44 protein-coding genes (2 of these 44 cut by a window edge) are annotated in these 57,671 nt (G+C 72.0%); 28 read left to right on the top strand and 16 right to left on the bottom strand.

Annotated features, from left to right (window positions below; all coding sequences use genetic code 11):
• Both KGD87_RS27520 and KGD87_RS27515 read right to left on the bottom strand, forming a co-directional pair.
• On the bottom strand, positions 1 to 58 hold the start of the coding sequence (locus tag KGD87_RS27520) for a hypothetical protein (protein ID WP_284663830.1). Its footprint begins 377 nt before the window's first position; the window shows 58 of its 435 coding nt (coding positions 1-58); the start codon lies at positions 56 to 58; its stop codon lies off the left edge, out of view.
• A 25-nt stretch (positions 59 to 83) separates the two neighbouring features.
• The gene (locus KGD87_RS27515) at positions 84 to 869 is read right to left on the bottom strand and encodes an alpha/beta fold hydrolase (RefSeq protein WP_284663828.1); all 786 of its coding nucleotides are present in this window, start codon (positions 867 to 869) and stop codon (positions 84 to 86) included.
• Positions 870 to 998: 129 nt separating this feature from the next.
• On the opposite strand from KGD87_RS27515, the gene KGD87_RS27510 reads away from it, so the two are divergent.
• On the top strand, positions 999 to 1,739 hold the full coding sequence (locus tag KGD87_RS27510; protein ID WP_284663826.1) for a DNA methyltransferase: 741 nt from the start codon (positions 999 to 1,001) through the stop codon (positions 1,737 to 1,739).
• Here the strand turns inward: KGD87_RS27510 and KGD87_RS27505 are convergent, their stop codons facing one another.
• Together KGD87_RS27505 and KGD87_RS27500 are read right to left on the bottom strand one after the other, a co-directional pair.
• Positions 1,740 to 2,372, bottom strand: coding sequence for a hypothetical protein (locus tag KGD87_RS27505; protein ID WP_284663823.1), 633 nt, complete (start codon positions 2,370 to 2,372; stop codon positions 1,740 to 1,742).
• 87 nt (positions 2,373 to 2,459) lie between these two features.
• A complete protein-coding gene (locus KGD87_RS27500) occupies positions 2,460 to 3,350 on the bottom strand; it encodes an EamA family transporter (RefSeq protein ID WP_284663822.1) in 891 nt (296 codons plus the stop codon).
• A 380-nt stretch (positions 3,351 to 3,730) separates the two neighbouring features.
• On the opposite strand from KGD87_RS27500, the gene KGD87_RS27495 reads away from it, so the two are divergent.
• The 15 genes from KGD87_RS27495 (at position 3,731) to KGD87_RS27425 (ending at position 20,486) form a co-directional block, all read left to right on the top strand.
• Entirely contained in the window at positions 3,731 to 3,946 is a 216-nt protein-coding gene (locus KGD87_RS27495) for a hypothetical protein (RefSeq protein ID WP_284663820.1), read from the top strand.
• Entirely contained in the window at positions 3,943 to 5,301 is a 1,359-nt protein-coding gene (locus tag KGD87_RS27490) for a sensor histidine kinase (protein ID WP_284663819.1), read from the top strand. Before KGD87_RS27495 ends, KGD87_RS27490 begins: the two co-directional genes overlap by 4 nt.
• Positions 5,298 to 6,035, top strand: coding sequence for a hypothetical protein (locus tag KGD87_RS27485; RefSeq protein ID WP_284663817.1), 738 nt, complete (start codon positions 5,298 to 5,300; stop codon positions 6,033 to 6,035). Before KGD87_RS27490 ends, KGD87_RS27485 begins: the two co-directional genes overlap by 4 nt.
• Entirely contained in the window at positions 6,032 to 6,925 is an 894-nt protein-coding gene (locus tag KGD87_RS27480) for an SAM-dependent methyltransferase (RefSeq protein ID WP_284663816.1), read from the top strand. The genes KGD87_RS27485 and KGD87_RS27480 overlap by 4 nt, the downstream gene beginning before the upstream one ends.
• Positions 6,926 to 7,088: 163 nt before the next feature.
• Positions 7,089 to 7,421: a hypothetical protein gene (locus KGD87_RS27475; protein ID WP_284663814.1), complete on the top strand. Its 333-nt coding sequence runs from the start codon at positions 7,089 to 7,091 to the stop codon at positions 7,419 to 7,421.
• A gap of 287 nt (positions 7,422 to 7,708) precedes the next feature.
• Positions 7,709 to 8,962 carry a metallophosphoesterase family protein gene (locus tag KGD87_RS27470; protein WP_284663813.1) on the top strand — a complete coding sequence of 418 codons (1,254 nt, stop codon included), beginning with the start codon at positions 7,709 to 7,711 and terminating at the stop codon, positions 8,960 to 8,962.
• A complete protein-coding gene (locus KGD87_RS27465; RefSeq protein ID WP_284663811.1) occupies positions 8,959 to 12,183 on the top strand; it encodes an AAA family ATPase in 3,225 nt (1,074 codons plus the stop codon). Before KGD87_RS27470 ends, KGD87_RS27465 begins: the two co-directional genes overlap by 4 nt.
• 82 nt (positions 12,184 to 12,265) lie before the next feature.
• Positions 12,266 to 13,135, top strand: coding sequence for an alpha/beta fold hydrolase (locus KGD87_RS27460; RefSeq protein WP_284663809.1), 870 nt, complete (start codon positions 12,266 to 12,268; stop codon positions 13,133 to 13,135).
• 61 nt (positions 13,136 to 13,196) lie between these two features.
• Positions 13,197 to 13,766 carry a hypothetical protein gene (locus KGD87_RS27455; protein WP_284663807.1) on the top strand — a complete coding sequence of 190 codons (570 nt, stop codon included), beginning with the start codon at positions 13,197 to 13,199 and terminating at the stop codon, positions 13,764 to 13,766.
• Positions 13,767 to 13,949: 183 nt separating this feature from the next.
• Positions 13,950 to 14,846 (top strand): ABC transporter ATP-binding protein, encoded by an 897-nt coding sequence (locus tag KGD87_RS27450; protein WP_284663805.1) that lies wholly within the window; start codon positions 13,950 to 13,952, stop codon positions 14,844 to 14,846.
• A 41-nt stretch (positions 14,847 to 14,887) separates the two neighbouring features.
• On the top strand, positions 14,888 to 15,652 hold the full coding sequence (locus KGD87_RS27445) for an ABC transporter permease (protein ID WP_284663804.1): 765 nt from the start codon (positions 14,888 to 14,890) through the stop codon (positions 15,650 to 15,652).
• Positions 15,639 to 16,889, top strand: coding sequence for an aminotransferase class I/II-fold pyridoxal phosphate-dependent enzyme (locus tag KGD87_RS27440; protein ID WP_284663803.1), 1,251 nt, complete (start codon positions 15,639 to 15,641; stop codon positions 16,887 to 16,889). The genes KGD87_RS27445 and KGD87_RS27440 overlap by 14 nt, the downstream gene beginning before the upstream one ends.
• Positions 16,886 to 17,797 carry a nucleotidyltransferase domain-containing protein gene (locus KGD87_RS27435; protein ID WP_284663802.1) on the top strand — a complete coding sequence of 304 codons (912 nt, stop codon included), beginning with the start codon at positions 16,886 to 16,888 and terminating at the stop codon, positions 17,795 to 17,797. The genes KGD87_RS27440 and KGD87_RS27435 overlap by 4 nt, the downstream gene beginning before the upstream one ends.
• A gap of 14 nt (positions 17,798 to 17,811) precedes the next feature.
• Entirely contained in the window at positions 17,812 to 19,500 is a 1,689-nt protein-coding gene (locus tag KGD87_RS27430; RefSeq protein ID WP_284663800.1) for an alpha-amylase family glycosyl hydrolase, read from the top strand.
• Positions 19,497 to 20,486: a nucleoside-diphosphate kinase gene (locus KGD87_RS27425; protein WP_284663798.1), complete on the top strand. Its 990-nt coding sequence runs from the start codon at positions 19,497 to 19,499 to the stop codon at positions 20,484 to 20,486. Before KGD87_RS27430 ends, KGD87_RS27425 begins: the two co-directional genes overlap by 4 nt.
• Positions 20,487 to 20,491: 5 nt before the next feature.
• On the opposite strand, the gene KGD87_RS27420 is transcribed toward KGD87_RS27425, so the two are convergent.
• Positions 20,492 to 21,280 (bottom strand): hypothetical protein, encoded by a 789-nt coding sequence (locus KGD87_RS27420; protein ID WP_284663797.1) that lies wholly within the window; start codon positions 21,278 to 21,280, stop codon positions 20,492 to 20,494.
• Between the two features lie 221 nt (positions 21,281 to 21,501).
• Here KGD87_RS27420 and KGD87_RS27415 point away from each other — a divergent pair, with 221 nt between their 5' ends.
• From KGD87_RS27415 to KGD87_RS27405, 3 genes are read left to right on the top strand one after another with little or no spacing between them, the layout of a single operon-like run.
• Positions 21,502 to 24,108: a PEP-utilizing enzyme gene (locus KGD87_RS27415; protein WP_284663795.1), complete on the top strand. Its 2,607-nt coding sequence runs from the start codon at positions 21,502 to 21,504 to the stop codon at positions 24,106 to 24,108.
• On the top strand, positions 24,101 to 24,730 hold the full coding sequence (locus KGD87_RS27410) for a gamma-glutamyl-gamma-aminobutyrate hydrolase family protein (RefSeq protein ID WP_284663793.1): 630 nt from the start codon (positions 24,101 to 24,103) through the stop codon (positions 24,728 to 24,730). The genes KGD87_RS27415 and KGD87_RS27410 overlap by 8 nt, the downstream gene beginning before the upstream one ends.
• A complete protein-coding gene (locus tag KGD87_RS27405; protein WP_284663791.1) occupies positions 24,727 to 25,491 on the top strand; it encodes a phosphocholine cytidylyltransferase family protein in 765 nt (254 codons plus the stop codon). Before KGD87_RS27410 ends, KGD87_RS27405 begins: the two co-directional genes overlap by 4 nt.
• A 3-nt stretch (positions 25,492 to 25,494) precedes the next feature.
• Here KGD87_RS27405 and KGD87_RS27400 read toward each other — a convergent pair whose 3' ends face one another.
• From KGD87_RS27400 to KGD87_RS27355, 10 genes are all read right to left on the bottom strand, one after another.
• Positions 25,495 to 26,010 (bottom strand): hypothetical protein, encoded by a 516-nt coding sequence (locus KGD87_RS27400; protein WP_284663789.1) that lies wholly within the window; start codon positions 26,008 to 26,010, stop codon positions 25,495 to 25,497.
• Positions 26,011 to 26,112: 102 nt separating this feature from the next.
• Positions 26,113 to 27,444, bottom strand: coding sequence for a peptidoglycan-binding protein (locus KGD87_RS27395; protein ID WP_284663787.1), 1,332 nt, complete (start codon positions 27,442 to 27,444; stop codon positions 26,113 to 26,115).
• A gap of 151 nt (positions 27,445 to 27,595) precedes the next feature.
• Positions 27,596 to 28,066, bottom strand: coding sequence for an NUDIX hydrolase (locus tag KGD87_RS27390; protein WP_284663786.1), 471 nt, complete (start codon positions 28,064 to 28,066; stop codon positions 27,596 to 27,598).
• A complete protein-coding gene (locus KGD87_RS27385) occupies positions 28,063 to 29,178 on the bottom strand; it encodes a DUF2380 domain-containing protein (RefSeq protein WP_350100006.1) in 1,116 nt (371 codons plus the stop codon). The genes KGD87_RS27390 and KGD87_RS27385 overlap by 4 nt, the downstream gene beginning before the upstream one ends.
• A gap of 415 nt (positions 29,179 to 29,593) precedes the next feature.
• Entirely contained in the window at positions 29,594 to 30,943 is a 1,350-nt protein-coding gene (locus tag KGD87_RS27380) for a hypothetical protein (protein ID WP_284663782.1), read from the bottom strand.
• A gap of 121 nt (positions 30,944 to 31,064) precedes the next feature.
• Positions 31,065 to 32,312 (bottom strand): serine/threonine protein kinase, encoded by a 1,248-nt coding sequence (locus KGD87_RS27375; protein ID WP_284663781.1) that lies wholly within the window; start codon positions 32,310 to 32,312, stop codon positions 31,065 to 31,067.
• 171 nt (positions 32,313 to 32,483) lie between these two features.
• Positions 32,484 to 34,307 carry a serine/threonine protein kinase gene (locus tag KGD87_RS27370; protein ID WP_284663780.1) on the bottom strand — a complete coding sequence of 608 codons (1,824 nt, stop codon included), beginning with the start codon at positions 34,305 to 34,307 and terminating at the stop codon, positions 32,484 to 32,486.
• Between the two features lie 5 nt (positions 34,308 to 34,312).
• Positions 34,313 to 35,230: a DUF2381 family protein gene (locus KGD87_RS27365; protein ID WP_284663779.1), complete on the bottom strand. Its 918-nt coding sequence runs from the start codon at positions 35,228 to 35,230 to the stop codon at positions 34,313 to 34,315.
• 204 nt (positions 35,231 to 35,434) lie between these two features.
• The gene (locus KGD87_RS27360; protein WP_284663778.1) at positions 35,435 to 35,905 is read right to left on the bottom strand and encodes an NUDIX hydrolase; all 471 of its coding nucleotides are present in this window, start codon (positions 35,903 to 35,905) and stop codon (positions 35,435 to 35,437) included.
• Positions 35,902 to 37,092 (bottom strand): DUF2380 domain-containing protein, encoded by a 1,191-nt coding sequence (locus tag KGD87_RS27355; RefSeq protein ID WP_284663777.1) that lies wholly within the window; start codon positions 37,090 to 37,092, stop codon positions 35,902 to 35,904. The genes KGD87_RS27360 and KGD87_RS27355 overlap by 4 nt, the downstream gene beginning before the upstream one ends.
• A 514-nt stretch (positions 37,093 to 37,606) precedes the next feature.
• On the opposite strand from KGD87_RS27355, the gene KGD87_RS27350 reads away from it, so the two are divergent.
• From KGD87_RS27350 to KGD87_RS27315, 8 genes are all read left to right on the top strand, one after another.
• On the top strand, positions 37,607 to 38,317 hold the full coding sequence (locus KGD87_RS27350; RefSeq protein WP_502888047.1) for a lysophospholipid acyltransferase family protein: 711 nt from the start codon (positions 37,607 to 37,609) through the stop codon (positions 38,315 to 38,317).
• 69 nt (positions 38,318 to 38,386) lie between these two features.
• Positions 38,387 to 41,566, top strand: a complete 3,180-nt coding sequence (locus KGD87_RS27345) for a carboxypeptidase regulatory-like domain-containing protein (RefSeq protein ID WP_284663776.1) — start codon at positions 38,387 to 38,389, stop codon at positions 41,564 to 41,566.
• 49 nt (positions 41,567 to 41,615) lie between these two features.
• The gene (locus KGD87_RS27340) at positions 41,616 to 42,470 is read left to right on the top strand and encodes a phospholipid scramblase-related protein (RefSeq protein ID WP_163779737.1); all 855 of its coding nucleotides are present in this window, start codon (positions 41,616 to 41,618) and stop codon (positions 42,468 to 42,470) included.
• Between the two features lie 19 nt (positions 42,471 to 42,489).
• A complete protein-coding gene (locus KGD87_RS27335) occupies positions 42,490 to 45,222 on the top strand; it encodes a hypothetical protein (RefSeq protein ID WP_284663774.1) in 2,733 nt (910 codons plus the stop codon).
• A 15-nt stretch (positions 45,223 to 45,237) separates the two neighbouring features.
• A complete protein-coding gene (locus KGD87_RS27330) occupies positions 45,238 to 46,125 on the top strand; it encodes a cupin domain-containing protein (protein ID WP_284663772.1) in 888 nt (295 codons plus the stop codon).
• Between the two features lie 86 nt (positions 46,126 to 46,211).
• A complete protein-coding gene (locus KGD87_RS27325) occupies positions 46,212 to 52,748 on the top strand; it encodes a HEAT repeat domain-containing protein (protein WP_284668697.1) in 6,537 nt (2,178 codons plus the stop codon).
• Positions 52,745 to 54,598, top strand: a complete 1,854-nt coding sequence (locus KGD87_RS27320; protein ID WP_284663770.1) for an SWIM zinc finger family protein — start codon at positions 52,745 to 52,747, stop codon at positions 54,596 to 54,598. The genes KGD87_RS27325 and KGD87_RS27320 overlap by 4 nt, the downstream gene beginning before the upstream one ends.
• 400 nt (positions 54,599 to 54,998) lie before the next feature.
• Positions 54,999 to 56,456: a reverse transcriptase family protein gene (locus KGD87_RS27315; protein WP_284663769.1), complete on the top strand. Its 1,458-nt coding sequence runs from the start codon at positions 54,999 to 55,001 to the stop codon at positions 56,454 to 56,456.
• A 3-nt stretch (positions 56,457 to 56,459) separates the two neighbouring features.
• Here the strand turns inward: KGD87_RS27315 and KGD87_RS27310 are convergent, their stop codons facing one another.
• Positions 56,460 to 57,326 (bottom strand): alpha/beta hydrolase, encoded by an 867-nt coding sequence (locus KGD87_RS27310; RefSeq protein WP_284663767.1) that lies wholly within the window; start codon positions 57,324 to 57,326, stop codon positions 56,460 to 56,462.
• A gap of 151 nt (positions 57,327 to 57,477) precedes the next feature.
• Between KGD87_RS27310 and KGD87_RS27305 the strand changes: the two genes are divergently transcribed.
• Positions 57,478 to 57,671 carry the 5' end (the start) of an NAD(P)-binding protein gene (locus tag KGD87_RS27305; protein ID WP_284663765.1) on the top strand. 628 nt of this gene lie beyond the right edge of the window, so 194 of the gene's 822 nt are visible here — the first part of the coding sequence; the start codon lies at positions 57,478 to 57,480; its stop codon lies off the right edge, out of view.

Genomic DNA, 57,671 nt, shown 5'->3' with positions numbered 1-57,671 from the left:
AGTACGCGGTGACGACGTCGTTCTGCGCGTCGTACTCGAAGGACATGTTCCAGGCCATCGTGCTGCCTCCTCGAAGCGGGCGCTCAGGCCGGTAGGGCGCCGGCGAGGAAGGCGGACACCAGCGCCGCCGTCTCCGCCGGGCGCTCCACCTGTGGGTAGTGACCGGGGCCGGGCAGGTACGACAGGCGCGCGCCGCGAATCTTCGACACCACCGCCTCCTGCAGGAAGGCGGCCGGCAGGAAGGCGTCGTCCGTGGCCAACACCAGCGTGGGCGCCGTAATCGAGGCCAGCTTGTCGGCGAAGCCACCCGCCGTCCACGCGTCGAAGACGTGCTCGATGGCCGCCGGGCTGACGCCCATCGAGTCCTTCACCAACGCCTCCAGTGCCTCCGGCGACAACTGCTTGCACGCGAGCCCGAGGATGGTCTGCTTCTTCTCGAGGCTCTCCGCCGACGTGCGGAACAGCCCCGCCGCATCCGGAGGCAGCGGCAGGCCCGCGGCGGGCACCGTGTTGAGGAGCACCAGCCCCTCCACGCGCGCCGGCACCTGCGCGGCCACCCACTTCACCAACTGGCCGCCCATGCTGTGCCCCACCAGCGTGAAGCGCCGCGCGTCCACGGCGTCCGCCACGGCCAGCACGTCGTTCGCCAGCGACTCCAGGCTGAAGCCCCCGTCCGGCCGGCCCGACTGGCCGGAGCCCCGCATATCCGGAATCACCAGCCGCAGCCCCGTCAGCTCCAGGCGCTCCACCAGCGCGTCCCAGACGGCGCCGGACACCATCCAGCCGTGGACCAGGATGACCGTGCGCGGACCTTCACCCACGACACGGTAGTGGAGCGAAGTCCCGTCTTTCGCTGAAGTCGTGGGCATTCCGTCTCTCCTTCACAACGAGATAAACCAGGATTGTAGAAATCTAGGGAAGCGCAAGCAAGCCACGGTTTCGGCGTGTTTTCCAGCCTGACGCGGAGTGCGCGCGGCTCTGGCAGACTCCCTGGCCACATGGCGGACGAACAGGCAGGCGCCACGGGCGCAGCGAAGCGCACGGTGTACTGCGAAGACGCACTCGTGTGGTTGGAGGCGCGGCCGGTGCTGGAGGGCAGCTCGGCCATCGCGTCCCTGCCGGACGGGTCCGAGTTCCCGTCCCTGTCGTTGGCGGAGTGGAAGGCCTGGTTCATCCGGGCCGCGGCGCTCATCCTGGCGCGCGTGCCGCCCGAAGGCGTGGCCATCTTCTACCAGACGGACGTGAAGGAAGAGGGCACCTGGGTGGACAAGGGCTACCTGGTGTCTCGCGCCGCCGAGGAGGCGGGCGTCGACCTGCTCTGGCACAAGGTGGTGTGCCGGCGGCCGCCTGGGACGGTGACGTTCGGGCGGCCCGCGTACTCCCACATGCTGTGCTTCTCGCGCGGCGTCCGCGCGGACATGGCGAAGTCCACGCCGGACGTCCTGCCCGAAGCGGGCGAGGTGACATGGACGCGCGGCATGGGCGTGGAGGCGTGCCTCATCGCGTGCCGCTTCATCCTGGAGCACACGCGCACGCGCACGGTGGTGGACCCCTTCTGTGGCCACGGCACCGTGCTGGCTGTGGCCAACGCCCTGGGGCTGGACTCGGTGGGCGTGGAGCTCAGCCGCAAGCGGGCGCGCAAGGCCCGCAACCTGCGCGCGGAGCTGATGGACGGCACGCTCGTCCTGTCGGGCGCCCATGGCACGGGCGCGCCCGGGGGCGAAGACGACGCGCTGTAGTCACCCGGACGTCGGAGCGAAGGCGGCCTGCGCGCCCGACTCCCGCGCCACGGTGGCCTCCAGCTCACCGATGAAGACCGCGAAGAGCCGCTCTTCCAGCGCCAGCGCGGCGTCCAGCGTGGCGCCCACGGCGGTGAGGCGCGCGACACACGCGTCCTCGATGGTGCGCCGGTGACTCTGCTCCTCGGTGACGACGCGCCCCAGCTCCTCGCGCACGGCCGGCTGGCGGGTCGCGGCCTTGTAGAGCGGGTACAGCACCATGGCGCGACGCTCGATGGCCGTCGTCGTGAGCAGGTAGTGCAGGTAGACGTCCGGCGCGCCCGTGAAGGACGACGCCCAGGTGGCCAGCTCGTGGTCCAGCGCCTGGAAGTAGCGGCCCGCGGCCTCCGGGCAGAGGAACGCGGTGATTTCCGCGCCGGCGACCTCGGCGGACAGGCGCTTGAAGGCGAAGGCGTGGCGCGTCTCGTCGGCCAGGTGCCCCAGCACCTCCAGCGTCGGGTGCCGGTCCGCCACGGTGCGCGAAATCTTCCGCGCCCCGATGAACTCCATCAGGGACAGGGTGTGGAGCCAGCGCGCCTCCATGTCGGGCGTCTGGGCAAGCTGGCGGAGCACGGCCTGGATTCGGTCACGCATGAGGCCGTCGTCTAGCCCGGCGCCGGGCCCCATTGCGAGCCCGAAGACAGGCCCACCCCCGGAGAACGGGGCCGCCGGGCCTTCCGGTCAGCTCGTGGCCGCGGCGGCCTCAGCGGGCCTGCGCGACGTCGCGGAGCTGCCCACGGACGCCAGGATGATGCAGCCGATGGCCGCCCACTGCACCAGCGACAGCCGCTCCTTCAGCAGCAGCAGCCCGGACACCGCCGCCAGCGCCGGCTCCAGGCTCATCAGGATGCCGAACGTGCGCGTGGGGAGCACCTTGAGGGCATACATCTCCAGCGAGTACGGCAGCGCGCTCGACAGCACGGCCACGCAGAGGATGACCGGCAGCAGCGACACGTCCAGCAGCTTCATGCCCGCGTGCGCCACGCCGAAGGGCATGACCAGCAGCGCCGCGGTGAGCATGCCCAGCGACGCCGCCGTGCCGCCGTGGACGGCGCCTCCGGCCCGCTGACCGAAGAGGATGTACAGCGCCCAGCAGGTGGCGGCCACCAGCGCCCAGCAGACCCCCACCCAGTCCAGCGCCCGCGACGTCTCCGACAGCGGCAGAATCAGCAGGATGCCGGCCACGGCCAGCAGCGCCCACACGAAGTCGAGCGCCCGGCGCGTGGAGAAGATGGCCAGGGCGAGCGGCCCGGTGAACTCGATGGCGACGGCGATGCCCAGCGGGATGCGCTCCAGCGCCAGGTAGAAGGTCAGGTTCATCCCGCCCAGCGCCGCGCCGTAGATGGCCACGGCCCGCAAGTCCTCGCGGGTGAGCCGCTTCCGCCAGGGCCGGAACACCGCCGCCAGGATGAGCGCCGCGAAGAACACGCGAAGCGCCGTGGCCCCCGCCGCGCCCACCATGGGAAAGACCTGCTTGGCCAGCGACGCGCCCGCCTGGATGGAGGCCATCGCGACGAGCAACGTCAGGACCGCCACGGTGACTGGCCCCGGCTTCGTCAAGACTCGAGACATTCCGCGCACCTCTTCCACCGCGCCCGCTGTCCATCCCGTACCACCGGGCGGCCCCGAAGGGTGAAGAGAAGACGCTGGACAACACTCGCCTGGCCGGGAGTTTGACGGCGCGTGGCAGCCTTCGCTTTGCTCGGAGTTGAAACGACTGTGCGGGGCCCCGGGGGGGAGCCAGCATGACGCCAAGAGTCCGAGAAATCCGAATCCATCCACTTCGCACGCGACGAGAGTGCCCACCGCGCTGGGATGCCCGCACGGGCGCGCCCACGACACCCCGGCCTAAAAGCCGTGCCGTCAGGCCAGCGCACGACGGCTCGCGCGGAGCCCCCCCCCGCGACAGCGCGCTGACGGCGTACCTGGCGCGCTGTCATGAGCTGGGCGCGGTGGAGGGCCCGCTGGGTGCGCGCGCGCTCAACCCCGCACTGCGGCCCATCCTGGAGGCCCTCCACCACGTGCTCGCGGGCGGCGAGGTGTCAGTGCAGCTGCTCCAGCGCGGCAACGCGGACCTCGTCAACGAGCTGAACCTCCGGGCCGAACGCGCCACCGAGGAGGCCACCCGCCTGGGTACGGCGGGTGACCTCCTGTCCGCCACCGTATGAGTCCGCGCTCCGCCGGGCGACAGGCCCTCCTGTCCTCGTTCCGGCGGTGGACGCGCGCCCAGGATGCCGCGGAGGTGCTGGCCGCCTCGGGCCTGGGCGCGTGGCTCGCGCTCTGTGCCTTCGTGCCGAGCCTGCTGGCCATGACGGCCTGGGCCCCTGGCGCGCGGAGCTTCTTCGGCATCCACTTCGGCACGGCGCTGCTGTGCGCCGTGCCCATGCTGGCCAGCGGCGTGCTGTTCTCGCTCACCCACCGGCGACGCCGCCGCATCGAGCCCTGGGGCTGGGTGTGGCTCATCTTCAGCGTGGCGGCGATGCACTTCTTCGTGGCCGCGCTGATGGCGCTGTCGGCGCCGCCAGGGGCCGCCGTCCTGGCCTCGCTGTTCCTCTTCGCCACCGCCTTCCATGGCCGCCTGCACCGGGTGACGCCACGCCAGCCCTTCCTCGCCTTGGGGACCTTGCTGGCCCTGGCGCTGGCCTTGCCCCTGCACGGGAGCGACGAGCACCTGGCCCTCTTCGGCGTCATCGGTCCCGCCGCGCTCACCGCCCAGCTCTACCTGGGGACCTTCGCCGTGCAGCATGACCGGGCGCGCGCGGAGGCGGACCGCCTGCGCGCCGCCGTGCACGCGCAACTCTTGGAGCAGCAGGAGCGCGACGTGGGCCGCCTGTCGCAGGCGCTGTCGGAAATCCTGGGCTACCACCACGACATCGACAACGCGCTCATGGCGGCGGGCAGCGCGGCGGACATGCTGGCCGTGGTGGGCGCGCACCGCCCGGGCCCCGGCCGCACCGAGTTCGACGACCTGCTCCGGCAGCTCAACGACAACCTGACGCAGATACGAGACATGATGCTGGACGCCCGCAACAAGGGGCGGCGCCATGCCGGCATGGAGCCGGAGCCCGTGGAGCTGACGCCGGTGCTGGACTCGGTGCAGGCCAGCGTGGGCCTGCGCTTCCCGGACGTGGACATCCAGGTGGAGGTGGAGCAGCCTTCTCCCCCCCTGCTCGCCCTGATGCGCGGCGGCGCGCCCACGCTGCGCCGCGTGGTGGAGAACCTGGTGCTCAACGCCTGTGAGGGAAACGGCGAGGAAGGCGCGGCGCGGGTCCACATCCACGCGCGCGTGGAGCCGCTCAGCGGGCGCCTGGAGGTCATCATCACGGATGACGGCCCCGGCTTCCCGCCCGGCCAGCTCAGCCGCCCCGCCGAGGCGCTGTACACCAGCAAGCCCCACGCGACGGGCCTGGGCCTCTACACCAGCGAGTGCCTGCTGCGCGCCAGCGGCGGCATGCTGCACCGGCAGAACGCGGCCGGGGGCGGCGCCGTGCTCCGCATGGTCCTTCCCAGGGAGTACCGATGAGCGGCGGAGCCCTGTACCAGGAGTCGCTGCGCGCGCTTCGCCGGCTGGGCCTGCCGGAGGTGTCGGAGCGGGACGTGCTCGCGGCGCTGGAGGCGGCGCAGCCGGGCCCCCTGTCCCTCTTCTACGAGGCGGGCGCGGAGGCCGGGCTGCCGCGCGAGGCCCTGCTGGCGCGCGGCGCCGGGCTCTTCCTCAGCTTCAGCGCGGGCAACCTCGCCGACGACCTCATCGACGGTGAGTGCACGTACCACGACCCGCCCATCCGCGTGGGGCCGTGCGTGCAGTTCATCCTCCAGAACCTGGCCTTCGCCACGCTGTGCGGCGCGCAGGCGCGGCTGCCGGGCCCGGTGCTGGAGGAAGCCGTCCGCACCCTGGCGGTGGCCGCCGGCCCGCAGGCGCTGGAGGTGCGCGCCAGCGAATGGACGGCGCCGTTGTTCCGTCAGGTGGCGGAGGGCATCGCCGGCCAGCAGTGGGCCGCGTACCTGCGCGTGTTGTGGGCGGGCACGGTGCTGGAGCCGCGCGCGGCGGCGGCGGGCCGGGCGCTGGGCGTGGCCGCGCACGTGGCGGAGGACATCCGCACGCGGGACGTGCGCTTCACCCGCATGCCCGAAGCAGACCGTCACGCGGTGGTGGCGTGGGCGCGCGCCGCCGCGCAGGCGCTGCGCCAACAGGACCTGCGCTGCCTGGACGCGGCGCTGCGCCGCATCGAACCGCTGCTTCCAGAGGGGGAGTCATGAGCGCCGAAGCCGTGCCATCCGAGTTGCCATCCGAGTGGAGACGCGACGAGGTGAGCGCGTACTACGAGGCGAAGACGGAGCGGCTGCTCCAGCGCTACGGGCCCGGCCCGCGCGTGCACTATCACTCCGGGCTGGTGGACGTGGTGCCGCCGCCCGGCGCGCCCTCGGCGGTGCTGCGCGACACGGTCCACTCCGCGCAGGAAGCGCTGCTGGTGGAGCTGGCGCGCGCCGTGGGCCGCTTCCCGGACGGCGGCGAGGTGCTGGACGTCGGCTGTGGCCTGGGCGGCGGCGCGCTGTACTGGGCCACCGAGCACCAGGCGCGCGTGACGGCGGTGACGAACGTGCCCTCGCATGTCGCGCTGGTGCGCGGCTTCGCCAAGGCCGCGGGCGTGAGCGCGCAGGTGCGCCCCATCCTCTGTGACGCCCTCTGCGTTCCGCGCCGCACGGCCTTCGACGCGGTGGTGGCGGTGGAGAGCGCCTGCTACCTGCCGCGCGCCGAATGGTTCCGCCGCACGCGGACGCTGCTGAAGCCCGGGGGCGTGCTGGCCATCGCCGACTGCTTCCTCCGCCGTCCGGAGCTGGCCCCCGGCTTCGACCGGTACTGGCGCACGCGCATCGGCTCGCTCGACGAATACCTGTCCGCCGCGCACGCCGCGGGGTTGGAGTTGGAGGTGCGCGACGACGTGTCCTCGCGCGTGGTGGGCTTCTGGTCGCTGACGCTGGAATTGATGGTCCATGAGCGCGCTTCGGCACACCCCGCCCAGCACCCCCTGCGTGCGCTCGCTCAGGCAGGCCGCGGCGAATCCAGCCGCGCGCACCTGCGCCTGCAGCAGGCGTTGATGGATGGCGGCCTGGAGTACGGGCTGCTCGTGCTCCGCCGCGTGGACTGAGGGCTGGCGCCGTCTCCGGCACGGCTTGCAGGACCGAGCGCGGCGGGCCCCTGGCCGGCCGGCCGAGGCCCGGGCGGACATGCGCAACGGCCGAGAGGGCGGGGTGAAACACGCGCAGGTCGCCTCCAGCCTTGGGCCAGTCGCTACTCAGGGAGGAAACGCGATGCAGGCTTTCAATCGGTGGATGGTGCTCGGCGCGGCGGCGGTGGCGATGTCCGTCACGGGCTGCAGGGAACAGAACCGTGACCAGCAGGGGACGACGACCACCCCGGGCATGGAGGGCACGGGCGGCAGCGGCCAGGACACCGCGCCGCGCCCCATGGACGACATGGGCGGCACCGGCGGCACCGGCCAGGAGGTTCAAGGCATGGACGCGGGGACGGGCGGCTCCGGGATGATGGAAGACGGCTACGACGCCGGCACCGGTGGCTCCGGGATGATGGAAGACGACCGCCCCATGGAGACGGAGACGCACAGCCCCGAAGGCCAGCAGTAGCCCGCCTGCTCGCGACACACCGCGAGCAAGCAACCCGCGGGGTCCGGGAGGCTCCGGGCCCCGCTCCGCATCCAGGCCCTCGCGCGGAAGCGACCTGACGGGTCCGCCACGCCGACCCAGGAGGATTCGCTCCGGACCTTCGGCTCTGTCCTCCCCGTCACACCCGTTCTGGCGGCGAGTCGACGCCACCCGAGCGCAAAGGACGAGGTCGCTGTCGGCCAGCGACCGTGCGTCCAGGCTGGAATGTCGGGTCACCCGCCCGCATCGGGTACGTTGTGCGGCGCGCCATGCCCTTCAAGTTCGTTCATGCCGCCGACCTGCACCTGGACACGCCTTTCCGGGGCGTCGCGACCCAGGGGCCGCTCCTGGGGCGCTTCCAGGATTCGACGTTCCGCGCGCTCACGCGCATCACGGAGGTGTGCCTGCGAGAGCGGGTGGCCTTCCTGCTGCTCGCCGGAGACCTCTTCGACGTGAAGGACCGCTCGGTGCGCGCGCGGCTGGCGCTGCGGCGCGAGCTGGGCCGGCTGGACGCGGCGGGCATCTCCACCTTCATCGTCCACGGCAACCATGACCCGCTGAGCGGAGACACCGGCGCGCTGGGGCTGCCGCCGTCGGTGAAGGTGTTCGGCCCGGACTGGGAAGACGTGGAGGTGAAGCGCGAGGGCCGGCGCCTGTGCCGCGTGCAAGGCATCTCCTATCCAGACGTGGAGGTGCGTGACGACCTCTCCGCGCGCTTCCGCCGCACCGGGGACGGCTTCAGCGTGGGCCTGCTGCACGCCAACCTGGGCGGCGTGGAGGGCCACGCCAACTACGCGCCCTGCACCACCGCGGGGCTGGGCTCGCGCGGGCTGGACTACTGGGCGCTGGGCCACGTCCACACGCGCGCCGAGCACCTGCTCCCCGGCGGCGGCGTGGCGGTGTACCCCGGCAACCCGCAGGGCCGGCACGCGAACGAGACCGGACCGCGCGGCTGCATGCTGGTGGAGGTGGAGGACGGCGGCATGCGGCGGCGCTTCATCCCGGTGGACGGCGTGCGCTGGCACAAGCTGGAGGTGCCGCTGACCGGCGTCAGCACGTTGGACGGCCTGCTGGCCACGGCGATGGAGGGCGTGGAGGCGCGCTGCGCGCCCGAGCTGGACGGCCACGCGGTGCGCCTCACCCTCACCGGAAGAGGTCCGCTGCACCGCGAGCTGGCCCGCCCCGGCGCGCTGGCACAGTTGGAGGTGGACCTGCGCGAACAGCTCGCGAGGAGCCACCCGCCGGTGCTGCTGGAGTCGCTGCGGGACAGCAGCCGGCCGGAGGTGGACCTGGAGGCGGTGTGCGCGGCGGGCGGCTTCGCGCGCACGCTGCTGGACGAGGTGGGCTTCCTCGCGGAGGACCCGGAGGCGCTGGCACGGCTGTGGGAAGAGGAGACCCTGGGCGCGCTGAGCCAGCGGCTGAAGCGGCTGGGCGTGGACGCGCTGGAGGCCCCCCGCGCGGAGTGGGTGGTGCAGGCGGGGCTGCACGGCGTGGAGTCGCTGCACGAGGAGGAGACGTCATGAAGCCGGGGCTGCGCATCGAAGCGCTGCGCGTGCTCGGCTTCGGCCGCTTCTCCGGTCTCACGCTCGACCTGGGGCCAGGGCTGCACCTGCTGTACGGCCCCAACGAGGCGGGGAAGAGCACGCTGCTGGCCTTCCTGCGCAGCATGCTGTTCGGCTTCGAGAAGCGCGGACAGCCGGAGCGCTACGAGCCGGCCCACGGCGGCGCGTTCGGCGGCGAGCTGACGCTGACCACCCACGCGGGACCGCTGTGGGTGCGCCGCATCGCGAGCCGGCGCTCGTCGGAGGGAGAGCTGTCGGTGCGCGACGCGGAGGGGAAGGAGCTCTCGAAGGAGTCGCTGGAGAGCGCGCTGGCCCACGTGTCGCGCGAGCTGTTCTTCGACGTGTTCGCCTTCCGCCTGGATGAGCTGGCCGGCTTCGAGCGGCTCACCGAACAGCGAGGCGCCTCCGAGGCCCTGGTGGCCGCCAGCATGCGCGGCGCGCGCCGGTTGCCGGAGGTCATGGACCAGCTCCGCAAGAGCACCGAGGGCATCTACAAGCCCAACGGCGTGAAGCCTTCGCTGAACGAGACGCTGAAGGCCCTGGAGGACGTCCAGGCTCGGCTGCGGCAGGAGGGAGACCGGCCCGCGCGCTACTTCGCGGAGAAGGAGCGGCTGGGCGCGCGGGTGGAGGAGCAGCGGACGCTCGAAGCGGAGCTGCTGGAGACGGGGACCGGCCTGGAGCGGCTGACGCGGCTGGAGGCGGCGCTCGGGGACGTGGCGGCGCTGGCGCAGACGCGCGCCGAGCTGGCGACGCTGCCCGCGCTGGAGTCCTTCCCGGAGGCGGGCGAGTCGCGGCTCGAGGACGGCCTGCACCGGCGCCGGAGCTATCGCGCGGAGGGCGCCCGGCTGGCGGAGCGGCTGGCCACGGTGGAGGCCGGGCTGGAGCGGCTGTCCGCGCCGTCAGGGGTCCGTGGACGCGAGGAGGCGCTGAGCCAGGCCCTGGCGGCGTACACCGAGGGCGCCGCGCTGCTGCGCGCCCTGCCCTCGCGCCGGGCCGCCCTGGCGGAGAAGCAGCGGCAGGTGGAGCTGGCCTTGCGCGAGCTGGGCCTGCCCGTGGATGGGCCCGGCCTCCTGGCGTTGGACTTGAGCGTGAGCGTCCGCGTGACGCTGGAGGAGCTGGCGCTCCGGCTGGGAGCGGCCGAGGTCGCGCATCGCGAGGCGGAGGGCGCCTGGGCGCGCGCTGTCTCGGAGCGTGAGCGGCTGGATGGGGCGTTGGCGCGGGTGGACGCGGAGGTGTCGACGCTGCCGGAGGAGCGAGCGTCTCGAATTCGCCAGCAGCAGGCGGGGCTGGGACGGCTGCGCACCGTGCGCGCGGAGATGGAGCGCCTGTCGGAGCAGCGGGCCGAGCTGCACCGGCAATTCGAGAGCGTCCGCACCCAGGGCGAGCCACAGGTGACGGCGGCGGTGCTGCCCACGTGGTGGGTGCCGGCGGTCGCGGCGATGGTGGTGGCGCTCGCGGTGACGGCGTGGCTGCTGGCGGGCAACGGGGTGGGCGCGCTGTGCCTCGTGGGCGGACTGCTGCTGACGGGCGTGCTGGAGCTGGCCCGGCGGCGCGTGGAGGCCGCGCGCGACGCGGACGTGGAGGCGCAACGCGCGCGCCAGCGCTGGCGGCAACAGGAAGAGGAGCGGCTGCGCGCGGCGTTGATGGGTCTGTCCGCGCGGGAAGAGCTGCTGCACCGTGAGCTGCTGTCCGCGGCGTCCGAGGCCGGACTCAACCTGGTGGCGACGGCGGCGGACATGGCGGCGCGGGAAGCCGTGCTGGCGGATGCGCTGGAGCGGGCGGGACGGCGCGAACAGCTCCAGCGGGAGCGGGAGACCCTGCACGCCGAGCACGCCGCCGCGCGACGTGAGGAGCACCGCGCGAGCGACGCGGTGGCCGAGGCGGAGTCGCGGCAGGAACAGCTGGGCACGGAGCTGACGGCCCTGCTGTCGGAGCGGTGCTTCCCGCCCACGCTGGCCGCGTCCGCGGCGCTGACGCTGTGGCGGGACACGGCGGCGCTCCGCCAGCGGCTCCTGGACGTGGGCGCGGAGGACGCCGCGCTCACGGTGGACGCGCAGGCCTGCGCCCTGGTGACGTCGCGGCTATGGGCGGAGGCCGTGATGGCGGAGCTCCTCCCGGGCGCGACGGAGGCCCGCGAGCTGGACGCCGGTGTCATGGAGCCCCTGGCGTCGCGGGTGGCGGCGGCGCTGGAAGCCGAGCGCGCGCGGAGCCTGGAGCGTAGGACGCTGGAGGAGCGGCGGCACGAGCTGCGAGCGGAGAAGGCGCGGCTGGACGGGCTGTGTCACGACGAGGAGGCGGCGTTGGCGACGCTGCTGGCCGAAGGGGGCAGCGCCGACGAGGAGACCTTCCGCCGCCGCGCCGCACAGGCACGCCGCTACGTGGAGCTGACGGGCCGGACGCGGGAGCTGTCACACCGCATCGAGGCGCGCACGGGCTTGTTGGAGGCACCCGCGCGGCAGGCGCTCATCGACGTGGGCGGAGAGCAGGGTCTGCGCGTGGAGCTGGAGTCCCTGCGCGACAGACAGGCGGGGGCCCAGGAGCGGCTGAAGGCGGTGCTCACGGAGCGCGGCGCGCTCAGCCACCAGTTGGAGCAGTGGGAGAACGACGACGCGCTGGCGAAGCTCCGCATCGTCGAGGAGTCGCTGCGCGCGCGGGCCGCCGAGCTGGCGAAGCAGTACGCGGCGGACCGGCTGACCCTGGCGTTGCTGGCCCGGGCCCGGCGCCGCTTCGAGGAGGAGCAGCAGCCGCGCGTGGTGCAGCTCGCCTCGGAGCACTTCGCCGCGCTCACCCAGGGCCGCTACCAGCGCGTCTTCATCCCCACGGGGGAGGAGCGCGAGCTGCGCGTGGGAGAGGGTCAGCGAGACTGGAGCGCGGCGCAGCTCTCCCGAGGGACGCGCGAGCAGCTCTACCTCGCGTTCCGGCTGGCGGTGGTGCGCGACTTCGGGGAGACGCGCGGGGCGCTGCCGCTCATCGTCGACGACGTGCTGGTGAACTTCGACCCGGAGCGGGCACAAGGCGCCATCCACCTGCTGGCGAAGCTCTCCGAGCACCAGCAGGTCATCGCCTTCACCTGCCACCCCTGGCTGCGCGACGCCTTCGCCGCCGAGGGCGCGCGGGTGCAGACCCTGGAGGCCTCCACCAGCGAGCCGCCCGCGCCGGTGTCCGTGCTGAAGGCGGGTTAGCCCGGCGAAGCGCCAGAATGACGTGCCCGGAGCGTATCGGAGATACCGTCAGGCGCCATCCCTGGCGACGACGCTCCGAGACATGACGACCACCGATATGCAGACCCCAGAACGACAGGGGACGACAGCGCTGCCCGACGGGCGCGTGTTGGGCTGGAGTGAATGGGGCCCGCTCACGGGCAGGCCCGTATTGCTCTGCCCGGGAGCGGCGACCAGTCGCTGGCTGGGCTTTGGCTCGGCGGTGTTGGCGGAGACAGGCGTCCGGCTCATCTCCGTCGACAGACCTGGTCTGGGGGCCTCCACGCCCATGCCACGGCGGAGCCTCCTGGACTGGGCAACGGACATCCGACACCTCCGTCTTGCCCGGGCGCTGAACGGGCTCCGCGCGGTGGGATTCTCCCAGGGCGCGCCCTTCGCGCTCGCTTGCGCGGCCTCACAGGAGGTGGAGGCGGTCGCGCTCGTTTCAGGCGGGGATGAACTGGCACACCCGGCCATGCGCGCACTCCTCCATCCGGATGTCGTGAAGCTGGTGGACCTCACCGCCACGGCGCCCGCGCAAGCCGAGGCCTTCTTCGCGAGGATGAGCGCCCAGATGATGTGGGACATGGTCATCGGCATGAGCCACGAAGCGGACCGCGCCGTGTACACCGAGCCCCGTTTCGCCGAAGCGTACCGGCGCGCGCTGGACGAAGCCTTCTCACAAGGCACCGCGGGCTACGCACGCGACACCGTGCTGGCCATGTCCCCGTGGCCCTTCAAGCCCGAGTCCATCTCCGTGCCGGTGGACCTCTGGTACGGAGCGCTCGACACCAGCCCTGTTCACTCACCGGACCATGGACAGACGCTCGCAGCGAGGCTTCCCACGGCCCGGCGCCGCGTGGAGCCAGACGCAGGGGGCGCGCTGCTGTGGACGCATGCCGAGCCCATCCTTACGTCGTTGTTCGCCCGGTAGGCGCACGCGCGACGGCGCACGGCTTCCCATCCGGATGCACTTTGAAACAGACTCTCCACCCATGCGAGTCGAGCGCTGGGTGGAGGCCTGCCGCGGCAAATGGGTGCCCCTGCTGGGCGTGCTCGGGCTCGGGCTTCTCGTGAGCGGCAACTTGCTGGTGGGCTACGGCTGCGAGCGCGTCTCCTCCGAAGACATGCTGGTCCGGCTCAACGCCCTCTTCCAGCCGCAGTCTCCCGCCCAACGCGCCATCTACAGGCAGCTCGTGTTCGCCGTGGACACGTTCTCTCCGCTCGTCGCCGGGCTCTCGCTGGCGATGCTCGTCGCGGCGCTCTGGGCGCGTGTGGTGAGGTCCTCTCGCACCGTGGCCATGCTGGTGCTCGGCCCCGCCTTGAATACGCTCCTCCTTCTGGCTCGACAGGGCATCTCCCACCTCGAGTACATCCGGGTGACCTGGAGTCCCCCACCCGCGCTTGAAGACATCATCGCGTGGGTCCTGCTTCGCGAGCGCGCCGTCGACACCCTGCTGACGCTCAGCATGAGCGCCACCTGCGTGCTGCTGGTGGTCAGCGCCTTCGCCAACGGCGTTCGACTCCTCCGCGGACTCACGACGCGGAAGAGCGTTCAGACCTAGCACTGGTCACAGCGCTCGCCCTCGAGCTTGGAGCGCCCCCGGAGCCGCGCGGCGCCATCGGCATGACGCTAACGCCCGATGTCAGACCGCTCCGGTACAAGCCATTCCAGCAATGACTGGAAAAGCTAAAAAATCAGACAAACACTCGCCTCTCGAAGTCCGGCCCGGGCGGACCCACTGACCATGGGACACACGCCGGAAACCATCTTTCTCTTCGCGCAGGGGCTGTCCTTCGCCTTCGCGGGTGGAGCGCCCGTGCTCCGCGACGCCACCCTTCGCTTGAGAGGGGGGACTTGCGTCGGGCTGCTCGGGGCCAACGGCGCGGGCAAGACGACGCTGCTGGGCGTGCTCACCCGCACCGTGCGAGGGACAACCGGAGGCGCGCTCCGGCTCGACGTGGGGGCGCTCCCCGCCCGCCGCGCCATCGGGTTCGCGACGCAGGCCATCGCGCTCTATCCCGTGCTCACGGTGGAGGAGAACGTCGGGCACCTCGCGCACCTGCTGCTGGGCCGCGAGCAGGCGAAGGCCGCCATCGACCGGACCCTGGAGGAGTTCGCGCTGGGTCCCATCGCCCGCACGCGCGTGCACCACCTGTCAGGAGGGCAGCGGCGCCTCGTGCACCTGGCGGCGAGCTTCGTCCACGCGCCCCCCATCCGGCTGCTCGATGAGCCGACCGTCGCGCTCGACTTCGAGGCCCGCCAGCTCGTCATGCGGCGGGTGCGCGCCTGGCGCGAGGAGGGCGCCGCGGTGCTGGTCACCGCGCACTACCCCGAGGACATCGAGGAGCTGTCCACGGAGCTGGTGCTGCTGCGGGACGGAACAACGCGCGACCTGGGAGCGCTGGGCGCCGTCTTGTCGAGCCAGACGCGCACGCTGTCGCTGCGCGGCGAGCGCCCCACGGACACCGCGTGGGAGCTCGCGCTGACCACCAACAGCCTGGAAGAGGTCCGCTCGAAGCTCGGCGAGCTCCCCTCCGACGTTTACCTCTCCGAGCTGCGCCTGTCCGGAAACCGGCTCCGCGACCTCCTGCTGAGAGACCCGTCGCTGAGCGCCTTCGCTCGGGAATCCGAGGCCCCATGAGTCACGACCCGTCGTCCCCTCCCTCCGCCACACACGGCGGAGTGGCTGGCTTTTTCAACGAGGCGCGGTGCTACGCGCTGACCGAGTGGCGTGTCCTCGCGCGCGAGCGCACGGCCATGGTGTTCATCTTCATCCTGCCCGCGGTCCTCTCCGCCATCCTCGGCCCGGGTGTCTCGGGGCTCAACGCGGCGCCGGGCGCCATGGGCCGGGCCACCATCGGCTTCGCGGTGATGTTCAGCTACATGGTGGTGACGTACTCGGGTCACGCCTTCTACCGGGACTTCTGGTACCACACCCAGGGCAGGCAGGCGCTGCTCCGCCCGTCGAAGCTCGCGTTCGCCATGGGCAAGGTTTTGCCCGCGTGCGCGATGTCCTTCGCGCAGCTGCTGCTCTTCACGGGCTTCGCGGCGGCGTTCCTGGGCCTGCCGCTGAACGGCAGCCTCCCTCAGGTGGCGCTCACCGGCGCGGTCCTGGTGGCCAGCGGCGCGGCCCTGGGCTTCCTCCTCTTCGCCGTCACCCGCAGCACCGCCACGCTCTCCAACCTCTCGTACCTCGTGCTCGTGACGTTCAGCGCGGTGGGTGGCGCCATCGTCGTCACCGAAGCCCTGCCGGGATGGTCGCGCGCGCTCGGCCATGTCACCCCGCACTACTGGGCGCTGCGCGCGCTCAACGAAGCCACCTTCGGCGAGGGCCGCTGGAGCGTCGTGCTCCAGAGCGCCGCCGTCATCCTCACCTTCACCGCCGTGTGCGCGACCGCCGCGAGTCTGGCGTTCGACTTCCGGGACCAAAAGCATGACACCACATGACCCAATCACCGCGGGCCGCTCTCGGGCGCCCGTCATCCAGAAGCTGCTCGGCGACCCGCGCGTGGCCCAGGCCCGCCTGGGCAGGCGCATCGGGCGCCTCCCGTACTTCACGCGGGTGGAGTCCGCCACCGGCCCGCTCACGCGCATGGAGGGCCGGGACATCCTCAACTTCGGCTCCAACAACTACCTGGGGCTCGCGAACGACGCGCGCGTCATCGCCGCCGCGCAGGAGGCCTCGGCCCGCTGGGGCGCGGGGGTGACGGGCTCGCGGTTGCTCAATGGCAACCTCGCGCTCCACGAGGAGCTGGAGGAGGCCCTGCGCCGCTTCTACGGCCGCACCGGGGCCATGGTGTTCTCCACCGGCTACGGCGCCAACCTGGGCCTGATGAGCTCGCTGCTCGGCCGCAATGACCGCGCCTGGGTGGACGAGGAGATGCACGCCTCCGTCCTGGACGGCGTGTGGCTGGCACGCGCGACCATGAAGCGCTTCGCGCACAACAACCCCGAGGACCTGCTGAACCAGGCGACGCAGGAAGACTCCACCGGCCTCTGCGTCGTGGAGGGCGTCTATTCCATGCGTGGGGACCGGGCGCCGCTTCGCCGGTTCCTGGAGGTGTGCCACGCCACGCGGCTGGCGCTCATCGTGGACGAAGCCCACGGCCTGGGCACGGTGGGCGAGCGGGGGCTGGGCACCGTGGAGGAGGAGGGCATCGTCCAGGACGCGGACTTCATCACGGTGACCTTCTCCAAGAGCCTGGGCTCTTGCGGCGGCGCCATCATCGGGGACGCGGACCAGATTGAAGCCCTGCGCGTCCTCACGCGTCCCTTCCTCTTCACCGCCTCCAACACGCCCGCCTCCGTGGCCGCGGCCCTCGAGGCCCTGCGCATCCTCCAGGCGGAGCCGGAGCTGGTGCGCGAGCTGAAGGCGCGGGTGTCGTCGCTGCGCGAGGCGCTCACGGCGCGCGGGCTGCGGCCCCTGCCGTCGGATGGACCCATCGTCAGCGTGGAGGTGGGCGCGGACTTCGACACGCTCCAGGCGTGGCGGCTGCTGTGGAACCGGGGCATCTACGCCAACCCGGTCATCCACCCGGCCGTCCCAGCCGGCCGCGGCCTGCTGCGCCTGAGCGTGATGCGGACGCATGAGGCGCAGATGGTGCACACCGTCGCGGACGCGTGCGCGGACGTTTTCTCGGACTTGCAACTGTCCCAGCAGGGACAGGGGAAGGTGACATCATGAAGCGCACGCATCAGCTCTCCAATGGCCAGCCGCTCACCGCGGAGACGCTCCGCGCCCACGGCGTGGACCTCGACCACATTCTGCCGGGGCTCGTCAGCGACCCCGCCTCGTGCGGCGTGCTGCTGACGGGCTCGCTCGCGGCCGGCAATGGCACGCCCAGCTCGGACGTGGACCTGATGGTGCTGGTGCCGCACCGCACGTCGCTCGTCACGGCGCGGGAGGGGATGCGCTTCAAGAACAGCCGCTTCAGCGAAGCGCTCCAGTACTGCGACGGCATCGAGGTCAACATCGAGCTCGCCGAGCGGGGCCGCGTCGCGGAAATCATGACGTGGATGACGGCCATCGCGCCGGCGCTCTACAAGCCGTCAGAGCTGAAGTTCGTCCCCATCATCGACGGCCCGGAACTGCGCTTCCTGCACCGCCTGCGCACCGGCGTGCCGCTGCTCAACCCGAGCCTCGTCGCGAGCTGGCGGGATGAGTTCCTCGTCGAGCTGCTGCCCACCTACCTCACCGTGCGGCACTTCATGGAGGTCCACGAGTACCTCGAGGACGCCATCAGCCACCGCGCCACCAGCGAGGAGTCCAGCCGGCACGTCGCGCGCATCGCCGTGGAGGAGGCGCTCGTCTCCATCCTCGCGACGCTGGGGGTGACCAGCGCGTCGCGCAAGTGGCTCCTCATCGAGTCGCACAAGGCGATGACCACCGCGGGCGAGGTGGACCGGGCGCTGCTGGCGGAGGGGCTCTCCATCCTCGCGGACTGCGCGGCGGGCCCGCTGGGTGACTGCCTCACGCGCATCGAGGCGCTGCATCAGCGCATGGCCGCGCGCATGTCGGCGGAGCCGGAGCTGGCGCGCGCGGTGGAGTTCCTCCAGGGCAGCATCACCTACGTCCTCGAGCACCAGGCATGACCGCCCCCCGCACCATGGCTGAACCGGTCCGCGCCTCGGCGATGGCGCGGCTGGGAGAATCGCTGGGCCGGCTCCATGGCGCGGAGCGCGCGGACGCGCGAGCCCGGGCGCTGGCGGAGGAGGCGGCGGCGGCGGACGTCCGCGCGCGCGTCCGGCCCGGGCACGCGGCGGCGAGCGCGCGGCCCGCGGTCATCGCCGTGTACCCGGACCACGTGGTCGACGGCGGCGTGGCGCCCCTCGCGGCGCTGCGGCGCTTCCTCGACGAGGAGGTGGGCCCCCTGGGGACGACGCTGCTGCACGTGCTGCCGCCCTACGTGTCGGACGGCGACGACGGCTTCGCCGTGGTGGACCACCAGGCCGTGCATCCACGCCTGGGGGGGTGGGAGGACCTGGAGCGGCTGGCGGAGGTGGGCGGCGGGCTGATGCTCGACCTGGTGCTGAACCACGTGTCCACCGCGCACCCGGGGTTCCGGGAGGTGCTGCGCGGCGCGGGACGGCCGGAGGACTTCCACCTCTTCCAGGAGCCACGGGCCATCGAGTGGGGCACGCGGGTGCGGACCGCTCCCCTGCTCCAGCGCTTCGACGCCGGGGGGCGCCCCGTGTGGGCGTGGTGCACCTACGGACGCGCGCAGGTGGACCTCAACCATGGCTCGCCGGAGGTCTTCGAGCGCACGGCGCGGACGCTCCTGCGGCTGGTGGCGGCGGGCGCGCGCGTCATCCGCCTGGACGCCATTCCCCACGCGTGGAAGCGCGTGCCCGGCGGGCCACACCAACCCGAGGCGAAGGTCCTGGTGCGCGCGCTGCGCGCCGTGGCCGACCTGGTGGACCCCTCGGTGCGCCTGCTCGCGGAGACGGACCACGGCGCCGGGGAGCGGTGCTACCTGGGCGAGGAGCTGGCGCAGCACGACAACCACCTCGCGGTGCCGCTGCTCGTCTTCGCGGCGGCCCTGGCGGGCGAGGGACAGCCCCTGGTGGACTGGGTGAACGCGTCCACGTCCGACGCGCGCCACCGCGACGGCTACGCCTTTCTCCAGACCCATGACGGCGTACACCTGCGGCCCATGGACCCGCCGCTCGACGCGCCCACCCTGCGGCGCGTGCTCACGCGGCTGGAGCGCGCGGGCGTCCGGGTGTCCCACGCGGAGGTGGGGGGCGAGTCACGGCCCTACGAGCTCAACAGCTCCCTGCACCGCATCTTCTCCACCGAGGCGGGGCTCGACGCCGAGCGCTACCTGGCCGCCCACGCGCTCCTCTTCGCGCTCCCCGCCACTCCTTGCCTCTACTTCCCCACGCTCTTCGGACTGCCGGACGCGGTGGAGTTCGAGCCCTCGAACCCGCGCGCCGCGAACCGGCACCGCTACGCATACGAAGCGCTCCGCGAGCGGGTCCGGCAACCGGTGCATGCGCGCATCCTGAAGTCCCTTCTGAGACTCATCCACCTGCGCGAACAGGCGCCCGCGCTGACGGAGGACGGTGGCTGCGAGGCGCGGCTGCCCGCCCCGGGGGTGCTCCACCTGGCGCGAGGCCATGGCCATCAGCCCCTGCACGTCCTGGTGAACTTCGGCGTGGAGCCCGTGTCCGTCTCCACGCCCCTGCGGACCTGGAAGGACCTGCTCGGTGGGCGCCAGGGCAGCGGGCCCGTGTCGCTCGCGCCGGCCGAGGCGCTGTGGCTCGTCGAACCCGGGAGCGGAGAACACCCATGAGAAACCTCGCCAGTGTGTCCGGCCTCGTCGACGACTTCGCCACGCGTCCTGGGAGCGAGGCGTTCGTCTTCACGTTCTTCGACCCGTATGCCCTCGGGCTCGGGCTGGCCGAGGAGGCGCTCGCGTACCTCCAGCGCGAGGGCTTCCACGTCGTGGACCGGCGCTTCATCCAGTACACGCAGAGCACCATCGAGGCGGTCTACAGCCCCAACCGTCCCATCGCGGTCGACAAGACGTGGGCCGTCCCGAGCGAAATCTATCTGCTCGAGCCCTCCTGCGCGCTGCTCCTCCACACCCCGGGGCGGTCGGCCTGCGCGGCGTTCAAGGCGCTCAAGGGCTCCGCGGACCCGCGCAAGCGCTCGCCGCACCACCTGCGCAGCCGGCTACAAGCCCCGACGCGCGCGCTGAGCCTCATGCACTCCTCGGACGACACACGCGCGACGCTGGAAGAGGCCGCCACGGCCTTCGACCCTCGCGAGCTGCGCCTGCTCCTGGCGTCACGGGGACAGCCCACCCGTCGCGCCACGTCGCCGGGGCAGCAGCTCCCGGAGGCGCTCGTCGGACGGGCGTGGCGGCCTTCGCCCATGGAGTTCCTGATGCACCTGCGCTTGCGGCTCGCCGAGGAGGTGGAGCTCATCGCCCCCTTCCCCGAGGCGCTCGTCGGACCGTGGCGCGAGGCCAGCAGTCAGCTCGCCGCGCTCCGCGCCGAGCACGACGCGTCCCGCGAGCTGTACCTGCGCGGGGTGGCTCACGAAGCCGCGCGGGTGGCGGAGGTGGTCCGCGCGGGGCTCGCGCATCCACGGCGGCCCGGGATGTTCGACTACCGCGTGGAGCCGGCGCTCATCGCCACGGTGCTGGAGCTGCTCCACCAGCCCGCGCTGTACCGCGAGACGGACCTCACGCGGCTCATCGGCCCGCTGGGGGCGCTGGTCCGCAACGCCTACGAGCGCGTGCTCCTGCGCAGCGCGCTCCAGGAGTTCGAATGAGCCCGTCACTCCGCCAGCGGCACCCGGTCAAGCACCCGGCTCTTGAGGATGAGGTCGTCGTGCGTGCGCAGGATGGAGAGCTCGTTCACCTCGAGCTCCACGATGACGCTCTCCCGGAAGCTCCGCAGCACGCCGAAGAGCTCGTCCGCCTCATGCACGTCCAGCTCGGCGTTGAAGCGCAGGTGGTCCATCAACTGCAAACAGCCGATGTAGAAGCCGGGGTGGAGCGAGTGCCCCAGCCGCTTCTGGACCTCGGTGAGGTGGTCCACCGGCTCCGGACCCTCCGTCAGCTCCGGGTAGACGGGGAAGTAGATGCGGCCGTTCTTCTTGCCCCAGAACCAGCCGCCCTTCACCTGGACGCGGAAGCGGGGGAAGCCCTCCAGCCGCTGCTTCACGAAGGGGACGATGTCCTGCGCGGGCATCCGCTCATGCAGCCCGTTGCAGATGGTGAAGTGGTGTCTGTATTTGCGCCGCTCGACGAGGTCCCACGCAATCTTCCGCGCCGCGGCCGTCATGGCGACAGCGTTCATGAAGCGGTTGAACGAGGGGCTCTGGGCGAAGGCGCCGAAGTCCACGAAGCCCACCAGCGAGATGCGCGGCGCGCGGTAGGTGCCCAGCCAGTCGTAGCCGGCCTTGAGGTCGAACGGCACGACCTCCGGATGGTCGGGCCGCACCAGCGGCAACTGCATCAGCCGGTATTCGTAGGAGAGGACATGGTCCTCGGATGGGCGGGGCTGCAGCTCGTTGCCCGCGCGGCGATACGCGAGCCGCTCCTCCGTGGCGAAGGTTCTCATGCATTCAATCCACCACACGTGGGCAGGGGCCACAATGCGATGCCTCGCTCGTGCCATGCGCCACGTCCGCCCGTGCGAGGCTGCCCGTGACTGCCCTGGACCGTGACACCGCGACGCTTCACCTCACCCCGCGGGTCGGAAGCGCGCCCGACTGCCGGAGCCGAAGCATCGGCCCCACCCACGCCTCCATGCGCGTCTGGGCCGAGCGTGTCCTGAGCACCTTGGCCCAGTCATATGACGGCGCGCCGCTGACGCTCGTCTTCAAGGGGACGGTGCTCCCCCGGCCGCGCGCGCTCCACGCGCTGCTCCAGCAGGCCCCCGCCGTCGTCGCGACCTGGCGGGGCGCGTGCCGGTTCATCCTCGGGAGGACCCAGGCCGTGCGAGGCGCGCTGGAGGGCTGGGACCTGGACGAGGTGGCGGGCCGCCTCACCCAGGCCGGAGACGTGGCGCACCTTGAGCTCCGGGAGGACGAGGCCACGAGCGAGCCGCTCACCCCCGTGGGCCGGCTCGTCCTGGGGGACAAGGCGCGCACGCTCGACGTCCTCTCGGAGCTGCACGGGCCGTGGCGCATCTGCCAGCCGCTCGTCGTGCGAGGCGAGGAGTGGGCACGGGACCAGGACGGCGTGCGCTCCCGTGTGCACGAGCGCTTCGGGAGTGAGCGCGTCGTGGTCCGCTCCTCCTGCTCCGCGGAGGATGCGTGGAGCGCGTCGAACGCCGGGCGCTTCCTGTCGGTGCTCGACGTGGACGCGGGCGACGCCGCGGCCCTCCGCGGCGCCATCTCGGACGTGTTCGACTCGTATGGCCCGGGGGCGGCGGCGGAGAAGGTCTTCCTCCAGTCCTACGTCTACCCCGTGAGCGAGAGCGGCGTGCTGATGGCGCGGCACCCGGAGACGCTGGCCTCCTACTGGGTGGTGGCGTCGGACGTACACAGCGGGCGAACGGACCAGATTACGTCCGGGGCCCTGGAGAAGCCCTCCTCCGCCTATGTGGAGCACGGCGTCCCCAAGGGGCTGCTTCCGGACTCGCTCCGCCGCGTCGTCACCGTGGGCCGCGAGCTGGTGAAGCTCATCGGGGTGGAGGCGCTCGACATCGAGTTCGCGCTGGCGGGCGGCGACTTCCACCTCTTCCAGGTGCGGCCCATCGCCAAGGGCGCGTCGCTTCCAGAGGGGAGCGAGGTCCGCCGCGCGAGGTTGCTCGCGGAGGCCTGCACGGCGCACCAGGCGCTGCTGCGGCCGAAGGGCACCGTCATCGGAGAGGGGCCCGTCTACAGCACCATGACGGACTGGAACCCCGCGGAGATGATTGGCCGGCGCCCGCTGCCGCTCGCGCGGACCCTCTACGGCGGGCTCATCACAGACAGGACCTGGGCGGAGCAGCGCGCCGGCTACGGGTACCGCGACCTGCGCGGCGTTCCCCTGCTCCGCGACTTCGCGGGGCATGCCTACGTGGACGTGCGGGCCTCCCTCAACTCCTTCATCCCCGCCGTCACCCCGTCGCACGTGGCGGAGGCCCTGGTCTCCCACCAGCTCGCCCGGCTGGCCGAGTCACCGGAGCTTCATGACAAGGTGGAGTTCGAGATCGCCGACACCTGCGCGAGCCTGGGCCTGCGGGAGCGGCTGCGGCGCCACTACGGGGCCTCGGTGGATGCGGAGGAGCTGGACGCCCTGGCCGCGGCGCTGCGGGACCTCACGCTCAACGGGCTCCGCGAGCTGCCCGTCTGGCTGGCGCAGGTGGAGCGGCTGCGTGCCCACCCGTTCGCGCCCGGCTTCGAGGCTGGGCCGGGTCCCGTCCTCGCGCGCCTGCGGGAGCTGGGCACCCTGCCCTTCGCGCACCTGGCGCGGACGGCGTTCGTGGTGACCGCGCTGCTCAAGAGCTTCGTGCGCGAAGGCGTGCTCGACTCGAGCGAACAGCGCGAGGTGCTCCAGCGCATCCGGACCGTGGCCGGGCACCTGCAAGCGGACGCGCTCCGCGTGCGGCGGGGCGAGCTGGGACTGGAGGCGCTCGTCGCGGAGTTCGGGCACCTTCGCCCGGGGACCTACGACATCCGGATGCCGCGCTATGGCGCGGACCCGGAGCGGTACTTCGGTCCGCTCATCTCGGGAGCGGAGGAGCCCCCCAGACACGCGGCGCCGCTCCCCAGGGAGCTCCTGGAGCGCCTCGACGCGGGCCTCGAGGGCGCGGGGCTGGCGCTGACGAGCGACGCGTTCCTCGGCCACCTGGGCGCGGCCATCGCGGGCCGCGAGTACGGCAAGCATGTGTTCACCAAGACGCTCAGCGGCGTGCTCGAGCACCTCGCCGCGTGGGGAGAGCCGCTGGGGCTCAGCCGGGATGACCTGGCGCACCTGTCGCTGGAGCAGGTGGAGGCGGCGCTCGGGCTCCCGCCCGTTGAGGCGCGGCGGTGGTGCCGTGACGCCGTGGACGAGGCGCGCGAACACGCCGCCGCCGTCAACCTCATCGAGCTGCCGGACATCCTGGTGCGCACGTCCCACCTGCTCTTCCACGTGAGCAGCGGCGAGCAGCCCCTGTTCGTCACCAAGGCCTGTGTGCGCGCGCCGGTCCTGGTCGCCAACGGCCTGCCGGACCCGGAGCACGTCCGCGGCGCCATCGTGCTGCTGGAGCGCGCCGACCCTGGCTATGACGGCCTGCTCGCGCTCGGCGTCGCCGGCATCGTCACGGCGTACGGTGGCGCGAACTCACACATGGCCGTGCGCTGCACCGAGCTGCAGCTCCCCGCCGCCATCGGCGTGGGCCGGGAGCAGTTCCGGCGGTTGTCGGGCGGGCGGGTGATGACGCTGGACTGCGGGGGGCGCAGGCTCGTCCATGAGTGAGCGACGCGTGGTCCTGGTCACCCAGCGAAGCGACCGCGTCCCAGGGCGTCCGGAGGTGCGGGACGCGCTCGAGTCCTCCTGGGCCGCGTGTCTGTGGGAGGCTGGCTGGGTGCCGTTTCCCGCGGTGAACGTGGCCGCCGCGGCGGCCGCCCAGTTCGAGGCCCTCCGTCCCGCGCTCGTCATCCTCACCGGGGGCAACGACGCGCCGGGGACGGGTGAGGCGCACGTCCCCGCGCGGGACGAGGCGGAGTCCGTGCTGTTGTCGCTCGCCGCTCGGACGGGGACGCCGCTGCTCGGCGTGTGCCGGGGCGCGCAGATGCTCGCGCTCGCCGCGGGGATGCGGCTCGTGCGCGTCGAGGGACACGTGCGTGTGCGCCACGCGCTGAGCGGCCCGCTCGCCAGCGCGTGGCGGGGCCCAGCGGAGGTGGCGAGCTTCCACCACTGGGGCGTGGAGGAGCAGTCCTTGCCCGCCGGCTGGGACGTCCTCGCGCGCTCGGAGGATGGCGCGGTGGAGGCCTTCGCGAGCAGGCAGCGGCGCGCGCTGGGAATCCTCTGGCACCCCGAGCGCGCGCCTCACCACCTGGCGGCGGTCCTCGACTTCATGGAGGCATACAACCTGTGAAAGCAATCGTTCTGGCCGCGGGGCTGGGAACCCGCATGGGGCCGCTGGCGGCGAGCCGGCCGAAGTGTCTGGTGGAACTGGCCGGGGCGGCGCTGCTCGACCACCAACTGGCCGTCTACAAGCACTTCGGCGTCGACGTCACGGTGATGGCGGGCGCGTACCCGGAGCAGATTCAAGCGGGGCGCGACGTGCGCGTGGTGGTGAACCCGGCCTACACCACGGGCAACATGGTCGCCACGCTGCGCTTCAGCCTGCCCGTGGTGTCCCGGAGCGAGCCCGTCCTCGTCGCCTACGGGGACATCGTCTTCTCGCGCGAGGTGCTGGGGACGATGCTCGCCGCGTCCCGGGACATCGACGTCGCCGTCGACACGCGGTGGCGCCGCCTGTGGGAGCTCCGAATGGAGGACCCCACGACGGACTGCGAGTCGCTGCGCCTGGAGGGTGAGCGCATCATCGACATCGGCGCGCGGGTGCGGTCGGTCGATGAAGTGCAAGGACAGTACATCGGCCTGCTGCGCTTCGCTCCCGGGGTGCTGCACGCGCTCTTCGAGCGCTTCGACCTGCGCGTGGCACAGGATGCCCGCTACTGGAATACGTCGATGACGGCCTTCCTCCAGGACCTCATCCGCGACGGCGTGGCGATTCACGCCGTGCCCATCGCGTCTGGCTGGCTCGAGGCGGACAACGCGGAGGACCTGCGCCGCTACACCGAGGCCCATGCCGCGGGCACGCTGGCGGACCTCTGGTCTCCGGCGGCGTGAGCCTCAGATGAGGCGCACCCGTGGGTCCCCCGCGTCCTGGAGCAGGGAGAAGCCGGCGCGATAACGCTCCTGGATGCTGGGGACGGAGGTCAGCGCGCGGACGGCCTCGTCCCAGTCCGGCCACGTAAGGGCCTCCGAGCGGACGGCGTCGCTGAAGGGCGCGCCGTCCGTGAGGTGGAAGTGCACCTGCCCGACGTCCTGGCGCGGGCCCGCGTTGACGAGCACCGAGGACGGGGCCTGCTGCCGGGCGCTGGCGATGAGCGCGAAGAGGCCCGCGCGGAGCCCTGCATGGCGCGGGTGCGCCAGGGCGAAGACATCCGGCACGCCATGCAGGGGGACGGCGATGTGGTGGAAGGTGCCGTAGACCGGACGCGGGTGGCGGTAGAGGGCGGCATGCGCCGAGCGCGCCACGGAGGTGAGCGGCAGGAGCCGGTCCGCGTGCGCGAAGCCGAAGCGCACCAGGGCACCTGAAGCGGGAGTCCTCGCCATCTGGAACGCGACCTGTTTCAGGGTTGCCATGGACGCCCTTCACGCGTGTGTCAGCCGGAGGAATCATGTCCTCTCCGGCTGACAGGCGACGCTACTACAGCCCTGGCTCCGCGGCCGGACCCCGGCCCTGCATCACGACACGGGAACGGGCATGGGACTCACCTCCACCATGCCGAGGTTGCCATCCACGTACTCGGCCATCTGCTCCGGCGTCACCTCGATGGGGCCGTTGGGGCAGAGCGGGTCATTGACGATGTAGTTGCCCGACTCCGTCATGCCCGTCACGGTGACCCAGTGGCCACCGAAGTTCTCGCCCATCAGGTAGTTGTCATCGGCCCGCGCCGTGGGTCCCCAGGCCTGGTGGTCGGGGTCGTTACCGAAGGGATTGCCTCCGAGGATGACGGGATGCCCGCGAGAGAGCGCGGCGTCCACGGCCGCCATGTCGACGTCCGCCGAGCCTACGACGGTGGCCACGGCGCCCGCGTCCGTCACGCCCTCGGCCACCTGAGTCACGGTCATCGTCACGGACGTGTTCGAGTTCGGATCGTCGAGGATGTTCTCCCGCACCGTGTCGATGGCCTCGCCCGCGCCGGCCGCGCCCGGAGGCGCCATCGCGCCCACGGCCGTCGCCGCGATGACCACCGAGGCCGGGCCGCAGTCATTGCCGCCGTAGTACTTGCTGCCGTCGTTGAAGTCCCTGTAGCCCTCCGCACCACACTGGGCGACGTGGAAGGCCGTCGCCTCCTCCAGCGTCGAGACGGTGCTCGGGGACACGGGGGGCACCAGGTCCTCGCCGTTCAGGTCCTGCACTCGCACCTCGCCCCCCGGCAGGCGCGTGAGGGTGCCGTGCTCGAATTGCTGCACCATCGCGCCATCCCTGCCCGGCTCCAGCGGGCTCATGGGCCGCCCGAGCTGCGGCGCGTAGGCCTGGGCCAGGGAGGACATCGTGGGGTCCGTGGCCGGGTGCTGGGGGCGCTGCATGGCGGCGAGCGTGGCCGGGCTCATGGTGCCATCCGCGGGGCTGAGGCCTTCGGCGGTCTGGAAGGCCATCAGGGCCGCCTGCGTCAGGCGCCCGAACGTGCCGTAATCGGCGCCGCCCATGTCCAGGTAACCCGCGCCCTCGAGGAACTGCTGCAGGCGCGTGACGGGGCCATCATCGGCGCGGTCGCTCTGATTGAAGGCGACGCTGGCTACGTCCGTGGCGTCGGTCAGCGAGGGCGGACCGCCCCGCGGCTGGGTCGGCGGGACGGCGCAGTGGGGCGCCACGTTCACCTGCATCGCCAGTCCCTGCAAGCGCCTCAGCGCATCGAGGCTCACCACGTGCTCGAAGATGTCTCGCACGGGGTTGCGCGGAGGTGCGGGCGGCGCCTCCTTCACCCCTTCTTCCCGCGTCGCGGGGGTACACTGCGGCGCCGTCGGAGTCGACGACGGTATGAAGAATGAATGGCTCTGGATGCGTGACATGGAATTCCCCCTCTGGGCCTCCACGGCCCCGATGAACCGAGTATCGCGCCCGGCCACGCTCCCGTTGAATTAAGCCGAGTTAAATCTGTGGGCGCGAAAGCGCGGTCATGGGAGGGCTGTCGGCGCGGCCCGTGCTTCGCGCCGCTGACGCTCAGGCTTCTTCGTCGGGGAGGAGCGCCCGGAGGAACTCGTCGTCAGGGCCGAGCGGACGCCAGCCAGGACGAGGAGGAGTCGCGCGAAGCGCTGCCATGACTTGCTCGGCACGCTCTTGGTGGGACTCTGGTACGTGTCCGTACCAGCAGCCGAGCGCTTGGGCGACCTCGAAGCGGCTATCATCATCCATCACGGTCGGCCAACCGTCAGGGAGGCTCTCGGACAGCTCGCGCACGAGCATGTCGCGAACAAAGCGTGTGACATGCCTTTGTCGCTCCGCTTCGTCGAGGAGCCCGCTCAACACCTGTACTCCCGCGATGTCGTCCCGCCCAAGCTCGTCGGCCAGGAGATACAGCGGGATAGCAGGCCGCGCATTGGCGAAGGCCGTCAGCGAGTTGTAGCCGCGCTCGCGGACTCGCTCATAGAGGCGGGCCTTCCAGTTCCCCTGCCAGGAACGATCCTCGCTCATCGACTTCTCCCAGGAACGAAGTTCATCGGGAGCTTATGGGTTCTCATGTTCCTTGCGACGATCTTCAGGATCTCATTCCGAGTCAACACTCGGCCTGTCTCGCTCTCAGCCTTGCTCAGTACGCGCATGATCATCCGGTTCCACTCGCCGGGCCATATGCGCCCCAGCTTCCAGTTTCCCCCACCATGAATCGCCTCATGGTGGGCCCGCTCCAGCCGAACGCAGAACTGGTCGATGTCCAAGTCCCCCTTGAAGCCGCGCGCCTCGAACCACTCGCGGTGCTCCTTCGGCAGGACGTGGTGCTTCGGCGCCTCGGACATGCCCGCGCCCGCTCTGCCTGTCACCCGCATACCGCGCACTTCGGGGCTGTCACCCAGCGCGTCGCGCACGCCCTTGGGCAAGTCCTGGTGCGCCTGGGCCATCAGCACCTGTCCGCCGTGGATGCGGATGGCCGCGCTGACGGCTGGGAGGGAGATGACGCCCGCCTGCACGAGCCCTCGCATCATCTCCACCCACTCCGCGGAGACGACAAGCCGCGAGCCCACCATGACACCACCCGAACTCATCACGAGCCCCACGCCGAGCGTCGCGGAGGCTGCTGGGGGTGGCCGAGGGAGTGACAGCTTCAGCGTGGAAACCATGGCAACCAGCTCCATCACCTGCGCCGCCACCATGACCTTGCCGCCGAACTCCATGGCCGAGCGCGCATCCCGATGAATCGCGTCGAACTCGCGGGTCAGCTCCCCCATCAGCGCGGGCATCGCGATCGCCGCCCCTTCGACGCGCTCCGAGTCCCCCGAGGCGAGGTCGGCCAGGGAGGGCTCCATCAAGCCTTGGACGCGATGCAGGTCCACGAACAGCTTCTCGGAGCTGCACATGGGGCAGTCGCGGAGCAGTGCGTCAGCGAGTTGAAGGAAGTCCACCCACGCGGACAGCAACAGCGTTCCGAACATCGCGGCCTGAAGCCGAGGCCCCGACATGCGGAGGAGGCCCCGCTCCATGTCGGAATCCCCCACCTGTGACGCCACTCCCACCAGCGCGGTGGCACTCCCCAGCGCGCCTCGGAGCCACACCCGTTGCTTGGGGCCATGGTCGAGGTAGCGCGTGAACACTCCGGGGAGTCCCCGGCCACCGAAGGCGGGTGGACGCGACGCGAGTTGAGCGTGTACGGCCTCGCTGCCCTCCAGGGAGCGCTTCACCTCGGCAATGGCGTCGAGGACTGACTGACGCGCCGCTGCGCCGCTCCGCACTCCACCCCCGGCAGCTCCGGACACGGTGTCAGGCCCGGCTTCCGTTGCGTCGTGGCGTGGTCCCTGGCGACGCAGCCGCCGTGGGTGCACCTCGGCCCCTGAAATAGAAGACGGAGGAGCGGCAGGGGAGCGTGAGGGCTCATCGCTCGGCACTTCGTCCCACGCGGGGGACGTAGCCGCCACGCGCGGCGTGTAGCGCAGCGTTCCGCCGCGCCCAAGAGCATGCGGCACCGAAGCGCAGCCCGTGGCCAGCACCGCCATCCACAACAGCAGAGCGTCAGCGCGCATGGTCCACCCCCAGCCCCACCGAGGCGAAGGCCCCCGGCCGCAGCGTCCCTTCCGCCGAGGGGAAGAGCAGCGTGCCGCCCGTCCCCATCGCGTAAAGCCTCCCGCCCAGGAATCGCCAGCGCACTTCCGCCGCACCGAGGTAGCGCGCTCCGGGCTGTCCCATGCCGACTCCGAGCCCCTTCAACGCCACCTCCAGGCTGCGCGCGAAGAGCTGCACCGCCACACGCCCGTCCACGTCGAAGCGCCCCCAGGAGAAAGCTTCCGCGCCCAGCGACAGTCGCAGGTGCCTGGAGAGGCCCCCGTAATGGACGGCATCCCAGCCCACTTCCGCTTCCCCGAAGGCGGAGTAGCCGTCCGGGAAGGCAGCACCCGCGATGGGCCCACCGTCAGGGCCCGCTGCCTGGAAGCGCGCCAGCTCGTAGTCCGCGCCGAAGAAGCCTTGCCGGAAACCGCCGTGCTGGCGCCGCGCCTCCAGCCGAAGTCGCAGGTCGAGCCGCTCCGTCCCTGCGTCCACCCCCGCGCCCACCACGGCCCCCCATGCGCCGCTCGCACCAGGACGGCCACCCCAGCCCCCAACCAGGTGGACCTCGTAGTCAGGTCGCACCACCACCACCGCCGTTGCGTCGACGTGAGCCAGCGTCACCGTTGGCGCGTGGCCACCCGCGCGCCCCCAGTCATGCACGGCGGACAGGCCCAATGTGTAGCGTCCGTGCTCCTCGGGCTTGCCGAAGAAGAGGTGCTCCATGTCCAGGGAGAGCTCCGCCCCCATCAACCGCGCGCCCAGCACGTCCGAGGCGAAGGCTTCCGCGTAGAGCGGGCCGACGGTGCCGGTGAAGAAGCCCCCGGCCGGGTGGTAGTCCGGATTCGTCCGGTTGGAGTAGCGACGGACCAGATGCCCGGAGAGGAGTCTGTGTCCCTCCAAGGCGCCGAACCAGACGCCCAGGGGCGCGTCGTCCGAGCCGAACTTGAGGCCACGCACGAGCTGCCCCCAGTCCGAAAGGGAGTCCCAGTCCTCCCGCCGCACGAAGCCCGCGCCCTCACCACCACCCCACAGGCGAAAGCGCACGGGTGCGCCCACGTTCACTCCGAACTCGGGGCCGCCGTCGATGATGAGGGTGGGCTCCACCTGGATGAAGCCGGCGTCACCACCCGCGCCCGCGCGAGGAAGCAACGCAAACGTCGTCGCCTCCACGCGCGTCAGGGTGTGCCACCCACGCGCGGGAGGTGCCGTCGAGGCGGAATCTGCCTCTTCCTCTGGGACGGGAGGCTCCGAGGCCCATCCCAGCAAGGGGGCCAAGAGCAACACCAGTACGGCAGCACGACTCCGCATCCAACGCATACACGACTCCCGTGAATGCCCCCTCCTGGGGGAAGAAATGACACGCGCCTTCCACCCCGCTCAGCGCGTCACGCCGGGCCGGTAGTGCTTCCGTTTCGGTGAAGGGATTGGAGTGTCGACGTCAGGCGGCCGGTGGCGTCTTCCCGGCCCGACGCGCCCCGGGCGCCGTCGTCAGCTCATCCGAGATGTAGCTTCCCGGCCGCGTCTCGACGGTGTCCGGGTGCTCGCGCCAGTCCGCCGGAACGAAGCCGCCTTCATCGTCCACCAGGCTCAACTCTTCCAGCGCCTCGCCCGCTTCGAGGAGCGCCCGCTGGACCTCCTTCACCGCGTCCTCCGCGCCGTAGGGCCCCAGTTGCGACAACCGGGCCCGAATGGCGGTCTCCAGCTCGGCCGCTGACGGGATGCGGTCCGCGGGCTTGCGGCGCAGCAGCGTGTAGAAGATGGCGCGCAGGTGCTTGGACACGCCGAAGGCCGCACGGCCGATGTCTGGGGCGCGATACACCATGGCACACCAGATGGCGTCCTCCACATGGAGTGGCTGCCCTGTCTCCATGAGGGTGATGGAGGCGCGCAGGACGCGCTCATGCTCCGCGGGGGAGAGGCGCGACTCCGCCTCCGAAATCTTCAGGTCCGCCGGGTCGTACAGGTGCCTGCCGGTCGCGAACTCCAGCATCGTCAGCCCCAGGGAGAAGAGGTCCCCGCGCGCGTCCACGGCCTCCCCCAGCATGGCCTCCGGGGCGGCGTAGATGACATCTCCCCTGGGACGCGGCAGCGACGTGGCGATGCGGCCCGCGAGCCGGGAGAAGGCCACGCCGAAGTCCGTCAGCGCCACGCCGCCATTCGGGCGCAAGCGGATGCGCGCGGGGTTGATGTCGCGATTGACGATGCCGAGCGGCACGCCAGCGTCGTCCGTCCGCGAGTGCGCGTAGGCCAGGGCTCCCGCGACCTCCGCGAACACATACAGGACGAAGGCCTCCGAGAAATAGCTGCCCCGCGTCTGGGCGATGGCCAGCAGCGTGTCCAGGCTGAAGCCCTCCACGGACTCCAGGACGGCGCACAGGCCGTACTTCATCTCGAAGAGGCCATGGACCCGGGCGATGTTGGGGTGATGGAGGAACCGCGCCAGCCGCGTCTCCTCCTCCAGCCGCGCCCGGGCGCGTGGATACATCTCCAGGAACTTCGCCTCCGGCAGGACCACACACTTGAGCAGCACCTTGGACTGGTAGCCGGAAGGGGTGCGCGGCCGAGCAAGCATGAGGCGCTCGCCATTGCGGCCCAGGCCGAGGTTCTGGAGGAACTCATACGCGGTGTCCCCATTGTAAAAGAGGACCGCGCCCTCGGGGGGCCGAGGGTCATCACCATTGGACATGAAGAAGGTCTCCGTGACGCCTTCGCGAGCGACGCCGCGCAAAGACAGACAGCAGGCTACCGCCAGTCGTCTCCAGAGTGAATGACGTCACGGGTCGCCACCGCCCAGCGCCCCGAATTCACTCCCAGTCCGTTGTCCTTCATGGATTGCAAACTCTCTTTACATTCGCGCTCATGGCCAGTGTTGCACGGGGAAGGTCGGTTCGGTGCGGTTGAAGATGACGGCTCCCGGCACCGACCCCTCTGCCCCTTCCTCCGGTCCATTTTCCCCAATGACCAGGCACACGGGATAGGTGTTCCCGTCTGGATATTCGGCCCGGGTATAGCGGGCATAGAGACGCCCGTCCCCCGTCCAGAGCTGGCCGTAGAGAATCGTGCCCGTGGGCATGGCATCCCACCCTTCTTCAACGACACCGCGCACGGGGCCGTCGCCGAACACCCCAAGCTCATCTGCGCGCCCTGGCTGCCGCAGGTCGAGGGTGACATAGACGGCGCCAGTGCCGCGCGTCGCAAAAAAACCCAGCTTCTTCATGGCCGCCCGCGCCTCGGTGGGGCACTCCGCCGAGGCGGGGCGCACCTGGGAGCTGCTCGGGCACCCGAGCTGCAAGGCCACGGCGGCGCTGGCGGCTGCGCACTTCTTGAGGAACTCCGCCCTGCTTCCTCCGGTGGAGAGGGCCTTCTTGGCCGGAGCTTCGGACGAGCTGGTGACGGTGGGGGCACGCTTCACGGCGGGACTTTCCTTCTGGACAGGGACTTGCCGGGGCGACGCTACCCCAGCGGATGAAGTGGTGGGCACAGGAGGCGCGGCACCGGCGTCCCGTGACACGCCGGCATCCACCACGAGTGGGGACGACGGCGCGGGTGATTCGGCCAGGGCCACGGTCCCCGCGTCCCGCGTCGGACGACTCGCGGGCGCGGCGCCGTCCGCCCTCTCGGGCGCCTCTGGGGGAGCAGCGCTCATCATGGAGAGCCCGGCGGCCAGGCCCACGGCCAACACGGCCCCGGCCAGGACGGCCCACCTCCGGGGACGCGGACGCGGCGGTACGGGCTCCTCGGCGCCTGTCGCCGGGTCGAGGCGCGGCTTCGCCGCCGGGGCATGCAGGGGCACCGTCCACTCCGGCCCCGCCTCCGTGGCGAAGGCCTCCAGTCTGCGCCGCAGCACCTCCGCCGTTGGGGGCCGATGCTCCGGCTTGCGCGCGATGAACGTCATGGCCACGTCGCTCAGCGGCCCCGGCACGCGCGGATTCAACGTCCGCGCGGGCGGCGGCATCCAGCGGCCCTCGACGGGCGCCCTGAAGACGCCACTCACGGGTTCGGGCGCCGTCAACACGTCGAAGAGGCAGACGCCCAGCGCGTAGATGTCGTCCGCCACCTTGAACTCGTAGCGAGCGTCACGCTTGTCGCCGTTCTCGCGCAGGAACCGGAAGGCCTCCGGCGTGCGGTAGCGCCGCGTGCCGGGTGGGAGCGGCGCGTCCGTCAGGTCCTCGGCGTGGGCGTAGTCGCCCGCGCTGAAGTCGAGGATGAGCGGTTCACCATCCGCAGCGCGCACCATGATGTTGCCCAGCTTCAAGTCCCGGTGGAAGACGCCGCGCCCGTGCATGTAGTCCAGGGCCGCCGCCAGCTTCCCGAAGACGCGGGTGACCTCCTGGGCGGTGGGGTGCATGCGCTCCACCCACTCGGCCAGGGTGTACCCCTCCACGAGGTCGAGGATGACGTAGAGCCAGCCCGTGACGAGGTCTGGCCACCGGCCGTGAGCCCTGGAGGCGATGATGTTCGGGTGCGACAGGTGGACCAGACACCCCAGCTCCCGCTTCAGCCGCGCGTCCGCCTGCTCCGCGTCGCCGCTGCTGGCGCGGTGCATGGCCAGCTTCATCGCGAAGTGCTGGCCATTCTTCTCGACCCGGTAGACGGCGCCGTAGGTGCCCGCTCCCAGCAGTCGAATGACGCGCCACCCGTCCAGCATCTGGCCGGGCTGGAGCTGCGCGGGGTGGTACATGGCAATCACTTTGAAGTCCCTCCCAACATCACACGAAGAGCGAGCGTCCGCCCCCGCCCCGCGCCATCCCCTACTTCCAGATGGAACGCTGCTCCAGCGCTCGCCGGTGGGTTCTTCACCTCGATGACGACGTGCCCCGTGTCGCCTGGAGCAATCACAGGCTGCTGCATCCTGACGGCCACCACCTCGACGCGCTCTCCACTGGAGAGACTGACCAACTCCGCCGTCGTTGCGGTCCACTGCTCCGCGCCTGTGTTCCGCACGCGAAGGGAGACCACGGACCAGGCCTTGGCGTGGAGCACCATCCCCTTCTCATAGACCAGGCCCAGCCCGGGCTTCGTCGCAAGAACGCGCACAAGCGTACGACCGTCCACGCCGCGTTCGTCCAGGAGCCCGGCCAGCACGAGTCCCGCGGGGCCGCTGGCCTGACAGCGAGCGTGGAGCGCACCCAGCTCAGCCTCCTTGGCGACCAGCCGTGCCCGCGCGTCCGCCAGCTCGGCCCGCAGCACCTCGATGGAGTCACGCCGCCGGAAGAGATCCACCCGGACATCCACCTCGGACGCGCTGGAGACGAGCGCGAAGACGCCCTGCGCGGGGACGGCGTCGTCCGCGTAGCGCACGCGAAGCAGCAACCGCTCCCCGGAGCCCAGGTCCATCATGGGCTCCAGCACGAGGACTCGCTCTCCGGCATCCACGAACTGGAGGCGCTCGCGCCCTTCGACCTCGACCGTGCCACGGTCGAGGCGCGCGTCAAAGCGCAGCAGGGTGGTGGTGCCAGCGGCGATTCGAATCTCCGGCACCGGCTCGGAGGGATTGCCGGAAAGAATGACGCGCCGTTCGACGCGCTCGCGTGGGGCCGTGAGGGATTGCGCCGGGGCGGCGAACCCCACCAGCAGGTAAAGAATGGCAACAAGTCGGGGCAATGCGCGCTCTCCGGGCTCGAACCTACCAGACAGCCTCACTCGCGCTTCATGGTTTCCGCTGGGTGGACCGGCCCTTGGCCGCGCGCCACGGCGCGCGGATGCACCGCGCCGAGGCACAGGTGTTGGAAGTACCTTCCGACAGCGGCGGCTCCCTGGAATGCGCCGCGGCTCCTTCATTGACCTGACAGGTGCCGCCGCTGTCGCTCAGGCTTCTTCGTCGGGAAGGAGCGCTCGGAGCAGCTCGTCGTCAGGGCCGAGCGGGCGCCAGCCGGGAGGCGGCGGAGTCGCGCGAAGCGCTGCCATGACCTGATCCGCTCGCTCATCATACGAATCGGGGATGTAGGCAGACCATGAACCAAGCGTCTTCCCGACCTGGAAGCGCGTTTCGTCGTCCATCACGGTCGGCCACCCATTCGGTAGGTTCTGGGATAACAGTCGCACGAGCACATCTCGGACAAACCTCGTGACGCGCTTGCGCTGTTCCGCCTCGGCGAGCAATCCCCTGAGGACCTGCACACCCGCGATGTCATCTTTGCCAAGCTCTTCGGCCAGATATGTCAACGGGATGGCTGGACGTGCGTCGGCAAATGCCGTGAGCGAATCGAAGCCACGCGCGCGAACTCGCTCGTACAGGCGAACCTTCCAGTTCCCCTGCCATGAACGCCCGTCGGTCATCGGGCACCCCCTTTGGTGAACTTCATCGGGATGTCGTAGAACTTCATGTTCTCAGCGACAATGTTCAGGACCTCGTTGCGGTTCAATTTCCGGCCAGTCTCTCTCTCGGCCTTGCCCAAAAGCCGCATGATCATCCGATTCCACTCGCCAGGCCAGGTTCGCCCCAGCTTCCAGTTCCCTCCACCGTGAATCGCCTCATGGTGGGCCCGCTCCAGCCGCACGCAGAACTGGTCGATGTCCATGTCGCCCTTGAAGCCGCGCGCCTCGAACCACGCACGGTGCTCCTTCGGCAGGACGTGGTGCTTCGGCGCCTCGGACATGCCCGCGCCCGCCCTGCCTGTCACCCGCATGCCACGCACTTCGGGGCTGTCGCCCAGCGCGTCGCGCACGCCCTTGGGCAGGTCCTGATGCGCCTGGGCCATCATCACCTGGCCGCCGTGAATGCGAATGGCCGCGCTCACAGCCGGAACGGAGAGGACGCCCGCCTGCACCAGCCTTCGCATCATCTCCACCCACTCTGCGGAGACGACAAGCCGCGAGCCCACCATGACGCCACCCGGACTCATCACCAGCCCCACGCCGAGCGTCGCGGGTCCGGCTGAGGGCAACCGGGGGAGTGACAACTTCATCGCGGAAATCATGGTGAACATCTCCACCACCTGCGCCGCCACCATGAGCTTGGCGCCGTTCTCCATGGCCGCGCGGGCGCCTCGATGAATCGCGTCGAACTCGTGGGTCAGCTTCCCCATCAGCTCGGGCGTCGCGGTCGCCGCCACTTCGACGCGCTCCGAGTCCCCCGAGGCGAGGTCTGCCAGCGTCGGAGCCATCAGGCCTTGAACGCGAAGCAGGTCCGCGTACAGCTTCTCGACGCTATAGGCGGGGCACTGTCGGAGCACGGCGTCAGCGAGTTGGAGGAAGTCCACCCACGTGGCCAGCAGCAAAGCTCCGAACATCGCGGCCTGGAGGCGAGGCCCCGACATGCGGAGGAGGCCCCGCTCCATGTCGGAGTCCTCCACCTGTGACGCCACTCCCACCAACGCGGTGGCGCTCCCGAGCGTTCCTCGGAGCCAGGCCCGTTGCCTGGAGCCGTGGTCGAGGTAGCGCGTGAACGCCCCATGGAGTCCCCGGCCACCGAGCGCGGGCGAATGCGACGCAAGCCGAGCGCGCGCGGCGTCAATGCCCTCCATGGAGCGCTTCACCTCGTCAATGGCATCGAGGACGGCCTGACGCGCCGGGGCAGCACGAGTCGCTCCACCAACGACAGCGCCAGCCACCGGGCCAAACCCAACCCGCGTTGCTTCGTTTCGTAGCGCCGCCCGCCGCCACAACCGCTGTTGCGTTTCGGGGCCTGCGAGAATGACGCGCCGCTCGACACGCTCGCGAGGGGCCGTGAGGGATTGCGCCGGGACAGCGAACCCCACCAGCAGGTAAAGAATGGCAACGAGTCGGGGCAATGCGCGCCCTCCCGGCTCGAACCTACCAGACAGCCTCACACACGCTTCATGGGCTTCCAATGTCTGTACCAACCATTGACATTGAGCGGATGCACCGCGCCAGGGCACGTTGGCGCGGCACGGAAGAGGGCTCCTGGAAGGACCTCTGACGCCCGTGGGCCCCCAAGTTCAAGCCCACGCCCCGCGAGCCTGTGGCACACTGCGCGCCATTCGACTCCTCTTCTCCATCGTCTTCTGGGCGTTCCTGATGCTCTCCAGCGCCGTGCTCTTCGTGGGCGCCGCGCTCGTGTGGGCCGTCACGTTGCCGTTCGACCGCGACGGCCGCGTCCTGCACCTGTATTCGTGCTTCTGGGCGCAGCTCTACTTCTACGTCAACCCGCTCTGGCACCTGGAGGTCGACGGCCGCGAACACCTGCCCTGGCGGGGCCCGGCCGTGCTCGTGGCCAACCATGAGTCGCTCGGCGACATCCTGGTCCTCTTCGGCCTCTACCGCCCCTTCAAGTGGGTCTCCAAGGCGTCGAACTTCAAGCTGCCGCTCATCGGCTGGAACATGCGGCTCAACCGCTACGTCCCCCTGGTGCGCGGCGACAAGGCGAGCATCATCAAAATGATGGCGGCCTGCGAATACTGGCTGTCTCGCGGCGTGCCCATCCTCATGTTCCCCGAAGGCACGCGCTCCTTCGACGGCGTCGTGAAGCCCTTCAAGGACGGCGCCTTCGTGCTGGCCCTGAAGCAGCGCTGCCCCATCATCCCCATCGTCCTCACCGGCACCGCGCGCACCCTGCCCAAACATGGCCTGGTGCTGAAGACCGCCTCCCGCTGCCACGTCCAGGTCATGCCCCCCGTCGACCCCAGCGCCTTCACCGACGTGGCGTCCCTGCGCGAGCACGTCCGGAATCTCATCGTCTCGGAAAAAGCACGCATCGAGGCCCTGACACCCGGCACCGCCACCCCATAGCGCCAGCCTGAATCCCCGGGCAAAGATGCGCCCCGGGGTCGAGGCGGGGCTCGCGCTCCGGGGGACGCAATGCGCAGACAGCCGCTGGTGATGGTCGCACTCGGGGGGCTCGCGCTGCTGCTGGCCGTGGCGCTCGTCCACCGGACGGAGGACACCGGCGAGCAACGAGCGACCTCCACCGCGCGGCGAACCCCGGCACGGCGCGACCTCGGCGTCCCGACGCCCCCACCGCGTGGCGACCACTCGCTCCGCGGACGCGTGCTTGATTCGCGGCGCCGCCCCGCCGCGGGCATCCAGGTCTCCGCCACGCGCGACATGCCCGGCGAGTCCCTGTCCGCGCGCCCATGTGACACGCGCGCACCGGCGCTGCCCCTGTCCTCCGGAGGCTGCATCGGCGAGCCCGAGGAGCTGGTGCGCGCGCTCGTCGAAGCCGGCCACGGCGCCGCGCCCGTGGTGGCCCAGGCCCGCACCGCGGCGGACGGAACGTTCCTGCTCGAAGACCTCCCCGAGGGCAGGGTGGCGCTCTGGGCCATCGGCGAGCGCCACGCCACGCTGGCCCTGGAGGTCCGCACCGACGCCCAGGACGTGCAGCTCGTGCTCGAAGCAGGCCACTTCCTCCCAGGCCGCGTCGTCGCCGAGTCCGGCACACCGCTGCCCGGTGCGCGCCTGACGCTCTTCCACCAGGACCACGCCCGCTTCTTCGAGGCCCTGGCCGACGCGGACGGCCGCTTCGCCTTCGGTCCCCTCCCGCCGGGCGACTACACCGTCGTCGCCACCCGCGAGGGCCTGCTCACGGCGTCGCGCCAAGAGGCGGACGCGGAGCAGCTCGACCCCATCGTCCTTCATCCACCGCGCCGGCTGTCCGGCCGCGTGCTCGCCCAGGACAAGCCGGTGCCCGGGGCGGACGTCCACGTGGAGGACACGCCGCATGTCACCGTGACGGACGACCAGGGCCGCTTCTCCTTCGAGCCACTCGCGCCCGGTGACTACGAGGTGCGCGCGGCGCATCGAGGCGAGCACGGCTTCGCCACGGTGGCGCTGACCGAGGAAGGCGGAGACGCGGAGGCCACCGTGCGGCTGGGCACGCTCGTCTACGTGGAGGGCTCGGTGCGTGACGAGTCCGGACGCCCCATCGCTCGCGCCAGGGTGGGCGCCGGCGCGGCCCGGGGACGGGCGCCTCCCGCGGACGACGTCACCACGGCGGAGGATGGCCGGTTCCGGCTGGGCCCCCTGCGCATGGAGCCCTACATCTTCAACGTCATGGCCCCCGGCCACCAGGGACAGCTCCGTGACGTGGTCGCCAGCCCCGGTGAGCGCGTGGACTTCACCCTCGCGCGCGCCCACCTCCTCCAAGGCACCGTCACCGACGCCCAGGGCAACCCCCTGTCCGACGTGGACATCGACGTGGACGACGAGCTTCACGTCGAGACCGGGACCTTCCGCGAAGACGTCGACCCCACCACCTCGGACGAACACGGCCGCTTCGAGCTCACGTTCCCCGACCCTGGGGACTACACGCTCGTCCTCACCCGCCCTGGACACGTGGAGGAGCGGGTGGGGGTGGACGTGCCGGGCCCCGCGCTCAGCGTGGCGCTGCGCGCGGCGGGCCAGGTGGAGGGGGTCGTCACGAACACCCAGGGCGTGCCCATCTCCGGCATGACGCTCAGCCTGGTGGACACCCGCGAGGCGGTGGCTTCCCAGGAAACCGAAACGGACGCGGAGGGGCGCTTCCTCGTCACCGAGGTGGGGCCGGGCACGTACACGCTGATTTCCGGGCCGGACCTCGGCGTCAGCGGGCCCAAGGCGCTGCGCACCGTCACCGTGCAGGGGACGGAGCGCGTGGAGGCCTCGCTGCGGCTGGAGACGGGCGCCCCGGTGTCCGGCATCGTCGTGGACGAACACGGACGCCCGGTGGCGGACGCGCAGGTGGACGGGAACAACTTCCCAAGGTCCCGTGACGGCGTCTTCGAAGGCACCTCCAGCGACGCGGAGGGACGCTTCACCTTGCACCACCTGGCGGAGGGCGCGTGCGCGCTGAGCGCGTCGAAGGACGGATATGTCTTCGAAGCCCCGGGCCCCACGGTGGCCGGGCGCTCCCCATTCGTGGTCTTCGCGAGGTCCGGGGCGGACGACGTGCGGCTGATGCTGCGAAGCCAGGGCCGCATCCGCGGCCGCGTGGTGCGCGGGGATGGCTCCCCCATTACCCGCTTCACCATTGACCAGCAGTCCTTCCGGGACCCCCAGGGCGCCTTCGAGCTCGCCGCCGAGTTCGCGGGCACGCAGCGGCTGACCTTCGAGGCCCCCGGGCTGACGCGCGCGATGCGCGAGGTGCAGGTGTCCGCGGGCGAGGACGTGGACCTGGGCGCGGTGCTGCTGGAGGCCGGACGCAACGTCCGCGGCCGGGTGGTGGACGCGGAGACGTCGCGCCCCATCGCGGACGCCGTCGTCGAGGCCCACCTGCCCGATGAAGGGGGCTGGACGAAGGAGGTCGCGCCCATCGCCGCGGAGGCCACCGGCACGGACGGGACGTTCGCCTTCGCCCCGCTGGAAGCACGCCCGATGGACCTGCTGGTCCAGACGTACCGGGGCCACCCCCTGCTGCGCCAACGCATTGGCACCGGCGACGAAACACTGGAGCTGCGAGTCGCCCCGGGCGCCCAGGTGGAAGGCACCCTGAAGGACCGCGACGGAAAGCCCGCGGAAGCCATTGTCCAGCTCGTGGCCAACGACGGGGACTACTCCGCCTCGGTAGACGAGGCGTTGGGGACGTTCCAGGCCCGGAACGTCCCGGCGGGCACCTACACGCTGTCGGCCTCCATGGGACAGAACGCGGAAGGCCGCGTCGTGACCTTCCTCCCGCGGCGCGTGACGATTCCCCCCATGGGGAAGGTGACGTTCGCCTTCACGGAAGCCACCGGCAGCGGCACGATGCGGCTCGGCATCCGGATGCCTCCGGCCAGGCCGGGCGAAGGGCGCTACCTGGCGCTGCTGGCGGACACGGTGCCACCGACCGTGTCCGCTCGGGAGCTGCGCACGCGGGCCCGCTTCGGCGACCTCCGCCCGTCCACGAAGAGCCAGGAGGGCGTGTGGGTGTACGAGCAGCTCCCAGGTGGGACGTACACGTTCATCGTCCTGCTGGAAGAAGCAGGCAAGCCCGCCCGCTTCACCGTCCACCGGGAGGAGCTCTTCCTCGCGGAGGGCGAGACGCTGGAGCGCGAAATCCAGGTGATGCCGCGGCCCCTGCCCTGAGCGGGGGTGGGATTATCGGGGAGCCCGGCCCAGGCTTAGAGTGAAGTGAATGAGCGACAAGCGCCCCCTCGCGGACACGACCGAGCTGGAGCTGGACTGGCGGGGCCGCGAGCCTCGCAAGCCCGAGGCGCCCGCCAGCGCGGCCCTGGAGCCGCTCTCCGAGGTCGAGGTGCCCTCCGGCGCGGGCAAGGGACTCCCTGGAGACCCCAAGCACATGGGCACCGAGCTGCGCATGGCGCTCCAAGGAATGATGGAGGCCCCCGCGCTGCGCATGCGGCAGTTTCGCGAGGGCCTGGAAATCATCTTCGGAGCCCAGACGCGCAACCGCTACGAGGTCTGCGACGACATGGGCCGCGTCGCGCTGTACGTGGAGGAGGAGGCCCGTGGCTTCGGCGGCATGCTCCAGCGGACCTTCTGGCCCTTCTACAAGGCCCGGCTGGACTGCATGACCCTGGGCGGCATCGTGGCGCTCGTCGTGGAGCGCCCCTGGAGCCTCCTCCTCACGAAGGCGGACATCCTCGCCTGGGATGGCCGGTTGATGGCGCGCATCCAGCAGCGCTTCACCCTCCTGGGGCGCAAGCTGGACATCGTCACCCCGGGCGGCGCCGTCATCGCCACCGTGAAGGGGCCCCTGTTCAGGCCCTGGACCTTCCGCGTCCTCCAGAATGACGTGGAGGTGGCCGTCGTCCGCAAACGCTGGAGCGGCTTCCTGCAGGAGAGCTTCAGCGCCGCGGACAACTTCACCCTCGACTTCCAGCCCCAGTGCACCGACTTCCGGCTGCGGCAGCTGGTGCTGGCCGTCGCCCTGCTCGTGGACCTGACGTACTTCGAGAACAACAGCTCCCGCTCCGCCCTGGGCCCCGGGCTGGACCTGTTCGACGCGTTGATGTTCTGGAAGAAGTAGCGTGGTAAATCCCCCCTCCATGTCCACGTCCACGAGCGATGCGCTGAGCGCGGCAGACCTGGAGCGGCTGGTCCGCGCCGAGTCCCCTGACCTGGCCGATGCCGTCCTCGCCCTGCTCGAGCAGCCCGAGCAGACACCGGAAAAGCCGCTGCCGAAGGACGCCTTCACCTTCGACGCGCTCCTCCGGACGCTCACCCAGGCCCGGGCGCACTACGAGTCGGACGGGCGGCGTCAGGCCTCCTCCGAGGCGTGGCAGCGCTACCTGGCGCAGCAGGACGTGCCCCGCCCTCCCCGCCTGGCCCTGGCCGACCTGCTGGTGGCGCTCTACCAGCGCGGCACCCAGGCCTCGCGCGCGGCGCTGATGGACATCGCCCGCCGCGCGGACCTGCGCTTCGGCCTGTGGGGCGGCCTCAAGCGCATCTACAAGCTGGCGGAGGCCAACCACGACGCGGAGCTGTTCGGCGTGCTCGCCTGGCGCTTCGACGTGGAGCGCCACCGCCCCAGCGCCAGCCGTGAGGTCTCCGGCGGCACCCTCACCTACCTGCGCCGCCGCGCGTGGCGCTACCTGCGCCACCTGGGCGCCGCCGTGCCGGAGCTCTACCCGCAGTTCGCGGTGGAGGTGCTGCGCCACTACACGCCGGACACCTCCTGGTACGGCGTCTGGGTGGCCCACCACCTCTGGGCGCACGGCAGCGGCAGGTACTCGCAGGACTCCTTCGCCATGCCGCCGCCCGCGGACATGGTGAAGCACCGCGCCTTCCCAGACGCGTGGAAGCGCTCGCCGGACGCGCTGATGCGCCTGTTGGACGTGTGCGAGTCGGACCCCGCCGCCAGCTTCGCCATCCAGGGCCTGCGCAAGGACTTCCCGGAGGCGCTGCGCAAGGTGACGCCCGCGTGGCTGGACCGGCTCGCCCGCCGGCCACTGGGCAGCGCGCACGACTTCCTGGTGGAGACGCTGCAGGGCTCGCCCGAGTTCCACCAGGGCCGGCTGCGCGAGCTGGGCCTGCATGAGGCGGTGCTGGCGCTGCTCCTGTCCCCCAGCGCCAAGGCCCGCGTCTACGCCATCGAGTACGCCCGCGCCCACGCGCAGGACCTGCCGGCGGAGCGCCTGGAGGAGCTGGTGGCCCAGGGCGCCCCGGACGTGAAGTCCTTCGCCGCGGCCACGCTGGAGAAGCGCAACCCGCGCGAGCTGGGCGTGGCGCTGCTGGGGCGGCTGTTGCAGCACAAGGCCACGTCGGGCTTCGCGGCGGGCGCGCTGGCGCAGTCGTTCGACCGGGCGGAGCTGCCCGCGGACTTCCTGCGCGACATGTACCTGGGCACCGGCGAGCAGCTCAACTGGGTGAAGGGCTTCATCGGCTCCAAGTACGGCGCCACCGAGCTGCCCTCGGACTTCTGGAAGGCGCTGCTGGACGACCCGCGGCTGCAGAAGAAGCCCCACCCCGTGGAGGGCCTGGCGATGCGGGCGCTGTCGGCCTACGCGGCCGCGGCCATCGGTCCGGAGTGGCTGCTGGAGAAGGCCGCCCACCCCCGCATCGGCAACATGGCGACCCAGGCGCTCATGCGCGCCGACAGCCTGCCCGGGCTGGACGTGGAGCAGGTGAAGGCGCGCGTCTTCAGCGCGAAGTACCGGGGCGTGGCGCTGGGCCTGCTGGGCAACCGCAAGCTGTTCACCGCGCGCCAGCTCACCGTGCCCTGGCTGCTGGCGCTGGCCCGCCGCGCCGACCCGGAGCTGCACGGCTTCGCGCACCGCTACCTGCTGGAGAACGTGGCCCCCGCGGACTTCAGTGACGCGGGCGACGCGGCCGCGGGCCTGGAGCGCCTCTTCGAGCTGGCCCTGGGCGCGAAGCAGCCGGTGCCCGTGCGCGCCTTCGCGCAGACGTACCTGCGCTGCCACCACCCCGTCATCGGGCCGGAGCAGCCGGAGTCCAAGTCCTACAACCTCAAGCCCCGCGCGCCGCGCAAGGCGTACACGCCGGAGCTGCTGTGGCCCGCGCTCACCGACTCGCGTGACGACGTGCGCCGCTTCGCCCTGGCCATTGCCCGCGCGGAGCTGCGCGCCTGGGGCTGGCACACGCGCGTGTACGAGCTGGCGGACGCCGAGGCGAAGGAGGTCCGCAACCTGGCCTATGACGCCCTGCTGCGCGCGGGCGAGGAAGGCGCGGACGCCCGGCACACGCTCCAGCCGGAGGAGCTGGACCCGGTGAAGGTGTTCTCCCTCACGGAGAGCACCAAACGCAGCACGCGCGAGGTCGCGGTGGAGCTCATCCGCCGGCACTACGCGCGGCTGGGCGGCGCCGAGCGGCTCGCGTGGCTGATGCAGAGCGCGGACCGCGAGGTGGGCCTGTTCGCGGTGCGCCTCCTCTGGGAGAAGCACCGGCCCACGCACCTGCCGGAGGGGTGGAAGCCCGCGGGCGCCAAGGAGGCCCTGGCCGCCAGTGGCACGGAGCGCTTCGCCAACGTGGACGCGCTGCGCACCTTCCTGCGGAAGATGCTCTTCGGCCTGCCGCCGGGCCGCGCCAAGGAAGCTCGCGAGGGCGAGGTGCAGAAGCGCCTGTCCGCCAGCGCGGCCAAGCGCCGCGTCATCGAGCTGGTGCGGGATTTGGGCCTGGACGACGCGGCCTTCGCCCGCGTGGTGGCGCCGGTGCTGGAGGAGTTCACCGGCTCGCTGGCCAAGGGGGAGTGGCAGAGCTGCCTCGCCTCGCTGGTGCGGCTGCGGGCCGCGCACCCGGATGCGCAGCTCGGCGGCGCCTGAGCAGATTGAACGCACATGCTGCTCGATGAACTGCTGAATGGCTTTCCGCGGGAGCGCTTCCTCCAGGAGCACTACCAGCGGCGTCCCTTCACCGGCGCCTCCGCCGCGGAGCGCCTCCAGCGCCTGGGGACGTGGGAGACCATCGACTTCCTCGTCGAGGAGACGGCCTGCGACGTGCTGCTCGCGCGCCAGGGCGTGCCCTACCCGGGCGCGCGGCCCACGACGGCGAAGGAGGCGCGGGAGCTGTTCGCGCAGGGCTACACGCTGGCGCTGCGGCAGCCAGACCAGCACCACCCGGAGCTGGCCCAACTGGCGCGCGCCTTCAGCGCGGAGCTGCACGGCCGCATCAACCTGCACATTTACTGCACGCCCGCGGGGCACCACGGCTTCGGCTGGCACTGCGACCCGGAGGAGGTGTTCATCCTCCAGACGGCGGGCCGCAAGGACTACCTGCTGCGGGAGAACACGCTCCACCCCGTGCCCCTGCCGGAGTCCGTGCCCAGCGGCTCTTTGGCGGCGCAGGAGCAGACGCCCGTGGAGACGCACGCGCTGGGCGCCGGGGACTTCATCTACATCCCGGGCGGGTACTGGCACATGGCGCAGGCCTCCGAGGAGGCGCTGTCCATCTCCATCGGCCTGATGCCGCCCACGCTGCTGGACCTGCTCGACGGGGTGCGGGCCGCGCTGGCCAGCAGCCCGGCGTGGCGGCGGCGCCTGCCCTCGCTGGGGCGCGCCTCCACGCTGGACGACCCGGGCAAGCTGGCGCTGCTGCGGGCGCTGCTGTCGGAGCTGGGCGGTGAGCTCCAGCGCCAGCTCGCCGACCCCGGCTACCCCCTGCGCTTCCTCGCGCAGACGGCCCGCTTCTATCTGCGCTCCACCGGAATCCGGGGCAACGGGCGCTGACGGCGCGCGGCCGCCGCGAACACCCGCACTGCGCGCTCTTCTATTGAGGGCGCTGGTGCTAAGAAGAGCAGCCACTGAGGAGCGTGATGCCCGTACTCGCCATCGGCAACATCGAGAAGGTCCGTGCACTCGCGGCCAACGCGCGCCTGCTGCTCGTGGGCGGCGCGCGCGCCTCCACCGCCAGTCGCCTCACCGCGTTCGAGCCGGGCACCAACAAGGTGCTGTGGAGCACGGAGCTGCCCTCCGCGGTGAACGCGCTCGCCCTGTCCGGTGGGCAGTGGGCCGCGGCCGGCGCGGATGGCACGCTGCGCATCGGCGCGGTGTCCGACGGACAGGTGCAGTTCCAGCTCAACGACGTGCACCCCGGCGGCGTCACGGCGCTGGCCTCCAGCGCGGATGGCACGCTGCTCTTCAGCGCGGGCGCGGACGGCGCCGTGCGCGCCTGGGACTGGGAGTCCACGCGCAAGCTGCACGAGTGGACGGCGTCCACCCAGCCGCTGCGCGCGGTGGCCGTGGACCCCTCCGGCACCTACGCGGCGGGCGCGGGCGACGACGGCGTGGTGCACGTCTTCACCGTGGCCACGGGCGCGCGGCGCGACATGGCCGGCCATGAAGGCGCCGTGCGCGCGCTCGCCTTCACGCCGCGCGATGGCCGGCTGGTGTCCGCCGGTGACGACAGCAAGCTGCGCATCTGGTACCTCGTGGGCACGGTGGAGTTCGAGGTCCGCGGCGAGAAGGACACCGGCCACGCCGGCCCGGTGCTCGCCCTGCTCTTCCCGCCCACGCCCACCGCCGGGCCGGGGGAGGAAGAGCCCGGCGACCGCGTGTGGTCCGCGGGCAGCGACGGCCAGGTCAAGGTCTGGCGCCTGGACGCGCGCCGCAAGCCGCGCTCGCTCGACGCGGGTGGAAAGCCGGTGCAGGCGCTCGCCTTCGCCCCGCCCGTCAATCCGCGGCTGGCGAAGACGTCCCTGGGCTCCATCTTCACGGGCGGGGATGACCGCCGCGCGCACCGCTTTGGCCTCGCGGTGGACGGCTCGCCCGCGGGCGACCACGACACGTCCCAGCACGGCATCGACCTGCTGACGGAGTCACTCAAGGCCGGCCGTCCCCGCCGCGAAGCCGCGGTGCGCGAGGCCGCCGCGCTGGAGGAGCCGGAGGCGCTGGACTTCCTCTTCCAGGTGCTGGCCACGGAGAAGGACGTGGAGGTCCGGCGGCTCGCCGTGCGCGAACTGGCGGACAAGGGCCGCACCGCCGCGCGCCCCAAGCTGCGCGAGCGGCTGGACGACTCGCACCCGATGGTGCGCAAGGCCGCGCTGGAAGCGCTCGTCGCGCTGGAGCCGGAGTCGCCCCTGTCCGCGCCGCGCGCGGCGCTGGGCTCGCAGCACCCAGAGGTGCGCGTGCTGGGCCTGGAGCTGCTGGCGAAGCTGGGCGGCACGTCCCCGCTGGTGCCGGGCCTCATCGCCGGTCAGCTCGCGGACAGCCATGCCGCGGTCGGGCTGGCCGCGCTGGACGCCCTCACCCAGGTGGTGCCGGGCGACGGCGCCGAGCCGCTGCGCACCGCCTTCGAGCGCGGCCCGGCCCTGCTCAAAATCGATGTGCTCGTCCGCGCCGCGGCGAAGGGGCTGCTCGGGCACGCGCAGCTCCAGGCGCTGGTGGGCCGCGCGCTGGATGACGCGGACCTCGGCGTTCGCCGCGCGGCCTTCACCGTACGCGTCATGGAGCGCCGGGCGCTGTCCCACGCGCTGGAGTCGCGTGAAGAGGGCTTCGCCCGGGGCACCAAGGAGGTGTCCCGCTGGCTGGCTCAGCACGCGCGCCGAGCGCAGGGCGTCGCGGGCACTCCGCCCATCACCGACGCGGAGCTCCAGGCCGCGCGCGACGCGATGCCCGCGCAGGGCACTTCGGGCGCGGCCCTCACCGAGAGCGATTTGGAGCCGCTGCTGGCCGCCATGGCCTGCCGCACGCCGGACACGGCCGTGCACGGCGCGCGCGGCCTCGCGCAGCTGGGTGACGCGCGGGCGCTGGGCGCGCTGCTCCAGCTCTCCCGCGAGCCGGACGCCACCATTCGCCGGATCGCCGCCTCCTCCCTCCAGGCCCTCCAGGACGCGCGCGCTCGCGAGCGGCTGGTGTGGATGCTGGACGACGAGGACGCGGACGTGCGCGCCGCCGCGCTGGACGCGGTGGTGGCGCTGGACGCGGAGGCGCCGCTGGCCTCGGCGGAGGCCGCCCTGCGCTCGGGCCACGAGGACGTGCGCGTGCGCGGCCTGGACCGGCTGGTGAAGCTGGGTGCTTCGACGCCGGGCGCGGAGCCGCTGCTGGGTGACGCGCTGGAGGACGAGTCCGGCAAGGTGCGCGGCGAGGCCTTCCGCACGCTGTGGGCCTGGAACGAGCAGGCGCCGGAGAAGGCGCTGGACCGCGCGCTGGCGGGCCGCTTCCCCGACCTGCGCCACCGCGCGGTGGAGGTGCTGGCGCAGCGCGCCGCCGAGGGCTGGGCGCTGGAGCGGCTGAAGAAGGCCGTGGAGGACCGCGACACCAGCGTGGCCACCGCCGCGTATGACGCGTGGGTGAAGCACGTGGGCAAGGAGCACGCGGAGGCCCACCTCGCGGCGCTCGCCACCTCGCACGCGCCGCTGCGGGAGCACGCCGCGAAGGGCGCCATCCACGCCCCCATCGAGCCCTTGCGCTCGCCGCTGCTCAAGCGCGTCCAGGACGAGGAGGTCCCCGTCGCCGTAGCCGCGCTGGAGGCGCTGGACAAGCTGGTGCCCGACGAGAACGGGCCCCTGCTGGCCGGGCTCTCCGCGGCGCCGCTGCCGGTGCGCGTGCGCGCCGTGGAGCTGCTGGCTCCGCGTGGCGCCGAAGACATCATCGAGCCGATGCGCGCTTTCATCACCGACAAGGACCTGGAGCGGCTCTACCCTCCGGCCTTCCTGGTGCCGCTGCGCATCCGCGCCGCGCGGGCCCTGGCGTCGCTGGGCTCGCGGCGCCTGCTGACCTTCTTCGCCACCGTGCTGCTGCCGCATGAACTGGGCGACCTCCAGGAGCAGGGCGGCCGCGGGCTCGCCACCGCCGCCCGCCGGGGCGACGAGGGCTTCCTGCTGGACGCGCTGGGCCACGCCAACGTGGCGGTGCGCTCCTGGGCCGCGGACGGCCTGTCCCGCCTGGGTGACGCGCGCGCCCTGCCGGTGCTCACCGGCAACCTGCGCCACGACCACCTCCCCATCCGGCTGGGCGCCATCCTCTCCTTCGCGGCCCTGGGCCCGGAGGGTGACGGCGGCCTGCTGCACGGCCTGGAGGACCGCGCCCGCGAGGTGCAGGAGATGGTGTTCGCCATCGTCCTCGCCCGTGACTTGCGCGCCAGCCGCAGGGGCGAGCCGCCCGACCTGCTCACCAGCGCCCTCTCCAGTGGCAGGCCGGAGGTCCGCTACGCCGCCGCCCGCGCGCTGGAGCTGCGCACGGAGCCGGACGCGGCGCGCGCCCAGTTGGTGGAGGCCCTGCTGCCGCCTCGGCCGGAGAAGGTGGCCGACATGAAGGACTGGCCGGCCGAAGAGGAGCGCGTGAAGTACGTCGTCGGGCTCGCGGAGGCCCTGTCCAGCCTCCAGCCCGAGCAGCGCTACGCGGCGGCCCAGGTGCTGCAGCTGCGCGACAAGCCGCTGGAGTACTTCCGACACGCCAGGAAGGTGGCGCGGCCGAGCACGCTGGATGCGCCCTGGAAGCCGGAGACGGCCCCCACCGGCTCGCCCGCGCAGGCCACGCCCGCGAAGAACTGGCTGCGGCGCATCTTCTCCGCCGTGAAGACGGAGGCCCCCGCCGCCTCGCCCGAGGCCTCCGCCCAGGCCGAGCGGCAGCACCTGCGCCGGCTGGCCTTCGGTGCCTACGTCGGCCTGCTGCGGCAGGTGTCCACGGGCGACGACGAGAGCCACCGCGTGCGCCGCGACGCCGTGGACCGCGTGGTGAAGCTCACGCTGGAGGGCTTCGCCGGCACGCCCGCCGCCGTGGCAGCCCTGCTGCGCGCCCTGGAAGACCCTCACCAACTGGTGCGCAAGGCCGCGCTGACCGGGCTGAAGGAGCTGTTCCCCGCCGGGAGCGATGAGCCGCTGGCGCTGGCCCTGGCCTCGCTGGCGCCGGACGTGGCGCGCGCGGCGCTGGATGAGCTGGCCACGCGGGGTGACGCCGCGAAGCCGCGCATCACCGCCGCGCTGAACTCGCCGCTGACGGACGTGCGCCGCTACGCCTTCGAGCTGCTGGAGAAGCTCAGCCCGCCCGGCAGCCTGGAGCCGCTGCTGGCCGCGCTGGGCAGCGAGCAAGCCGACCTGCGCGTGGGCGTCATCGAGCGGCTGGCGGGCGCCAACGACTCGCGCGTCACCGAGGCGCTGGGACGCGCCATGGCCAGCGAGCACGAGGATTTGCGCCTGCGCGCCTCGGAGCTGCTGGCGTGGCGCGGCGATGACCGCGCGGTGGAGGTGCTCGCCACCTTCCTGCGCGCGGAGAACGCCAACGCCGCGAAGCGCGCCACGAAGGCCCTGTCCCGGCTGGCCACGCCCGCCGCGGTGGCCGCGCTGGCCGCCCGGCTCACGTCGACCCAGGACGCCGGTGAGCGGCAGCGCCTGGTGACGGCCCTGGGCGACACCCGCCGCGCCGAGGCGCTGGACGTGCTGTCCCGCCAGTGCCTGGCGGACGAGGAGGGCTCGGTCCGCGGCGCGTGCGTCACCGCCGCCATGAACGTGGCCGGCACGGACGTGAAGAAGCGCGACGCGGCCCAGGCCGTGTCCTTCCTGCGCCACGCGGTGAAGAACCAGGACATGTCCGTGCGGCTGGCCGCGCTGCGCGAGCTGGAGCACGGCGCCGAGGCCGGCCAGTCGGAGCTGCTGGCCAGCCTCTTCTCGGACCGCTTCGCGTCCGTGGGCGCGGAGGCGGTGGAGCGCTACGCCAGGCGCGTCACCGAGCACGGCGCTCCGGTGGAGCCGCTGGAGGCGGTGCTGCGCGGCGGCTCGCGCGAGCTGATGCTGCCGGCCGCCGAGGGCGTGGCCTTCAAGGGCGGCGTCAGCGCGCTGCGGCCCCTGATGCTGTACGCCCGCGCGGGTGAAGACGGCCAGCGCGAGCGGGCCCTGCTGGCCCTGGGCACGCTGGGTGACGCGCGCGCCCTGGCCGAGCTGGAGACGGTGGCCGCGGGCGGCACGGCGGAAGCGCCCGTGGAGCCGAGCATGGTGTCGGCCGCCATCGAGGGCCTGGGCCGGCTCGCCGCGAAGCTGCCGGACGGCGAGGAGCGCCGCCGCGTCGAGGAGAAGGTGGAGGCCGCCGCGGTGGAGGGCGCCACGCTGGAGCTGCAGCAGGCCGGCGTGAGGGGCCTGCGCGCCATCGGCGGCGAGCGCGCCCGCGTGAAAATCGAGGCGCTGCTCGGCGACACGGGCACGGCGCTGCCGGTGCAGCTCACCGCGGCGCAGGAGCTGGGGAAGCTCAAGGACACCGCGGCGGAGACGGCCCTGGCCGCCGCGCTGGACGCGCCCCAGCAGGAGCTGCGCAAGGAGGCGCGCAAGGCGCTCGACGTGCTGTTCCCCACCGAGCGCACGCGGGTGGAGTTCCACGCGGTGGCCAGCCGCTACCCGGACATCTCCGCGCCCGCCGCGGCCTACCTCGCCAACGAAGGCGACCCGGCGCTGCTGGTGCCCCGGCTGGCCACGCTGGACAACGTGACGCTGCGGCTGCGCCTGCGGCGCGGGCTCGCACGCCGGGGCGCCCTGCCCCTGCCGGAGGTGGTGGCGCTGTTGGGCCACGACAAGCCGGAGGCCCGCCAGGAGGCCGCGCTGCTGGTGGGCACCTGGACGGGTGAGGCCCGCGAGCCCGGCGCGGTGGACCTGGCCGCGCTGTCCCGCGCGCTGGTGACGGCCGAGCGCCGCACGGCCACGGACTGGACCTCCGCCGCGCCGTCCAGGCGCGCCGCGCTGGAGGCCGCCTGGGAGCGCCTGCTGTGGGCGGGCTCCCGGCTGGGCACCGCGGGCCTGGCCGACTCCGCGCGCACCCTCCTCCAGGGGGGAGAGACGGCGGCCCCGGGCACCGTGCGCCAGGAGGCCGCGCGCGCCCTGGGCCGGCTGGGCACGCCGGGGGGCACGCTGACGCTCACCGGACAGGCCCCGGCGGCCGTGCTGACGAACGAGAAGGAGCGCGCCGCCGCGGCGGACACGCTGCGCAAGTCGCTGGTGGACCCGGACGCGCGGGTGCGGGCGGCGGCGGCGGACGCCCTGGCGAAGCTCGCCCCCGAGCGCGCCACCGCGTGGGCGCTGGAGGTGAAGCCCTTCGACGCGGTGGCCTTCGGCCCCATGGGCGCCCGGACGACGCGGGAGCTGCTGGCCACCTCCGAGGGCCGCCGGCTGTCGGTGCCGACGCTGCTGGGCGCCCACGCGCTGGAGCCCCTGAAGTCCCTGGCCACCGACGCGAAGCCGGAGACTCGGCAGGACGCGTGGGCCGCGCTGGGCCGCCTGGGCGGAGACGACGCGGCGAAGCTGCTGCACGAGGCCGCCTTCGACAAGTCGCAAACCGTGGAGCTGCGCAAGGCCGCGTGGCGCGCCCACAAACGAGCACGCCGGGCCGCTGAGCGCGCCCGGAACCGGAAGGAAGGAAACCCGTCGTGACGACCGCCACCCGACACCCCGTCGAGCTGCGCTACGCCACCGCGAGCGACGTCGAGTCCGGCACGGACGGCTCGCGCGTCCGCCTGGCCCTGGAGGGCTCGCGCGGCACCGTGGGCGTGAGCGGCCGCGTCACCGACGCCGCCCTCTTCCGCGACGCGCTGGCCGCCACCTTCGGCATCCTCGCCAGCGACTTGCGCTACCGGGGCAAGGACCGCACCGCGTACCTCGCCTACCTGATGAAGCAGGGCAAGCGGGCCAGCGCGCTCATCTGGGAGGCGCAGAAGGCGTTCCTGGACAACGCGCTGGACGGGGAGAAGCAGCAGGACGCGGTGCTGGACCCCGTGCTCACGGTGGACCCCGACAGCGTGTCGCTGGAGGTCTTCTCCCGCGACGAGAGCGCCTACGCCCGGCTGTCCTTCGACAACCGCCTCTTCGAGGGCCGCGAGGCCGCGCACGGCTCCACCTTCCTGGACGTGCCGCCGGAGCTGCCCGCCCGCGTGGACCGGCTGCGCACCTACGTGCCCGTCTCCCTGGAGGCCCACGTCGCGCTGGCCACGCCGGCCTCCCAGCCGGCCCGCGCCCCGCGCAACGTGGAGGTGCCCCACGCCTGGCTGCGCGGCTTCCTCCAGGTGCAGTCCGCCGCCACGCTGCCCGCGAGCACCTGCGAGCTGGCGCCCATCGACCTGTACAACCTCCTCTTCGCCCTGCGCGCTCGCAAGGCGAAGAAGGCCCCGCGCGCGCTGCGCTTCGAGCTGGTGCCCGGCGCCCCGCCCCGGCTGGTGCTGGAGCCGTGGGAGCTGGTGCTGGAGTGCCACGGCGGCACGTACAACGGCACCGCGCCCGCGGTGGTGCGCACCTTCGGCCGTCAGCGCCTGGCCGCGCTCGCGCGCCTGCTGCCCCACGCGAAGTCCGTGCGCGTGCAGTTGATGGGCCCCGGCCTGCCGGTGTTCTGGGTCATCGACATGGGCGCGGCCACGCTGACGCTGGGCCTCACGGGCTGGACGGAGAGCGGCTGGTCCTCCGCCGCGGCCTTCGACGTGCTGATGCCCCGCGCGGTGCCGGACGGACTGGCGGAGCGGCTCCGCGACCGGCTGCGGACCGAAGGCCCCCTGCCCTTCGACACGCTGGCCGCCAGCGCCGGCGCGCCCAAGGAGTCCGTGCGCGCGGCGCTCCAGTTGGAGTGCCTGCGCGGGCGCATCCTCTTCGACGTGGCGCGCGGCCAGTACCGTCCGCGCGAGCTGATGCCCACGCCGGTGGACGCCACCGTCATCCGCTACGGCAACGCGCTGGAGGCGCGGGCGCACCGCCTGCTGGGCGGCGACGGCGCGCCGGGCGCGGGCGAGGTGAAGCTGACCAAGGTGCACGACGTGGTGGGCGAAGGCCTCCGCATCCACGGCGAGGTGGTGGACCGCGAGGCCCTGCGCAGCTTCTTCCCCAGCTTCACGCTGGACTTGGAGGGCCGCGTGAAGGACGCCAGCTGCGGGTGCCCGCACCACCGGCGCTCCGGCCTGCGGGAGGGCCCCTGCGAGCACCTGCTGGCGCTGCGGCTGGCCTACGCGCGCCGCCGGGCGGAGGAAGAGGCGCTGCGGCAGACGCCCGAGGGCCGCAAGCTCATCCGCGCGGAGACGCGCGCCTACGTGCGCCGGGACGCGGAGAGCGGCCTGGAGACGGTGTACCGGGTCTCCCTGGATGGTCAGGTGGTGGCGGTGGAGTGGGGCCCGCGCACGGGCACGTCGCGTCACCAGCGGCTCTGGTTCGACTCGGATGCCGAAGCGCGCGGGGCGTATTTCGCGCGGCTGGAGAAATTGGCGGCTGAAGGCTACATCGACGCGGCCTCGGCCTTGGTGTAAACCCATCAACCACGGCCCGGCCGCTGCGAGCGGCCGGCAGGACAGGTGCGACGAAGAGACGACGACGTGCGCTTCACGCGCGAGCAGCCGAGAGAGGTCCGGAGTGCATCAGCCTGAGCGCCTCGAGCGCGGGAGCGGCGTTGCGCCGCTCCGGTTGAAATGCAGGACACTCTCCGCAAGGTAGCCTGTTCTTGGCTCTCTCCCTCCTAGGCACTACGGCCAGGGTGGGTAGCGGAGCCAACGACGCGACCGCCGTTTACCCACCCCGGCCGTAGTGCCTAGGAGGGGAGAGCCGGTGAGGCTACCGTGCCCCAGGTAAGATGGTGGTGCTTTCCCGGCCTCCCTCGACTGCTCGCGCCATGTCCCGTCTTCCATCGCCGCGCCCGCCCAAGGTGCAGACATGACCGCCAGGCTGGACCCGTTCGTCCCCGCAGCTTCGCCGCAGGCCGTGCCCACGCCCGACCCCACCGCTCCGGCGCCGGACGCCGCCGCGAAGCGTGAGGCCCGCCGGCTCGCGCACGAAGCGCTCCTCGTCCGCGCGAAGGCCATCGACGAAGCGGGCGGCGCCGACGACTGGGTGCAGGCGCAGCTCGTCTCCAAGGGCCTCGCGGTGGAGGACCTGGACTTCTCCAGCGCCTCCGAGAAGGACAAGAAGGCCTGGAAGGAGAAGAAGAAGGCCGAGGCCACCGAGCGCCGCGCGCTGAAGCGTCAGGCGCACGAGGCGTGGAAGGCCACGCACGTGGGCCACCTGGGCGCGGGCGTGCATTGGGTGGAGGACCGCCCGGCGGACGCGTTCGACGTGCCCCACCGCGAGGAGCGCGCCCGGGCCAACGGCCTGACGGAGCTGGACTCGGCGGAGGCGCTGGCCAAGGCGCTGGGGCTGAGCGTGTCCAAGCTGCGCTGGTTCGCGTTCCACCGCGAGGTGGACACGGCCACGCACTACGTGAGCTGGACGATTCCGAAGCGGGACGGCAGCCAGCGCACGATTACGTCCCCCAAGCCGGAGCTGAAGGCAGCGCAGCGCTGGGTGCTGTCCAACGTCGTGGAGCGGCTGCCGGTGCACGGCGCGGCGCACGGCTTCGTGGCGGGGCGCTCCATCCTCACCAACGCGCTGGCCCACCAGGGCGCGGACGTGGTGGTGAAGGTGGACCTCAAGGACTTCTTCCCCTCCGTCACCTGGCGCCGGGTGAAGGGCCTGCTGCGCAAGGGCGGCCTGCCGGAGGGCACGTCCACGCTGCTGTCGCTGCTCTCCACGGAGGCGCCGCGGGAGGCGGTGCAGTTCCGGGGCAAGCTGCTGCACGTGGCCAAGGGCCCGCGCGCGCTGCCCCAGGGCGCGCCCACGTCGCCGGGCATCACCAACGCGCTGTGCCTGAAGCTGGACAAGCGGCTGTCCGCGCTCGCGAAGCGGCTGGGCTTCACGTACACGCGCTACGCGGACGACCTGACCTTCTCGTGGACGAAGGCGAAGCAGCCCAAGGCGCGGCGGACGCAGCGTCCCCCGGTGGCCATGCTGCTGTCGCGCGTGCAGGAGGTGGTGGAGGCGGAGGGCTTCCGCGTGCACCCGGACAAGACGCGCGTGGCGCGCAAGGGCACGCGGCAGCGGGTGACGGGGCTGGTCGTGAATGCCGCGGGCAAGGACGCGCCGGCGGCCCGAGTCCCTCGCGACGTGGTGCGCCAACTGCGCGCCGCCATCCACAACCGGAAGAAGGGCAAGCCGGCCCGCGAGGGCGAGTCGCTGGAGCAGCTCAAGGGCATGGCCGCCTTCATCCACATGACGGACCCGGCCAAGGGCCGCGCCTTCCTGGCGCAGCTCACGGAGCTGGAGTCCACGGCGAGCGCGGCCCCTCAGGCGGAGTGACGCTCAGCGCGCGAGCAACGCGGCGTCGAGGAAGTCCTTCAGCCTGCGCGGGTACGCCTCCGGCTCGGCGGCGCTGAAGTTCCCGTGCCCGGCGCCCTGGATGCGCCACGTCTGCGCGTACTCGCGAACCCTCGCGAAGAGCGCATCGGCGAGCGGCTGTCCGGACTCCTCCGTCCCCATGACGATGAGCAGCGGCCGGGGGCGGATGCGCTCCACCGCGTCGATGGTGCGCACCTCCTCCAGGGCAATGCCGCGCCGCCAGAAGGGCACCAGCGCGCCGGACTGCGACACGAAGCCGAAGCGGCGGAAGTCATACGCGGCGGCCAGCCACAGCGTGTTGAACGGGGACAGCAGCACCACGGCGCGCACCGCCGGGTCCTCCGCCGCGACTTCGGCCACGGCCGCGGAGCCAATCGAGAAGCCGAGCGCCCCCACCCTTTCCGGGTCCACGTCCGGCTGGGCGCGCGCGAAGGCCAGCGCGGCCCGCATGTCCCGGCGCTCCAGGTCTCCCCACGTGGAGAACTCGCCCTGGCTCTCACCGTGGGCGCGCAGGTCGAAGAGCAGCACGCCATAACCCGCGGCCCGCAGGATTCGCGCTTCGGGCAGCAGGTCCGCGCGCGTCTGGGACAGGCCATGCGCCAGCACCACGGCGGCGCGGTTCCGGGACGGCACGTACCAGCCCCGCAGCGTCAGCCCGTCCGACGTCTGAAGCGAGACGTCCTTCGCCTCGGCGAAGTCGGCGGGGCGCTCGGCCGTGGGGCGTGGGTAGTGGAAGTAGGCCTCCGAATGACGCAGCGCCCGACCGAACACCGCCAGCGCGGCCAGCAGCCCCAGCGCAAGCGCTCCACCCAGCAGCCACCGCCACTTCATCTTCGTTGAACCTCGGTGAAGGGAGCTGGGGCGTTTGAACCCCAGGCGTGCAGAAGGGACTCACGTTGCTTCGCCACGTACCGGGCAGTTTACACTCCATGTAGACAACTCACAGTGTCATCAAAGACGGCACTGTCGCGCCAGGAAAGCCGTGGGCACATCCAGGACGATGTTTGACGTGGTGGTGGGCGGGGGCGCCTGCGGCGGCTGGACGGCCAAGCAGCTCACGGAAGCGGGATTGCGTGTCCTGGTGCTCGAGGCGGGCCGAGGCATGGGCGCGGACCGGATGCTGTGGATGCTCCACCGCCTGCGCCAGTCCTTCGGCTACCTGGCGGAGACGGACGA

The sequence above is a fragment of the Myxococcus sp. SDU36 genome, assembly GCF_030168875.1.
Classification (GTDB): domain Bacteria; phylum Myxococcota; class Myxococcia; order Myxococcales; family Myxococcaceae; genus Myxococcus; species Myxococcus vastator.
The sequence above is the reverse complement of the archived record's forward strand: the minus strand, read 5'-3'. Positions and strand labels throughout refer to the sequence as shown.

Excerpts from the sequence above, each read along its gene's own strand:
- KGD87_RS27510 (WP_284663826.1), top strand. The coding sequence starts at position 999 with ATGGCGGACGAACAGGCAGGCGCCACGGGCGCAGCGAAGCGCACGGTG.
- KGD87_RS27470 (WP_284663813.1), top strand. The coding sequence starts at position 7,709 with ATGCCCTTCAAGTTCGTTCATGCCGCCGACCTGCACCTGGACACGCCT.
- KGD87_RS27395 (WP_284663787.1), bottom strand. The coding sequence starts at position 27,444 with ATGTCACGCATCCAGAGCCATTCATTCTTCATACCGTCGTCGACTCCG.
- KGD87_RS27485 (WP_284663817.1), top strand. The coding sequence starts at position 5,298 with ATGAGCGGCGGAGCCCTGTACCAGGAGTCGCTGCGCGCGCTTCGCCGG.
- KGD87_RS27465 (WP_284663811.1), top strand. The coding sequence starts at position 8,959 with ATGAAGCCGGGGCTGCGCATCGAAGCGCTGCGCGTGCTCGGCTTCGGC.
- KGD87_RS27380 (WP_284663782.1), bottom strand. The coding sequence starts at position 30,943 with ATGCGTTGGATGCGGAGTCGTGCTGCCGTACTGGTGTTGCTCTTGGCC.
- KGD87_RS27360 (WP_284663778.1), bottom strand. The coding sequence starts at position 35,905 with ATGACCGACGGGCGTTCATGGCAGGGGAACTGGAAGGTTCGCCTGTAC.
- KGD87_RS27455 (WP_284663807.1), top strand. The coding sequence starts at position 13,197 with ATGCGAGTCGAGCGCTGGGTGGAGGCCTGCCGCGGCAAATGGGTGCCC.
- KGD87_RS27515 (WP_284663828.1), bottom strand. The coding sequence starts at position 869 with ATGCCCACGACTTCAGCGAAAGACGGGACTTCGCTCCACTACCGTGTC.
- KGD87_RS27475 (WP_284663814.1), top strand. The coding sequence starts at position 7,089 with ATGCAGGCTTTCAATCGGTGGATGGTGCTCGGCGCGGCGGCGGTGGCG.
- KGD87_RS27330 (WP_284663772.1), top strand. The coding sequence starts at position 45,238 with ATGCTGCTCGATGAACTGCTGAATGGCTTTCCGCGGGAGCGCTTCCTC.
- KGD87_RS27420 (WP_284663797.1), bottom strand. The coding sequence starts at position 21,280 with ATGAGAACCTTCGCCACGGAGGAGCGGCTCGCGTATCGCCGCGCGGGC.
- KGD87_RS27310 (WP_284663767.1), bottom strand. The coding sequence starts at position 57,326 with ATGAAGTGGCGGTGGCTGCTGGGTGGAGCGCTTGCGCTGGGGCTGCTG.
- KGD87_RS27435 (WP_284663802.1), top strand. The coding sequence starts at position 16,886 with ATGAAGCGCACGCATCAGCTCTCCAATGGCCAGCCGCTCACCGCGGAG.
- KGD87_RS27335 (WP_284663774.1), top strand. The coding sequence starts at position 42,490 with ATGTCCACGTCCACGAGCGATGCGCTGAGCGCGGCAGACCTGGAGCGG.
- KGD87_RS27375 (WP_284663781.1), bottom strand. The coding sequence starts at position 32,312 with ATGTCCAATGGTGATGACCCTCGGCCCCCCGAGGGCGCGGTCCTCTTT.
- KGD87_RS27410 (WP_284663793.1), top strand. The coding sequence starts at position 24,101 with ATGAGTGAGCGACGCGTGGTCCTGGTCACCCAGCGAAGCGACCGCGTC.
- KGD87_RS27450 (WP_284663805.1), top strand. The coding sequence starts at position 13,950 with ATGGGACACACGCCGGAAACCATCTTTCTCTTCGCGCAGGGGCTGTCC.
- KGD87_RS27390 (WP_284663786.1), bottom strand. The coding sequence starts at position 28,066 with ATGAGCGAGGATCGTTCCTGGCAGGGGAACTGGAAGGCCCGCCTCTAT.
- KGD87_RS27370 (WP_284663780.1), bottom strand. The coding sequence starts at position 34,307 with ATGTACCACCCCGCGCAGCTCCAGCCCGGCCAGATGCTGGACGGGTGG.
- KGD87_RS27480 (WP_284663816.1), top strand. The coding sequence starts at position 6,032 with ATGAGCGCCGAAGCCGTGCCATCCGAGTTGCCATCCGAGTGGAGACGC.
- KGD87_RS27430 (WP_284663800.1), top strand. The coding sequence starts at position 17,812 with ATGGCTGAACCGGTCCGCGCCTCGGCGATGGCGCGGCTGGGAGAATCG.
- KGD87_RS27345 (WP_284663776.1), top strand. The coding sequence starts at position 38,387 with ATGCGCAGACAGCCGCTGGTGATGGTCGCACTCGGGGGGCTCGCGCTG.
- KGD87_RS27460 (WP_284663809.1), top strand. The coding sequence starts at position 12,266 with ATGACGACCACCGATATGCAGACCCCAGAACGACAGGGGACGACAGCG.
- KGD87_RS27500 (WP_284663822.1), bottom strand. The coding sequence starts at position 3,350 with ATGTCTCGAGTCTTGACGAAGCCGGGGCCAGTCACCGTGGCGGTCCTG.
- KGD87_RS27505 (WP_284663823.1), bottom strand. The coding sequence starts at position 2,372 with ATGCGTGACCGAATCCAGGCCGTGCTCCGCCAGCTTGCCCAGACGCCC.
- KGD87_RS27325 (WP_284668697.1), top strand. The coding sequence starts at position 46,212 with ATGCCCGTACTCGCCATCGGCAACATCGAGAAGGTCCGTGCACTCGCG.
- KGD87_RS27350 (WP_502888047.1), top strand. The coding sequence starts at position 37,607 with ATGCTCTCCAGCGCCGTGCTCTTCGTGGGCGCCGCGCTCGTGTGGGCC.
- KGD87_RS27440 (WP_284663803.1), top strand. The coding sequence starts at position 15,639 with ATGACACCACATGACCCAATCACCGCGGGCCGCTCTCGGGCGCCCGTC.
- KGD87_RS27490 (WP_284663819.1), top strand. The coding sequence starts at position 3,943 with ATGAGTCCGCGCTCCGCCGGGCGACAGGCCCTCCTGTCCTCGTTCCGG.
- KGD87_RS27340 (WP_163779737.1), top strand. The coding sequence starts at position 41,616 with ATGAGCGACAAGCGCCCCCTCGCGGACACGACCGAGCTGGAGCTGGAC.
- KGD87_RS27315 (WP_284663769.1), top strand. The coding sequence starts at position 54,999 with ATGACCGCCAGGCTGGACCCGTTCGTCCCCGCAGCTTCGCCGCAGGCC.
- KGD87_RS27400 (WP_284663789.1), bottom strand. The coding sequence starts at position 26,010 with ATGGCAACCCTGAAACAGGTCGCGTTCCAGATGGCGAGGACTCCCGCT.
- KGD87_RS27355 (WP_284663777.1), bottom strand. The coding sequence starts at position 37,092 with ATGGAGGGCATTGACGCCGCGCGCGCTCGGCTTGCGTCGCATTCGCCC.
- KGD87_RS27425 (WP_284663798.1), top strand. The coding sequence starts at position 19,497 with ATGAGAAACCTCGCCAGTGTGTCCGGCCTCGTCGACGACTTCGCCACG.